General features: G+C 41.1%; 37 protein-coding genes (1 of these 37 running past the window's edge). 13 read left to right on the forward strand and 24 right to left on the reverse strand.

Annotated features, from left to right (window positions below; translation table 11 throughout):
• Positions 1–430: ATP-binding protein (locus tag CEX98_RS13510; RefSeq protein ID WP_143484342.1), on the forward strand; the 430-nt coding region annotated here is incomplete at its 5' end.
• A 229-nt stretch (positions 431–659) separates the two neighbouring features.
• Here the strand turns inward: CEX98_RS13510 and CEX98_RS13515 are convergent.
• On the reverse strand, positions 660–2,654 hold the full coding sequence (locus CEX98_RS13515; RefSeq protein ID WP_099642584.1) for a methyl-accepting chemotaxis protein: 1,995 nt from the start codon (positions 2,652–2,654) through the stop codon (positions 660–662).
• Between the two features lie 233 nt (positions 2,655–2,887).
• On the opposite strand from CEX98_RS13515, the gene CEX98_RS13520 reads away from it, so the two are divergent.
• Positions 2,888–3,232, forward strand: a complete 345-nt coding sequence (locus CEX98_RS13520) for a hypothetical protein (protein WP_099642585.1) — start codon at positions 2,888–2,890, stop codon at positions 3,230–3,232.
• Positions 3,233–3,263: 31 nt separating this feature from the next.
• On the opposite strand, the gene asd is transcribed toward CEX98_RS13520, so the two are convergent.
• From asd to CEX98_RS13585, 13 genes are all read right to left on the reverse strand, one after another.
• A complete protein-coding gene (gene asd / locus CEX98_RS13525; RefSeq protein ID WP_099642586.1) occupies positions 3,264–4,379 on the reverse strand; it encodes an aspartate-semialdehyde dehydrogenase in 1,116 nt (371 codons plus the stop codon).
• 446 nt (positions 4,380–4,825) lie between these two features.
• Positions 4,826–7,513, reverse strand: a complete 2,688-nt coding sequence (locus CEX98_RS13530; RefSeq protein ID WP_099642587.1) for a TonB-dependent receptor domain-containing protein — start codon at positions 7,511–7,513, stop codon at positions 4,826–4,828.
• Positions 7,514–7,590: 77 nt separating this feature from the next.
• The gene (locus tag CEX98_RS13535; protein ID WP_099642588.1) at positions 7,591–9,258 is read right to left on the reverse strand and encodes a hypothetical protein; all 1,668 of its coding nucleotides are present in this window, start codon (positions 9,256–9,258) and stop codon (positions 7,591–7,593) included.
• 196 nt (positions 9,259–9,454) lie between these two features.
• Positions 9,455–10,765 (reverse strand): tetratricopeptide repeat protein, encoded by a 1,311-nt coding sequence (locus CEX98_RS13540; RefSeq protein ID WP_099642589.1) that lies wholly within the window; start codon positions 10,763–10,765, stop codon positions 9,455–9,457.
• A gap of 21 nt (positions 10,766–10,786) precedes the next feature.
• Positions 10,787–11,392: an energy transducer TonB gene (locus CEX98_RS13545; protein ID WP_099642590.1), complete on the reverse strand. Its 606-nt coding sequence runs from the start codon at positions 11,390–11,392 to the stop codon at positions 10,787–10,789.
• 9 nt (positions 11,393–11,401) lie between these two features.
• The gene (locus CEX98_RS13550; RefSeq protein WP_010378708.1) at positions 11,402–11,812 is read right to left on the reverse strand and encodes an ExbD/TolR family protein; all 411 of its coding nucleotides are present in this window, start codon (positions 11,810–11,812) and stop codon (positions 11,402–11,404) included.
• Between the two features lie 22 nt (positions 11,813–11,834).
• Complete coding sequence (locus CEX98_RS13555; RefSeq protein WP_099642591.1) at positions 11,835–12,362, reverse strand: MotA/TolQ/ExbB proton channel family protein; 528 nt, start codon at positions 12,360–12,362, stop codon at positions 11,835–11,837.
• Positions 12,363–12,364: 2 nt separating this feature from the next.
• Entirely contained in the window at positions 12,365–13,732 is a 1,368-nt protein-coding gene (locus CEX98_RS13560) for a MotA/TolQ/ExbB proton channel family protein (RefSeq protein ID WP_099642592.1), read from the reverse strand.
• A gap of 14 nt (positions 13,733–13,746) precedes the next feature.
• Positions 13,747–14,496, reverse strand: a complete 750-nt coding sequence (locus CEX98_RS13565; protein WP_099642593.1) for a DUF3450 domain-containing protein — start codon at positions 14,494–14,496, stop codon at positions 13,747–13,749.
• A gap of 250 nt (positions 14,497–14,746) precedes the next feature.
• Positions 14,747–16,636, reverse strand: a complete 1,890-nt coding sequence (locus tag CEX98_RS13570) for a methyl-accepting chemotaxis protein (RefSeq protein ID WP_099642594.1) — start codon at positions 16,634–16,636, stop codon at positions 14,747–14,749.
• 350 nt (positions 16,637–16,986) lie between these two features.
• Positions 16,987–18,261 carry a sugar MFS transporter gene (locus CEX98_RS13575; RefSeq protein WP_099642595.1) on the reverse strand — a complete coding sequence of 425 codons (1,275 nt, stop codon included), beginning with the start codon at positions 18,259–18,261 and terminating at the stop codon, positions 16,987–16,989.
• A 517-nt stretch (positions 18,262–18,778) separates the two neighbouring features.
• Positions 18,779–19,276 carry a YcgN family cysteine cluster protein gene (locus tag CEX98_RS13580; RefSeq protein ID WP_099642596.1) on the reverse strand — a complete coding sequence of 166 codons (498 nt, stop codon included), beginning with the start codon at positions 19,274–19,276 and terminating at the stop codon, positions 18,779–18,781.
• Between the two features lie 149 nt (positions 19,277–19,425).
• Complete coding sequence (locus CEX98_RS13585; RefSeq protein WP_172439772.1) at positions 19,426–21,375, reverse strand: sensor histidine kinase; 1,950 nt, start codon at positions 21,373–21,375, stop codon at positions 19,426–19,428.
• Positions 21,376–21,664: 289 nt separating this feature from the next.
• Here CEX98_RS13585 and CEX98_RS13590 point away from each other — a divergent pair, with 289 nt between their 5' ends.
• From CEX98_RS13590 to CEX98_RS13600, 3 genes are all read left to right on the forward strand, one after another.
• Positions 21,665–22,804 carry a Na/Pi symporter gene (locus tag CEX98_RS13590; protein WP_099642598.1) on the forward strand — a complete coding sequence of 380 codons (1,140 nt, stop codon included), beginning with the start codon at positions 21,665–21,667 and terminating at the stop codon, positions 22,802–22,804.
• A 219-nt stretch (positions 22,805–23,023) separates the two neighbouring features.
• On the forward strand, positions 23,024–23,602 hold the full coding sequence (locus CEX98_RS13595; protein ID WP_099642599.1) for a hypothetical protein: 579 nt from the start codon (positions 23,024–23,026) through the stop codon (positions 23,600–23,602).
• A 356-nt stretch (positions 23,603–23,958) separates the two neighbouring features.
• Positions 23,959–24,441 (forward strand): hypothetical protein, encoded by a 483-nt coding sequence (locus tag CEX98_RS13600; protein WP_099642600.1) that lies wholly within the window; start codon positions 23,959–23,961, stop codon positions 24,439–24,441.
• Positions 24,442–24,536: 95 nt separating this feature from the next.
• On the opposite strand, the gene CEX98_RS13605 is transcribed toward CEX98_RS13600, so the two are convergent.
• The 6 genes from CEX98_RS13605 to CEX98_RS13630 all read right to left on the reverse strand — a co-directional run bounded on the left by CEX98_RS13605 (position 24,537) and on the right by CEX98_RS13630 (position 35,664).
• Positions 24,537–25,700 (reverse strand): anhydro-N-acetylmuramic acid kinase, encoded by a 1,164-nt coding sequence (locus CEX98_RS13605; protein ID WP_099642601.1) that lies wholly within the window; start codon positions 25,698–25,700, stop codon positions 24,537–24,539.
• A complete protein-coding gene (locus tag CEX98_RS13610) occupies positions 25,701–27,632 on the reverse strand; it encodes a RecQ family ATP-dependent DNA helicase (RefSeq protein ID WP_099642602.1) in 1,932 nt (643 codons plus the stop codon). It abuts the gene before it with no gap.
• On the reverse strand, positions 27,629–28,303 hold the full coding sequence (locus CEX98_RS13615; RefSeq protein WP_172439775.1) for a substrate-binding periplasmic protein: 675 nt from the start codon (positions 28,301–28,303) through the stop codon (positions 27,629–27,631). The genes CEX98_RS13610 and CEX98_RS13615 overlap by 4 nt, the downstream gene beginning before the upstream one ends.
• Before the next feature lie 252 nt (positions 28,304–28,555).
• Positions 28,556–31,024 (reverse strand): glycosyl hydrolase family 18 protein, encoded by a 2,469-nt coding sequence (locus CEX98_RS13620; protein WP_099642604.1) that lies wholly within the window; start codon positions 31,022–31,024, stop codon positions 28,556–28,558.
• 50 nt (positions 31,025–31,074) lie between these two features.
• Positions 31,075–32,502, reverse strand: a complete 1,428-nt coding sequence (locus tag CEX98_RS13625; RefSeq protein ID WP_099642605.1) for a lytic polysaccharide monooxygenase — start codon at positions 32,500–32,502, stop codon at positions 31,075–31,077.
• Positions 32,503–32,550: 48 nt separating this feature from the next.
• Positions 32,551–35,664 carry a glycosyl hydrolase family 18 protein gene (locus tag CEX98_RS13630; protein ID WP_099642606.1) on the reverse strand — a complete coding sequence of 1,038 codons (3,114 nt, stop codon included), beginning with the start codon at positions 35,662–35,664 and terminating at the stop codon, positions 32,551–32,553.
• 404 nt (positions 35,665–36,068) lie between these two features.
• Here CEX98_RS13630 and CEX98_RS13635 point away from each other — a divergent pair, with 404 nt between their 5' ends.
• Entirely contained in the window at positions 36,069–37,391 is a 1,323-nt protein-coding gene (locus tag CEX98_RS13635; RefSeq protein WP_099642607.1) for an HD domain-containing phosphohydrolase, read from the forward strand.
• Positions 37,392–37,815: 424 nt separating this feature from the next.
• Here CEX98_RS13635 and ydiJ read toward each other — a convergent pair whose 3' ends face one another.
• Entirely contained in the window at positions 37,816–40,854 is a 3,039-nt protein-coding gene (ydiJ, locus tag CEX98_RS13640) for a D-2-hydroxyglutarate dehydrogenase YdiJ (RefSeq protein ID WP_099642608.1), read from the reverse strand.
• 139 nt (positions 40,855–40,993) lie between these two features.
• Here ydiJ and CEX98_RS13645 point away from each other — a divergent pair, with 139 nt between their 5' ends.
• Entirely contained in the window at positions 40,994–41,200 is a 207-nt protein-coding gene (locus CEX98_RS13645) for a PGPGW domain-containing protein (protein ID WP_099642609.1), read from the forward strand.
• Between the two features lie 33 nt (positions 41,201–41,233).
• Here CEX98_RS13645 and ppsA read toward each other — a convergent pair whose 3' ends face one another.
• Positions 41,234–43,609, reverse strand: coding sequence for a phosphoenolpyruvate synthase (ppsA, locus tag CEX98_RS13650; RefSeq protein ID WP_099642610.1), 2,376 nt, complete (start codon positions 43,607–43,609; stop codon positions 41,234–41,236).
• 143 nt (positions 43,610–43,752) lie between these two features.
• Between ppsA and ppsR the strand changes: the two genes are divergently transcribed.
• The gene (ppsR, locus tag CEX98_RS13655; RefSeq protein WP_099642733.1) at positions 43,753–44,562 is read left to right on the forward strand and encodes a posphoenolpyruvate synthetase regulatory kinase/phosphorylase PpsR; all 810 of its coding nucleotides are present in this window, start codon (positions 43,753–43,755) and stop codon (positions 44,560–44,562) included.
• A gap of 34 nt (positions 44,563–44,596) precedes the next feature.
• Here ppsR and CEX98_RS13660 read toward each other — a convergent pair whose 3' ends face one another.
• Positions 44,597–45,952 carry a class II 3-deoxy-7-phosphoheptulonate synthase gene (locus tag CEX98_RS13660; RefSeq protein WP_099642611.1) on the reverse strand — a complete coding sequence of 452 codons (1,356 nt, stop codon included), beginning with the start codon at positions 45,950–45,952 and terminating at the stop codon, positions 44,597–44,599.
• 911 nt (positions 45,953–46,863) lie between these two features.
• Here CEX98_RS13660 and CEX98_RS13665 point away from each other — a divergent pair.
• Both CEX98_RS13665 and CEX98_RS13670 read left to right on the forward strand, forming a co-directional pair.
• On the forward strand, positions 46,864–48,171 hold the full coding sequence (locus CEX98_RS13665) for an IS5 family transposase (protein ID WP_099642612.1): 1,308 nt from the start codon (positions 46,864–46,866) through the stop codon (positions 48,169–48,171).
• Between the two features lie 1,787 nt (positions 48,172–49,958).
• The gene (locus CEX98_RS13670) at positions 49,959–50,825 is read left to right on the forward strand and encodes a DNA replication terminus site-binding protein (RefSeq protein WP_099642613.1); all 867 of its coding nucleotides are present in this window, start codon (positions 49,959–49,961) and stop codon (positions 50,823–50,825) included.
• A gap of 582 nt (positions 50,826–51,407) precedes the next feature.
• On the opposite strand, the gene CEX98_RS13675 is transcribed toward CEX98_RS13670, so the two are convergent.
• Positions 51,408–52,622 carry a replication protein A gene (locus CEX98_RS13675; RefSeq protein WP_099642614.1) on the reverse strand — a complete coding sequence of 405 codons (1,215 nt, stop codon included), beginning with the start codon at positions 52,620–52,622 and terminating at the stop codon, positions 51,408–51,410.
• Positions 52,623–53,324: 702 nt separating this feature from the next.
• Between CEX98_RS13675 and CEX98_RS13680 the strand changes: the two genes are divergently transcribed.
• From CEX98_RS13680 to CEX98_RS13690, 3 genes are all read left to right on the forward strand, one after another.
• Positions 53,325–54,557 (forward strand): AAA family ATPase, encoded by a 1,233-nt coding sequence (locus CEX98_RS13680; RefSeq protein WP_099642615.1) that lies wholly within the window; start codon positions 53,325–53,327, stop codon positions 54,555–54,557.
• A gap of 15 nt (positions 54,558–54,572) precedes the next feature.
• Positions 54,573–55,535 (forward strand): ParB N-terminal domain-containing protein, encoded by a 963-nt coding sequence (locus CEX98_RS13685; protein ID WP_099642616.1) that lies wholly within the window; start codon positions 54,573–54,575, stop codon positions 55,533–55,535.
• A 170-nt stretch (positions 55,536–55,705) separates the two neighbouring features.
• Positions 55,706–57,671 carry the 5' portion of a DEAD/DEAH box helicase gene (locus CEX98_RS13690; protein WP_099642617.1) on the forward strand. 1,127 nt of this gene lie beyond the right edge of the window, so 1,966 of the gene's 3,093 nt are visible here — the first part of the coding sequence; the start codon lies at positions 55,706–55,708; the stop codon falls past the right edge of the window.

Genomic DNA, 57,671 nt, shown 5'->3' on the forward strand with positions numbered 1-57,671 from the left:
CTACATTCCAAAGACTGGCGGCGCCGAATTTAAAGCTTCTAAGAAGTCTATTGAAAGAATTGCAAAAGAAGGACGTAAATACGGTCTAAGTCTAATGGTTGTGAGCCAACGCCCGTCAGAAGTGTCAGAAACGATTTTCTCACAGTGCAATAATTTCATTGCGATGCGACTTACAAATAGAGTCGATCAAAACTACATCAAAGCTTTGTTGCCTGATAGCTCAAGTAGCCTTATAGATTTGTTACCATCGCTCAACCAAGGCGAAGCCTTTGTTGTTGGTGATTCTGTAATTATTCCAAGTTTAGTTCAGTTGCCAAAGCCAAATCCAGAGCCTAAGTCTGCAAGCATCGATACTTACAAGGAATGGGCTGAAAGTTGGAAAGATATTACGTTTGATAAAATAGTAGAGCGGTGGAGAAAGGAGGGCTAGGTGTGAAGTACCTAACAAGCGGCTACTGTCGGACTGTTAAAAAGTCCGGCTTCGCCTCCTCTTTTAACAGCCGTAGAGCCGGGCGTTAGCCCATAGAAATTTTTATGCGAAATTCGTCTAATACAGCCGAAGGCCTAAAATGTTTTTGTCCATAAACAAGCTGCAGCGAACGTCGTTTGTTCGCTGCAGCTTACGATTAACTCACTTCTTATCCCGACTTTAGGTTTAGTTAGTTCTTATCAATTTTAAAAATATCCATTGTTCGTTGAAGCGTGTCGCTGTTTAATTTCATATCTTTAAATAAGGTGTTGAGTTTCTTCGAGGTATCAAGCTCATGATTAGCGGCTTCAAGCACCGCTGCAGTATTTTGCGATATATCGTTAGCAACTTCGGACTGCTCACAGGCTGCGGTTGCTACTGACGTTGTTAGCTTCTCTACGTGAGCACTATGTTCATTAACACGTAGAGAAACCTGGCGCGTTTCTTCCACTTCGGTCATGGTGTTTTGGGTAAGCTGAGTGTTCTCTCTTATCGACTTAACCACATTTTGGCTTATCTCAGACAAGCTCAACAATAAGGTAGAGATCTGTTCTGATGATTGCTTGCTATTGTTGGCAAGCCCTCTTACTTCGTCGGCAACCACTGCAAACCCACGTCCATGTTCTCCAGCTCGAGCGGCTTCGATGGCTGCATTTAGCGCTAATAGGTTGGTTTGCTCCGCAACACTGCGAATTGAATCCAAGATGGTATTTATCTCAGATACCTGTTTTTCCATGCTTGCTGCCATGGCATCTACTTCGTTCATACTATTTGATAAGGTTTGCATGGTTGCTAGGTTTTTTTGGTTATCACTGAGGAGCTGCTCAGATTCACTATTAAGCTGGTCGCTGGCATCAAGCGTATCTTGCGCGAGTTTCGCTATTTCTTGGCTCGTTGCCGCCATTTCTTCAATGGCTACGGCAATACTAGAGGCCATTTCTTGGGTTTTTTGCGCATCATCATTTACATTTGAAGCCGCTATATGCATTTTTTCGCCTAATTCAGTTCCTACCTCTACAGACTTTGATAAACCAACCATTAAGTCTTTAAAAGCATAAATAGTGTTGTAAATCGACTCCGAGATCTGTCCTAGCTCATCGCGCGTATTTAGTCGCATATCTAGGGTTAAATCCCCCTCTTCTGCAACACGCTTTAAGATACTGGTAAGCTGTGAAAGCTCTGACCGTAATGATCGGATCAAATGTAAATTAACAACAACGATTAGCAGCAGCACGAATGTAAATACAGCAAAGAGCAGGATACTTTCAAAAGCAATATCGGATTTGTTTTGTTGACTGTCTGCAATGGTTTCTTGCCATACGACGTCTAGTTTGCTTTTGAGTTTTCCTATGCGCTGTGTTGCGCTTGTAAACCACTGCGAGCTCGATGGTAAGGTACTAAAATCAATGGGTCCTGAATGGTTTAATTGGTCTAATACTTGATTAAACTCACTGGTATCTGTACCCGTTAAAAAGTCTTGGATATTATCTAGTCTTGAGCCTTCTAAAGCGGTTTCTAGTTGTTGTAATGATAAATCTAGTTGTTGGCGGTAATATTTGATGTCGTCTTTTAGGGTGTTAGAAATGGCTTTTTTCGCGAGTACACCATTTACCTTACCTCGGATCTGACCTAAGCGCTCTTTGCTTTGTGCTATTAACAACGCAACAGAGAGTTCTGATGAGAGTTTTCTGTCTGCAACATAAGATTGAATTTTGGCAGCGGTGTTGAGTGCAACTTGATTCAATTTACTGTAGTAAGCAAATGCATTTGTGCCATTTTTACTGTCGACTTCTCTGCGGATCCGCGACTTTTCTCTTTCGACATTGAAGATATAGGGAAGCCATTTTTGTACGTTGCGATCGTCTTTAAGCTGCGTGGTACTAATTGCTTTGAGCGTCGCAATTGAGTCGTCAGCCTTGGTTCTTTGCGCATCTACCTTACTTTTATTCTGTGCATTAGGGTTGCCAAGAAAGCCTGCACTTAACCCTCGCTCAACCGCATGATGATGTGCTACTTTTTCAATTGCATCAAGCAGTATCACGTACTTGATATCTTGTTCAGCAGCTGCGTACGTTTGCCAATTATTAAACACATTCTTCCCGACTAAAAGAAGCAAAAGTGTTAGCAGCGATATTGAACTGATGAGCGTCAGCTGCATGATTGAGAATCTATTTAATATACCCATTCATCTCTCCGTAGTGCGAGCGTAGATTATTGTTTAATCAAGGTAACTATAGACCATCATGGTCATCATGAGCGCTTTAGTGAGTAAAAGTTAACCGCTCTCTATTTCTTCTTGTTTCTAAAAGGTAAAAAAATTAACATTGTTAACGCTTTTGAAGTGGTAATGTCACATTGACTAGGTATTTTTGAAACTGCCAATGTCGGCATTTATTTCAATGATAAATAGAGGAATTTATGAAAGGATTGATAAAGCTTGTAGTAATTAGCTTAGCGCTAATTTCACTGAAGTCGTATGCGGTAGTATTTACTTGTAAAGGTGTACTTTATGATATCTATGCAATCGGCAATAATAGTTATGAAGTAAGATACGAACGTGAATCAGGGTTTGACCTTGAGCCTGTCATTATTTATCCAGAGCATCAATACTTGCTGGCGCCGGTTTTAGACGCTATCCGTGAAGGTGAAAAATATCGTACAGCTTATCGTCTAGTCATTGAAAACAGAGATGGTGGCAATATAAAGTGTCATGACGGCGAAAGTAACAATGCGCTTATTGGCCTTACTAAAGTTATCGACTAAAAAAACAAGGCGCCTGACGGCGCCTTATCACTTACCCTGTAATGATCCTTAACATTCTGCGTAATGGTTCAGCTGCCCCCCAAAGTAGTTGGTCGCCAACCGTAAAAGCACTGATGTACTTTTCACCCATACTTAGTTTTCGGATCCTACCAATTGGAATACTGAGCGTTCCTGTAACATTGACTGGCGTTAGCTCTTGTGCACTGACGTCTCGCTCATTTGGAATGACACGGACCCATTCGTTGTGCTGAGCTAAAATTGCTTCAATTTCTTCTACCGACTTGTTTTCGCGGAGCTTTATGGTTAAGGCTTGAGAGTGGCAGCGCATGGCGCCAATTCTTACACATAAACCATCAATTGGAATAGGTTGTTTAGAAGAGCCTAAGATTTTGTTCGCTTCAACTTGCGCCTTCCATTCTTCTTTGCTTTGTCCTGACTCCATTGGCACGTCAATCCAAGGAATAAGACTACCTGCTAATGGCACTCCAAACTGGTCCTGCGGCAACGTATCATCTTGAATTTTTTCAGCTACCAGTTTGTCGATCTCAAGAATAGCGGAGCTCGGGTCGTCAAGCTGCGCTTTTACAGCGCCATGAATTTCACCCATCTGTGTCAGTAGTTCGCGCATATTTCTAGCACCGGCGCCGGAAGCGGCTTGATAGGTCATGGGGCTAACCCATTCGATTAGGTCTTGCTCAAACAACCCACCTAGTGCAAGCAGCATAAGGGAGACAGTACAGTTGCCGCCAACAAATGTTTTTACACCTTGCTCAAGACCTTGCTGGATCACATCCCTATTTACTGGGTCTAACACAATGATACTGTCTTGTGCCATTCGTAGCGCTGATGCAGCGTCAATCCAATAGCCTTGCCAGCCTTGTTCACGCAATGTAGGGTAAACCGATTTAGTGTAGTCGCCCCCCTGACAAGAGATAATAATGTCCATTTCTGCAAGTGATGGGATATTACTTGCATCTTTAAGCGGTTTTGGCTCTCCAGCTCCTTTTACCACAGGGCCAAGCTGGCCTGTCTGTGAGGTTGTGAAGAAATGCGCGTCAATCACTTCAAAGTCGTTTTCTTGTTGCATACGCTCCATAAGCACGGAGCCAACCATTCCACGCCAGCCGACGAGTCCTACTTTTTTCATGTTATATGCCTTTATCTTGATTATACGGTTCATTGCGTGAGTCGTATGTCTAGAAGGCTACCATAGCAAAAGAATTGGTGATGGACTAGCAAGAAATGATGATTATTAACAATAAAAAACCCCGCATGGCGGGGTTTGGATACAACATGTAAAGGTTGTCCTAATTAAACGCATCTGCGTTAATGAGAACTCGGTTCGATTTGAGCTATTGTTTTTGTTTATTAAGCTCTTAGGTAATATTACTAATCGTCTATTACAATCATATTAACATGATAGTAACTTACTGAAGTATTTAGATATATTCCTATCTTATAGACTAACTATACACAAAGTTACAGATCCAAGTCTATGAAATAACGAATAAGGAAGGAAAAAATTTAGAAAGCTTGATAAAGATCAAAAAAGCCAAGGCGAACCTTGGCTTTGATTGTAAGCTTAGTTGTTCATTAGAACTCGTAGCTGTAGCTCAGGCTAATTGAGGTGCCAACGTCTTTTTGTCGAACTACTACGTCAGACTGAGTTACTTCTTGATCTTCGTTTAGGAGGTTTTTAACTTTAAACTTCACTTTTGAGTTAAAGTCAGGATACCAAGTATAAACCAAGTCAAGTGAATGGAATGGTTGTTCGTAAGCATCGTCACGACCACCGATACCAGAGGCCAAAATACGCTCACCAAATACGTTGTATACTAATGAGCCACTATGCTGACCATCTGCAGAGTCGTAGTTTAGCTGCATATTAACAACATACTCTGAGTGACCTGTCATGCGCTTGGTTGGGTTGGTTAAGTTACCTGCTCGCGCTGGGTCAATCGACACTTCCGAATCACTTAAGGTTATGTTACCTGAAGTGAAGAAGCCACTAGCAAGGCCCGATAGGTCATATAACCACTCCGCTTCAATACCATATACCTCACCTTCTTCACCGTTAACGAAGGTAGCGGTATAATCTTCATCACCTACGCGCAGGATGGTTTCGATCGGTGCAGTAATATCTTTATAGAATGCAGCAACTGAGAAATTGTCGCCGTTGTCCATATAGTATTCAAAACGGGCATCGTAGTTCTTCAGATCACTACTCTTAAGCCCTGCTACACCGAACGTACGAATATCGGTTAATGGGTCATAGTAAGCAACCGGTACAAGTTCACGAAGGTCAGGGCGAACCGTAGTTTCACCATAGCCAAAACGAACCTGGTAGTTACCGTCAGATAAGTAAGTTAGTGATAATGCATTAAAGAAATTATCTTCGTTTACAGTCCCTGCCAAAATACGATCTTCATCATAAATGGTTTCCATGGTGACGCGGTCGAAGATTAAGCTCGATGTCGCAAGCGACACTTGTTTAAAATCTTCATAACGAATACCACCGCTGATCCGCCAAGTGTTGTCGAAGAAAATATCAAATTCGCCATAACCGGCATCTATCTTTTGAGCGGCAATGTAATCATCTGCTGCTGGTGCTTGAGGTTCGTTAAACGTCAACAAGAAAGTGTTGTTGTCGATAAATTCATCATCAAGGTAGCCAGTAATTGAATTGATTTCAGATTCATCAAAGTTTACAGGGATAGAAATACCATTTTTGTTGTTAACAACGAAGTTGCTAGTGTTATAAACACGAGCACGGTCCATAAAATCATAACCGCCTTTAAGGGTGATTTCTATTCCCTCAAAACTCAATGGCAAGGTAACGTTACCGCTGTAAGACTTAACATTATCTTCCATATCGGTATATGCGTAAGTTACTCGGTTATCATCACCGGTTACGATTGAGTTTTTATAGCTGCCGTCTTCGTTGTAGTTATCGATAAATTTAAAATCGATATCAGTGGGAATATCGGTTTGTGCTTTAGACTCTGTGTATTGCCAGTCTAAACCCAATCCCCAATAGTCTAAGAAGGTATGCTGACCAACAACTTGATCAATTTCTAAGGTACGCTCTTCATAGTTAAACTGGTGTGAGCGCTGCGCTGCGCCAGTCCCGGCAATGGTTCTTACGGTACTGCCGTTTGGACTTTGTAAAACTGAGAGGTCTGTCTCACTTTCGTTGTCTTCTAGATAGATCTTAGAGTACGAAACATTGTGCTGGTCAAGACGATAACCGAGATTAAGCACGCCATTCATACGCTCTGTTTCTGTTGTAACTTTTGACTCTTTCAATGTTACATAACAAGAGTTTGCAGTATCTTCCGCAGTCTCAAGCTTAGACGTACAGTTCTCGGCAAGGCTATCATCAATCACACCGGTAGTGCGGTCACTGTAGTTCCAGTCATTGTCGTAAGAACCAGCTAGCATAAAGCCAACGGTGCCACCTAGCCAATCTTCTTTGAAGCTATTACCAATGTTGGCTTTTACATCAAAGTTTGGATCGAGAGACTCTTTTTTCACTTGAATATCGCGAGGAAGAGAGCTCACAAAACCCTTGATAACATCAATGGCTTGGTCTGCACGCGTTAGTCCGTCTTGGTCTTTAAAACCATTTTTATCTACTATTTCACCGATATCAAAGTTACCACGATATCTTACTACTGCATCTTGCAGTGCCTGCGGTACACCTTCAGCAGTGCCGCTAACGGTATAGCCTTTATCTGAATTGATATTCTGTCCTATACCAACTTCAATCCCTGCGGTAAATTCTGAAGGGACAGATTTGGTGCGAATGTCTATGTTACCACCACCAAATGCTGCTGGCATTGAAGGCGAATACGCTTTTTGAACTGCTAGACTCTCGATGATGCTCGCTGGGAAAATATCGAGTGGAATAACATTTCTGGTTAAGTCTGGGCTTGGTACTGCTGCTCCATTTAATCGCGCACTTGAATAACGTTCACCAAGACCACGGACATAAATAAATTTGCCGTCAACTAGTGTCAAACCTGTTACACGGCGTAACGCTGATGCTGCATCACTGTCACCAGTGCGAGAAAGTTGCTCGGCACCTAAAATGTCTGCAACGAAAGCTTGGTTTTTACGTTCTTCGATTACTGCTGCAGCACTGCCTTGCAAACGAGTACCTACAGCAACAACTTCTTCAATCGCTTGCTCCTCTTCCGCAACACTGGGGAGAGAGGCTGCAACGGTGAGTGCCGCACTTATGGCTAAAGCAACTTTTTTAAATTTCATTTGAGTATCCATATGCAATCCTGCCAAAAATCATAAAAAAGGCGCAATGACTGCGCCTTAATTGTAATAACTAAGGTCATTACCGATAATTAGTCAGCGTTTGAAGCCTCAATTGCTTTCTTAGCCCATTGATACCACTCAGATGAAGTGTCTTTATCAGAGACTGCACCGATGTAATCAACTGTCGTGAAGAAATTATCATTTAGGCCGCTTAGGTCATTTGCATCAATAGTGATTGCTGCTGAGCTTGAATTTGTAGAGAAACCATCTGCCGCAAGTACGTCTTGAGCACCATCTAGAATTTGGTTAACGCCACCATTTGCAAACCAATCTTCTTTGCCTTCACCCGCAGGTAGTGGGTCTGAGCCGTTTTTGAAGTTCGCTGCACAAGCAAGTACCGAGCTGTCGTAGTTTAGTGTATCTGCTTCTGCGTTTGCAGCTGCTTTGTCATCTTTAAATTCTAGACATTCAGTACCATTAGTCGCTTCAGCTTTAACAACTAGCGCGTTGTAGTACATACCACGGATACCATCATCAAACTTCATACCTTGTGACTCACTATCATCACGGATAGAGTTACCATCAGTAGTAATCACAGTGACGTTAGCAAAGTTAAGTGTCGATGCTGGTGCCTGGCTATACTCAGCACCTGATGCTTTTTCACCGTCAGTTTCAAATCCGTTGTTACCCATGAAACCAATTGTGCCTGCTGGAAGTAGAACAGGTTTGCCATCGTCATCTGCATAGGTAACGTCGCGCTTAGTTTCAATTGTGCCGTGCTTAACCAGAATGAATTGACCTTTACCTTGCCAACCTGCATCTACGTCTACTGCATCATCTTGAGTGTCGGTTACGACGATGTTTTTGATGCTAGCCGCGCCGCCAAAGAATTCGATACCGTCATCAAAGCCTTGGTGAATGTGTAAGAACTCAAAGCTAGAGCCAGAACCTACAGCGTTAAGCGTTAGCGAGTTTAAGTCGTCTCCAGGGCCTCCATCACGAGGGCCTGAACCTGCATACCAAATTTGCGCATATTTGATTTGACCACTGCTATCAGCGTTATTGTTACCGCCATAGTAACTTGTTACACCCTCAGAATCTGCGTTACAAAGGTTTGCGTCACGCTCTGCATCTGTACATTCGTTGGTAATACCGAAGCCATTAATCATGATACCACCCCAGTCAGCGAACTGTGGCCCGATACCAGCTAGGTTAAATGCATCAAATTCCTCTGCTGAAGTAAAGCGAATTGGCTCTTCTGCTGTGCCAACGGCATTGATTTTTGCACCACGCGCGATACGAACAACCGATTCACCAGAAGTAAACGCCATTACCGTACCAGGTTTAATATCAAGTGTTGGGCCATTTTCGTCAATCGTACAATTTGTAGCGGTTGCAGTGTTACAATCTTTACCAATTAACAAAGCGCCTTTAAATACGTGTGCACCGCCATTCTCAAGTTTTGCGAATGAGATATCAGATTCAATTTCTAGAGATTTAGACGCGAAGTCCGTGCCATATACACAGTGTGGTGCTTGGAATTGACCTTGAACTTCAGTGCTGCCCACAGTGCGAGTTGTACATGGGTTTTCTGCTACCGGAGGAAGAGGTGTTTCGCCACCGTTGTTGTTAGTGTTATTTGAATTATTAACACTGTTGTCATTTACAGTAGGGGTAACTTCGATATCACCACCACAACCTGTAAGTGCCATAGCCGCGACGATTGCAGAGACTTTGAAGAGGTTTTTTAGTTCCATTGCTAACTCCAATTAGTAGACTTTTAAAAAATTATTTTTTTACTGTGTTTAAATGATGTGACTAAATTAATGGGGTTTTATTACACGAAGATTACACAGAGTTTTTGTAATTAAATCTTCATAATAGAATAAGGAACTTTTTAAGCAGAAATAAAAAAACCGCCCGAAGGCGGCTTTGGTGTTGCGATTATAAATATTATAAAAGAGCTTGTTTTAATGTTTCAGCATGGACTTTCTCACGTTTAACGTATTTAATCCATTGCTTTGCTAAATTTGCTGATTTTTTATGCTTTTCGGCTTGCTCAAATGCCAATATAGAAGCATCGAAGTTTTGCAAATTAAATTGAGCCATGCCCAGCGCAACATAGGCATTAGACTCAAATGTCAGGTCTCCTTTGTTGAGCGCAAGTCGAGCGTGGTCGGCGGCTTCATCATACCTCTCTAGGTTGAGGTATATTTCTGCAAGTCGCTGATCTAAATTGCCATTGTCAACTTTCTCGGCGGCAGCAAGGAAAAACGGAATTGACTTTTTATCTTCTCTTGCTTGCACAAAGGCTTCGGCAATAAAGGTTAAGTTTTTGGCGCTATCTTCCACTACACCCGCTTCTATACCTTTATTGAGCGCCTCGGCTGCTTTATAAGGCAGAGCGTTCATTAAATATACTTGAGCGAGCTGCATATAATCTGACTTGGTTTTAATAAAACCTCTTTGCTTTGCCGTTTCAAATGTAGACAGCTGCTTTTTCTCAGCTCCTATTTCGCCGTACATGCCGCCAAGTTGGATCCAATATTGTGGCTTGTCAAAAAGCTTAACCATTTTTTCTAAAACAGAAGCTACATTTTCTGGTTGGCCTAAAGAGTAATAAATCGCCCGTTGTAAAACTAACCAGTTTTCTTTTGGTAGGTCACCATCTGACTCAACGAGGTTAATAGCGGTATTTATATTCTTAATTGCGTCATTATACTTTTTCAGTTGATATTGAGCTTGTGCTTTTAAAATATAAAAATTGCTTTTTGGAGCTTGCGGATTTACCGCCTTCCACTCGTCAAGGAATTTTAAAGTGCGCTCAAAGTCATTATTTGCCATCGCCAATTGCGCTAAGCTAAAGGTAGTCGAAAGGCGCAGCGATTCAGGTATAGCCTCTTCTGCAATGACCGCTTGAAATGATTCAATCGCTTTGTCGAGCTGGTTTTCGTTATAGTAAATAAAACCATAGAAATTGTGCATCATGGCTATTTCATAACTGTTCATACTCGATGCTCGCTCTTTAACAGAGTCAAGTGCTGCTAAACCTTCCGCCACTTGTCCTTCGTCTGCTAACTTCTGCGCACGAGCAAGTTGACTATATACTTTTTCGCGAAGGGCTGGCACCCTTTTCGTTTTGGTTTCAGTGTCTGCATAGGCGTTTGCTATATCAACATGCGGTAAAATAGACACTACACTCGGTGCAACTAAACCGGCACTAAACAGTGCGCCTAATAACGTTATTTTCTTAAACATTTTCATAATCGCAATCCTTAATGGTTATTAGCCATTAATCTGAAATGAAATCTTATTTTGAACTCCCGCTACTTCAACGGGTTCACCGTTTACTACACGAGGTTTGTATTTAAATTTCAGTGCTGCATCTAGGGCAGCTTGATCAAAGATTGATTCGGGCTCAGCTCTGACAACAACAGGATTTCTCACCGTACCTTGCTTTGTCACAATAAACTCCACAATCACGTAACCCTCTATGCCACGAGATAGTGCGCGTCTTGGATAAACCGGTGATACTTTAACAATTGGTAGGTATTCACCATCACTAGACTCAAGGGCTAAACCACCAGCTAAATCAACATCAGCATCAACATTGGCACTGAAGTCAAAATTCGCGCCCGTCGCGTCCAGATTGTTATTCTGTGTCTGTGGTGCATCCATTGGTGGAGGCGGCTCTTTTGGCGTCGGTGGCTTTTGCGGCTTACGTTCTTTCTTTTCTACAGTCTCTTCTTTTTTAAGTCGGACGAAATCAAGAACTTGTCCTTTTACAGGGTCTGTCATTGCTCCTTCCCCTCCTTGGATAAGCGCTTGCATACCCAAGAAAAGGAAAAAGGTAACTATGCCTGCAATTACTAAAGCAATTAAGTAACGCATGGTATGTTCCTATGACTCCTGTGCTGCAATTGACACATCAAATGCGCCAGCTGCGCGTGATGCATCCATTACTTTGATAAGCGTATCGGTAGTGGCTTTTTTGTCAGCTTGGATGACAACGCTACCCTGTGGATTTTCCGCTTTCAGGCGTTCGATGTTTGCTTGAACTGCGCGGATATCAACTTGGCGTTTATTAATCCAAATTTCACCGGTGTCTGAAATTGCAACTAGGATATTGGCTCTTTGCTTTTTAACCGCAGTCGCCGCTTCAGGACGGTTAACGTCAATCCCGGCTTCTTTTACAAATGAAGCGGTTACGATAAAGAAGATAAGCATGATAAAGACAACGTCCAGCATTGGCGTCATATTGATTTCTTCGGCTTCTTCTTCTTGGAATACTTTTGCAAGTGGTGCTCTCATAATTCTTTCCTCACACTAGCTATCAATGATCTAGTAGCAGTTTGTCTTCTAATAACTCAACTTCACGTTTTGCTTTACGCTGCAGGTAGGTAGAAGCAAATACCCCTGATAGCGCACCAACCATTCCAGCCATGGTAGGGATGGTGGCTTTTGATACTCCCGAAGCCATTGACCGTGCACTACCTGAGCCTGTGATCGCCATTACATCAAATACCTCAATCATGCCGGTTACTGTGCCTAGTAGGCCCAATAGAGGACACAAGGCAACCATCACGTTGATGTAGGGTAAGTTAGCGTTGAGTTTAATCCCCACGCGAGAGATAGTTGCTTGTCTTATCTGCTCTGCGTTCCAACTATTACGCTCTTTTCTAGAGTTCCAAGTGTCTAACACTTCGTTTTTGTAGCTTCTGTATTTACCAAACACAAACATAAAGCGTTCGAGGATCAGTAGCCACATGGCAAAGGTTACGAAACCGATGACCAGGAGAACCTGGCCACCTGTATCAAGAAACTCACGTAAAGCGTTAATTGCATCAAGCAATAAAACCACGATTACGCTCCTTTCTCGCTACGCTCTGCAATGATCCCTGCACTTTGCTCTTGTAGAATAAGAAGCAAGTTACGAGAACGTGTGTTTAATAGGGTGTATAAGAATACAGTAGGAATAGCGACAACTAGACCAAGTACCGTGGTAACAAGGGCTTGAGAAATACCGCCAGCCATAAGTTTAGGGTCACCCGTACCAAACAAAGTAATTGCTTGGAAGGTATTGATCATACCGGTAACCGTACCGAGAAGACCTAATAGCGGTGCAACTACGGAAATAATCTTGATAAGCGTTAAGTTACGCGTGATTTTTGGCATTTCACGTAAGATAGCTTCGCTTAGTTTTAGCTCTAGTGTGTCGTAGGCAACATCTGGGTACTGCTCTTTTACTTTCATCACTCGGCCAAGCGGGTTGTCGTCACGAGCAACGTTGTCTTTAAGTTGACGATTAATTTTAGCACCCATCAACATCAGAGATACAAAACGCTCAAGTGCGATTAGTAGCGCAAGTAGACCAACGCCAAGAATAACATAGCCTACAGCACCACCTTGGTGTACTTGTTCTTCAGTGTTTGGCGCTTGAACTAGTAGACCAAGGATTGAACCGCCAGTAGGGTCAAGTGCAAAATCAACTGAACCGGTTGTTGCACTTTGTAGGTCCGCAGCTGTGGCAGTGAAACGAGATGAAGGCTGACGAGTCAACTCTGACAGCGTTTGAGTTTCATTATTGTAAGTCAGGTACTTACCGTCTGCGATAAGGTTGAATGCGCCAACACGTAGTACTTCTTTACTTTGCTTTGCACCACCTGCGACAATCACCTCAGTATTAAAGCGGGAAACCTTGCCCTGCTCTGTCATCTCGCGTTGCATCTCAAACCAGACCTTTTCAATGTCTTCGATAGAGGCTAGGCGTGATGTAGAGCCCATTTTCTTTGCCAGCTCACTCATGTAGTCATCACGACCTTTGATTTGTGCAGAAACCACAGAGGTAGCAAATTTGTTCGAGCTATCACCAGCGACTTGCTGAAGCACGCCAAAGAGCTCTTTGAGTGTGCCCATACGTTTGCTAAGGGTGTCACTTAAGTTAGCTAGTTTGATTTCGTTTTCTTCAAAATTCGTTTCTAAGCGCTCTGATTTTGCTAACGCCTGATTACGTTCACCAGTTAATGCGTTTAGCATTTGAATTTGATTATTTTGTTGCGCTTTAAACTCTGCCTCACGTTGCTTATTTTGTTGAGACTGGGCTACTTGTCCTTGCTCTAGTGTTTTCAGTAGAGAGTCTAAATCAAGTGCTTGCTCTGCGCTTGCAGACGCTGTAAGTGCCATACTGGTTGCAAAAATTGCATGTTTAGTGAATTTTTTTAAGAATTTCATTGTGGTCTCACCTATTACTCTGCAGCCTGGACTGGAAGCGTTAACATGTCCGGTGCTAACTGCTTACGTGCGATGCGAATGCCTTTGTTAATTTGGCTAATATTGGTATCTGGAAGCGCTTCAAATGCTTTTGTTTCTTTATTCCAAAAACCTGCTTGGCTGCCATCTTTGGTTACGTAAAGTAGCTCTAAGCGACCGATCCGTAAGAAATCTACCTCACGCTCTTGACCTGCAACATCTAGTAACTCGGTGTATGCTTCAATAGTGCGACCATAGTCAACTTCTACTTGGTAAGCTTCTAACACGCGGCGGAATTTTTCACTTGATGAGATATCTGCGCGATCCATCAGCGTTTTTAGTTGGGTAAGACGCTCTGCACGCTCTTTAGGTAGGAAAGGCACGTCAAGTTCAACGAACTGTTCAAGGCCTGTGATCATGCGCATCATTAATGGGGTGATTTGACGCTCAATAACAGATACCTGATCCATTGCGGTATTAATCGCCGCCATTTCTTCAAGTTGATTTTTGATTTGTTTTTCTAATTGCGCGTTGTAAACCGATAAACCATCGATTTCTTTGTTTAATGTTTTGAACTTTTGTAGACGAGATTGCATGTCATCAGCAATACCATCTATTTTTTCTTGGGATTTTAATGCAGAGCTATTGATAGCTGCACTTTTATCCATGACTTGGTTTAATTCTGTCGCACCGGCTGAGGCCGTTGCTAGCATACCTGCTATAAGCAAGTGGTTAACGCACTTCATCGCATACACCTTATAAATTAATTGCTAGTTGCTAAAAACTGGGTGCAGTCTAAATAGCGAAAATGACAACCATGTTGCGCAACTAATACATAAATATTACAGCTGTCATTATTGTTTAATTAATTACTTAGTGTTCTGTTTTTATTGGTGTTTTTGTAGTTAATGAGATGTTGCAGGTATTTTTTGTCATAAAAGGATCATAAAAAAGCCGCTTTTGTTAAGCGGCTTTTCTAAAAGAATAAAGCGAGGATTAGACTTTAAATTTAAGTACCATCTTTTCTAATTCATCAAACTGAAGTTTCAATGACTTACACTCTTCAAGCGTCGCGGTGAGGTTGTTGCTTCCCTGTAAGCTGAGGTCGCTAATATGGTGAATATCGCTATCGAGTGATTGAATAACAGCGTTTTGTTCATTCGTTGCACTCGCCACGGCATGGTTAACCCCATCTATTGCATCAATTGAATTACTCACTTCTTGCATTTTCGTTCCAGATGCTTGGGCACGCTCTGCACTGCGTGCCGAATCTTCAAGGCTGGCCTTCATTACCGCAACAGCCGAAGCTGAACCTTGTTGTAATTGTACTATGGTGCTTTCAATTTCTTGAGTAGACTCTTGGGTGCGCTGCGCTAACTGTCTTACTTCATCAGCAACGACGGCGAAGCCCCGCCCTGCCTCTCCAGCGCGAGCCGCTTCAATAGCTGCATTTAATGCAAGCAAGTTAGTTTGCTCACTTACGCCTTTTATTACTTCGAGCACTTGGCCGATACTGCCCGATAGCTTGTCTAAGCCATTCAGCGTTTCTTGAGCTTGAGACATTTTATCGGTAAGCGCTGCTATTTCTTCAATGTTCTCGGTGAGCGATTGTTGACTCTCTACCGATAGTTTATTGGCATTACTGGCAAGCTCAGAGGCATGGGTGGCACTGTTTGAAATCTCTTGTGCACTGGACGACAGCTGATTTATTGCAGTGGCTACGCTATCAGTGCGTTTGGATTGGTCAGTATACATCGAGAGTGTATCTTGAGTCTGGGCCACAAGGCTGTTGACTGCATTTTCAAGCGCCACAGTGGTGTTGTTGACCTGAGTTATTGAGGCGTGGATTTTATCAATAAACTGATTAAAGTAGTCAGACAATTCACCAAACTCATCTTGGTTTTCAACTTCAAGTCGTCTTGTTAGATCCCCTTCCCCCTGTGCGATATCCTTAATAGCAGCATTGAGGTTATACATAGGGCGCATTAGGTATTTAAGTAAAAGCTGCAGCATCACAATAATGGCAATGACCCCAAGCAGCATATAAATGGCGGCCATATTCCTAAATGAAGATACGGAGGAATAGGCTATCTCTTTATTAATAACGACTCCCAAATACCAATCGACGTTTTTAATGCCTTTCATTTTTACAAAAGAGACAATTTTCTCTGTGCCATCTATTTCAAGTTCAATAAACTCTCTACTCAAGGGTAGACGTTCACCAAATAGGTCAGACATTGGTTTGTCGTTGAGTTTGGTGTTTGGGTGGCTGAGTATTTTGCCGCTTTGGTCAAGCAAAAAGCCATAACCAAACCCTAGGAAGTCAATTTCGTTGATGATTTCGGTAATTGTCGACATGTCGATATCACCACCAGCAACCCCTGCAAAACGCCCTGCTGACTTAACGGGGACAACCGCTGAAATAGTAAATTCATTCGTGGTTACATCAATATATGGTGCGGTAAATGCTGTATCTTGCTTTTGCTCAGCCAATTTATACCAAGGCCGGCTAGTCGCATTAAAATCAGCCGGTAACTGGATGCTTGGGTCGTCTAAAACGAATGTGCCGTCAGGTGTGCCGATAAACACGTTTTTAAAGTTACCTGCGGTATCAGCTGTTTGTAGGCGGCGTCGGATCTGCTCTTTGGAGTCAGTCTCACGGTGTCCATGTGCTACTGAGGCGACGATTTCTAACCTATCGTTTAACCAATTGGCAATATTTTGTGAAACCGAGCTGGATATTTCTTGCAGCACCAAGGTTAAGCGAGCTTGAGTTTGGTCTCGCATTACTAGAAAGTTATTTACGGTAAATAGTCCCAGTACAATAACTAGTACAAGAGAGGCTGCTACGGTTACTTTGGTGGTGAACTTTAGCGCTTTAAACATGATGATCCTGTTGAACTTGTTCTTTTTGCCAATAATAACGAGGTGGATGTCGTCTTTGGCTATTCGTTATTCTTTTGGGAAACCGGTTCCCTTATCATTATATTTAACAGAAAGTCTAAGATTTGTCTTTGATTATCGGCAGTAAATTCACCAGATTTAGGGCTTTGACGAAAATAATTAAGTTTAGCGGATCAGGGGGGAGTGAATTTCAAATCGTGGCGTAGCGGCTTTATTTTTTGGAACGTTCCGACTTGGCGTCTGTGTTTTCGTTTATGAATACGTATTCAAGCGATGGATAGATAATGTGTGTGCAATAAAAAAGGCGAGCAATGCTCGCCTCTTAATACCAATTAATTTAGTTTGGCCTGCCACTTTTGCGACAGTTTAACAACGTTTAAGCCATACCATGCGATATAGACATAAAACAGCAAAGGCACAATAAAGCTGATTTGGATGTGGAAGTTATCGGCTACTACCCCTTGGATCAGTGGAACAATGGCTCCACCAACAATGGCTAAGCATAGCCATCCTGAGCCTCTACTAGTTAATGAGCCTAGGCCCTCAATAGCCATAGAGAAAATGGTTGGGAACATGATGGAATTAAACAAACCAATAGCCAGTACTGCAACCATCGCAATATTGCCATTGGTGCTCATAGTGAGTGCCAGTAACAGAATAATAACGGTGGCGTTAAATGCGACAGCTTTAGAAGGGGCGATTGTTTTTAGCACCGCCGATCCGATGAAGCGACCAACCATAGCACCGCCCCAATAGTAGCCGATAAGTTTAGCCGCAGCATGTTCCTCAAGTCCGGCAATTTCAGGCTGAGCAAAGTAATTAACCAAGAAGCTTCCTATGGCGACTTCGGCACCTACGTAGCTAAAAATAGCAAGGACACCCATTACTAAATGTGGCGCTGCTGTTAGGTTATGGTGTTTTGCTTTGCAGTCTACCTCTTCAGTGTGCTCTGCGATAACAGGAAGCTTCAAAAAAGCAAAGACGATGGCAATGCTAAGTAGTGCTGCTGCTAACATTAAATAGGGGACTTTCACGGCATCTGCGGTTGCAGCCGCCTCTACGGTTAACGTGCCTGCAGAGCCAAATAGTAAAAAGCCACCAACAATTGGCCCCACGGTTGTGCCAAGAGAGTTTAGTGCTTGAGCCAAGTTTAATCGGCTTGATGCGGTGCGTGGATCACCTAAAGCGGCAACATAAGGGTTGGCAGAAACTTGCAGTACGGTTATTCCTGAGGCTAAGACGAATAAAGCAGATAAAAAGATCCAATATTCATGCACAACTACCGCTGGGTAGAACATGATACAGCCGATAGATGCCACAATTAAGCCAGTTAAAACGCCGTTTTTATAACCGAAGCGTTTAACTAAGTACCCCGCAGGTAGGGATATAATAAAGTAGGCACTGAAGAAGCAAAATTGGATTAGCATCGCTTCTGTGTAGTTGAGATCGAATACGCCTTTTAAGCGCGGGATCAGTACGTCGTTTAGAACCGTAATAAAACCCCAAAGAAAAAATAGTGTTGTCATCGCAATAAGCGGAAGCCGATAATTATTATTCTCGTTATTCCCGCTTGTGACGAAGGTTTGATTTGTATTTGTTTCGCTCACAAGTGATACTCCAGTCAGTTTTCACCTTGATTCTACACACCGTTACAAGAAAGTCACAAACGAATTATTGGAACGTTCCTTTTATGTTGGGCTTAAAATAAAATTAAAAGTTTTTCTCAGGTAAAAGTTAGCTGAATTTTCAATCTAGGCAATATATGAGATGTAGACATTATAAGTAACCTGAACTTGGCATAACAACTTGTTCACTTGCAGCTGTTATCCCCTACTGCTGCATTAAATTTTTTTGCAACAGGCCAGCCATGGACGTACAAATTCGCTTTATGTTTTGGTTAGCGTGTTATTAGGCTTTAAGGTATTTTGGTGGATTAACCAACTTCTTATCCCGAGTTCAGATTGAGTAATACCAAATTGATTAGAGAATTAATTCAATTGCTATAAGCGTAACAGAATGCATTGGTGGGAGACTGGTCGGTCTGTGTTGATAAAGTTTTTGAATGGGCCTTATAACGGTGGCTGTCCCAATAAATAATGATAATTGGAACAGCGCTGAGGTAAATTAATCGCAATCGTGCTTTGGCCAATCTACTATGTGCGATTCAAAGTCTTCTTCAAGGTCGACATCAAGCTCTGATATGGCCTTACCAAAGATACAAATACCGGCGTCAATCATTGCTTGCTTAGAACCATTGTGTTTAAGCGGGTGCCAACTTGCCAACCCCCTGCCCTCGTGGAGCCTACGGTAACTGCAGCTATTAGGCATAAAGAAAATGTCTTTGAGGTTGTCTTTAGTTAGCTGAACACAAGACGGCACAAGCGTTTGACGCTCACTATAACGGCTACAGCCACAAGTGTTTTTATCATTGTATTGGCATACCACATCAGTGTAGAGCAGCTCTTCTCCCTCACGCAAAAAGTCAGTACTTTCGAATGCTTCGTCTTCATCATGATCACTATCAATAAATGAATGGAGGCAGCATTTGCCACAGCCATCACAAATTGATTCCCACTCTTCTCTCGTCATTTCTTCAAGCGTTTTTTCTTGCCAAAAGCCCATGATTTCGCCCCTTAATTTTTGTCTTGCCACCATGTTCATTGAGTGGGATGAATGAAGCCATTCAAATGAACGGCGCATTCTATAGGATAGTTGGTATTAATTCAAAGCGAGCGAAGCGTTTGTGCTGATGATGCAGATTTGTTGATCTTTTATAAGGTATAGGCGTTCACTCTTGTCAGGGGAAGTTTGATTTCCATGTTGAGGCCACCCAATAAACTATTAAAAGACTCAATGTCTCCACTATGTGCTTCAATGACCTTTTTGCACATTGCCAGGCCCATTCCCTTTGAACCCCCTGAATTTGTTCGAGATGGCTGTGTTTTATACAAAGGGTCAAATAGCTTCTGATGTGACTCATAAGATAAAGGTGTACCTGAGTCTTCAATGCGTATAATTAGATGACCGTCAATACAAAAAAAGTTCATCTTAACCTGAACCTGCTTACCACCATGTTTGACAGCATTAGCTAAAATTTCAAGGATACAATTGGTGATAGCGTCGAGATCAATTGTCACTTTTTCGCTCCCTGCGAGTTGATAGTTTACTTCTAATTGTTGAGGCTGTTCTGCAAATAGACTCGCTGCCTTTGCATGCACTTGGTTTACTAGCTTACAAATTGTGGTGTCTCTTAGGTCTAACATTTTGGCTAGCTTGTCATTGTCGGTGACTAGCATGAGTTGATTAATAAACTCGTTAAGCTCATCGATCTTATCCATTAACTTGCCATAACTTTCCTGTACATTCTCAACGATATTATATTGTAAGGACTCTACCTGTACTTTCATCACGGTGAGTGGAGTGCGCAGCTCATGAGAGAGATCAGTGAATAACTGTTGCTCTTTTTTCTCTAATGCCTTTTGACTCTGGCGAGTAAATTGCTTTTCTGTTTTGACTGTATTAGCCAAGGCATTCACTTGAGTTTGCAGCGTAGATAATAAGTTGTTCTGGGCTGACTTGTTTTGTTTTGCAAGCGCTAATGTGAATAATATCACTTCTATTAAGTAGCCAACTTTTATGGCGCTAGATATATGATAGACGTTAACCCCTCCAAACATGGTGCCGCCAATAGCGATGGTATTTACAAAAACTACGTGGTTTGCCAGGCTGAGAGAGAAGGTCATAGACCCAGGTGAGCCTTGTTTAAAAGACCAAAAACTGGTGTAGACAAACAGCGGAATGATACTAAGACTTAACACCAAATTATAATGAACAGATTGGGTATACAGTGCAACCGGAATAAGCACTAGATAGCCAAACAAAAATAGACGGTGCAGTTGGTCAAGAAGTCGACATCGCTGCTTCAGTTGCAAAAACTCGCGGATAAACAGCAGGTGAAAGATAGGCACTAAGGTCATTAGGCAAGCGGAGAACAGCGTGGCAAATTTTCCCTGTGTAGGCCATAAATACGCAAAGGTGAAACCGGACATGTCCATAACGATCAGTAAAAATAATAATGTCCAGATACAGTAATACGCATTTGTCATGTTTGCGTTGAAGTAGAAATTCACCAGCACGATAAGAAATACCGCAATAATAACGCCACAGAGCGCTGCATTTATCACTGAGCTCGTTAGTACGTTGCTATCAAGTTCTGCACTGTTTATCAATCTAATGTCAGCAGGTGCATTGGCAAAAGTTTGGTAGCGAATTAATAGTACCCCCTCTTTCTTATCCATTTGCGGTATAGGTATGTAGAGTTGCGGCGTGCGTACAGGTCTTTGCGAAAAAGTGGTGCTTAGATCATGATGAGCAATTGAAGTAACAGCCCTGTCTTCGATTTTTATGACATTGAGCCATGGCAACCTTGCAAAACCAAACGCTAAAAATAGTTGTTCCTGCGTATTGAGTAAAGTCAAATCAATGACCGTCCACTGATAAGCTTGTTGCTTCAGTGCGGGTTTAGCATTAGCTAACTGGTGGGTAATTTCATCAATGTTAGCCTCCGAAACGCCGGGGAGATCTATTAGGTCCTTACGATCAATTTCATTAAAACTAACTTCTAATGGGTGTGATGCTCTGTTATAGAACGAAGGCTCTGAATACTGAGCAAATCCCGTTGTTGAAAAGAACAGCAATAAAAATAAAAACAGTCTGGACATAGCAATAATAGGCACAAGAGACGTGAACTAACCTTAGCTATAAATAGTGAAGCAAATGTGGATGAAATTTGAAGAGGTAAATAATTGTAAACAGGCAATGCAGTAAATATGCAATAAAAACAGCGTATTATATAAGCATATCGTTTTGTGGTTTGATAAAGCGATTAGAAAGTAGCCATCTAAGGTGGGTTAAATAAAACTGAAATATAACTGTAACAATTGAATGGTTAAATGCGCCACTGAAATAAAAGTGTCATGAATAAACACGAATTACTCTAAGAGCATAACTATGGTTAATCAAAATCAGACTTCAACGGCGGCCAAGCTTTTAAACTGGCTGTCCATCATATTACTCGTTTACCTAGTCTTAGTGGCTGTTGGTACAGTTAGTGGTGGTTTTAAACTGGCCTCAGGTGGAAGCGAAGGTGCTAAAGAAATCTTTGCTTTTGCAACAAATCCACTTGTCGCCCTGTTATTGGGAGCGCTAGCTACGGCTCTAGTACAGTCTTCATCTACAGTAACCTCGGTGATTGTTGGTTTGGTTGCTGGTGGTTTACCTATCGGTATCGCTATTCCGATGATCATGGGTGCAAATATTGGTACAACAATCACCAACACGCTTGTCTCGATCGGCCATATTCGGAGTAAAGAAGAATTCAGACGCGCCTTTGCTGCATCCACAGTTCATGACTTCTTTAACTTATTGGCGGTAGTGATTTTCTTACCGCTAGAGATTATGTTTGGTATGTTAGAGAAATTGGCCTCAGCGTTATCTCATTTATTTGTTGGTGATGCAGACCTTTCTCTAAAGAGCTATAACTTTGTTAAGCCCTTAGTTAAGCCTGCGGTTGGCGTAGTTAAGGACACCGTTAGCTTTTTAGACTCGACCGCAGCTGGAATTTCAATGGTGGTCATCGGCATCATGATGATCTTATTTGCGGTAACTTATCTTGGTAAACTATTGAAAAAGGCATTGGTTGGTAAAGCTAAAGAACTGTTGCACAGTGCAATTGGACGCGGCCCCTTTGTTGGAATTGGTTCTGGTGCATTAGTGACTGTGATGGTGCAATCGTCATCAACTACGACAAGTTTAATGATCCCATTAGCAGGTAGTGGTGTGTTTACCACAAGACAAATTTATCCGTTCACATTAGGTGCAAATATTGGTACGACTATTACCGCATTATTGGCTGCAACTTCTATTACAGGCGCGGCTGCAGAAGTAGCGTTAACGATTGCTCTGGTCCATGTATTGTTTAACGTGTTTGCGGTTACGCTGATTTACGGGCTACCTTTACTGCGCGAAATCCCGTTACGTTTAGCCGAAAAGCTTGCTGATATAGGTACTCAGAATAAGCCTGCTGCCCTTGCTTACGTTCTTGGCTCATTCTTTGTCTTTCCTGGGTTGATAATGTTGGCGGTACGTTAGGTTTTATACGTATCGCAGGAGATAGGATAAGAGGACGTATTATTCTATCTTCTGTGCAATCTAAACCACATATAAATAAATCGTTAAGTAGAGTTTAACTAGTATTGGCTTTTGACTTCTAAAACCTGCCTATTTTGATTACTGAACACTTGATTGATTGATTGAATGTTGTTAAGTTTAAGTTTAAATAAGGTAATATAGTTTAACAGGAGTTAAAAAATGAAAGGTTTGAAGGTCCTCTCTTTAGCGATGATGCTAGCATCAACATACGCAAATGCAAAATCAGATGTTAGCGTACGAGATGAAGTTAGAAACGATTTTTTAAATGATCAAATATTAGTTCAGAGTTTAGAGCAATTCAACGCATATCCAAACGACGAACAGTCAGCACTTCAAGCAAGAGCAATACTAAGCGAGAAGCTGCATTCCTTGAGTACTAGATACAACCTCACTATTGAACAAGTTGATGCAATTATCATGAACCAAACCATTAAACTGGATGTTGATTCATTTGACTCGAACGTTGTCATACTTGGGAAGCCAGATGTAGAGCGTATAACAGTTCATTGCGATGACGATTGTAAAAACGCAGCTTACTCAGGTCATTTTACCGGATGGGCTGAAACCGCTGCTAGCAACAACAACGTAGGATATGGCGAACACTTTAATATAGGCTATGATGACGGTAGTGTAAGGCAGTTTCTTCGTACTACGAGAACACAGCGTATAGTGTTAAAAATGGATAAGGTTATTTTCGAAAAAATAGTTAAGAGACCAGGGGAGCACGACAGTTTTTGATTTTCTATAAACTCGGCATTGGCGCTAGCTTATTCAAGATAGGTTAGCGTTTTTATGTACCCCTTTCTTTGCACCACCAGTTAATCTCGTAGCTGTAAAAAGTTTTTCATATCAATTTTATTCTTCTAATACGAAATAAATTTGACTATCGTTATAGCAGTAGAATTCGTTCGCTAACCAATTTGAAGGGTGAAAAACCACCAGCAGGTTTAGGAATTTCTTATTTAGAACAACTAATTCGCTGATTAACTCATTCACATAGGTCGGTAACTTAATACGATTGCTAATTGAAGTCATAATTCTGTCATCTTCACTTGAGATAATTGCTGCTGTCTTATCAACAATGAAACAAAGTAATGAGTATCCAAACTGGTATTTTTAGTTTTAATGCAGCGCAAATCACAAGTTCCACTAAAGGACCTTATCGCGCGTTGCAACCGTATGAGAAACCGGTTTTGCACCCTAGTGAACACGGCCTCGTGTTGCTACTGGAGATCCCTAGCGATGCTCGTATGGACGATAAGATTGAACTTGTGTTAACTAAACTTGGTGAGCGTTGCGCGATTTACAACACGTCGGTCACTGTTGATCCCGAATCGTATCTGACCAAAATTGTAGAAGTTAACGTCACTCAGTCGTTAGAAGCGGGTGCTTACGTAATGCAGCTAAATTTAATGGGTCTTCACAACTTTCTGAAGAATACCACTGAGTTTGAGGTGGTATTGTCAGAGCAAGTTGTTTGTGATGAGAGGTCATCAGCTCGAACGTATCAAGCTGAACCTAAAGGACTGAAGCGCATGTTTACGGCTGCCGTCAGTGCGGTACTTTCTATCTTCTAAATCTTTTTATTTCACATTTCATAGTAGCAGCTCGAGCGTCAATTTGAGCAGCGGTAAATCAAGCTCTTTGGTGATCAATCGCCCAAAACGCTCGTTTAATTAGGTAGTGAAATTTTCCCCATCGAGAATGGTAACGCATGGGTGTCACCCGATATGGTCTCATTTGCTAGTAGTGCAAATAGTGCCGCTTCTTTTGCGTCTGGGTGAATACCCAATTCAACAAAGTCTTTCGTCACCACCTTCGAGTTTAGGTGGATGTTTAGGCGCTGCATAAGAAATTGGTTGTGTACCCCGCCACCGCTGACATAGAGCTCTATTGCGTTGGCATTCAAACTATTGATCGCTTTGGCTACACTCAGAGCTGTTAATTCAGTCAGTGTTGCAACAATATCCTCGTGATTATAGTCAAGACCTTGTAAAGCCTGTTTTATAAATGCTTGATTAAATAGCTCTTGGCCAGTTGATTTTGGTAAAGGCTGCTCGAAAAATGGATGGTTAAGCAGATTATTCAAAAATTGAGGTTGAATAGTGCCGCTTGCGGCAATATTACCACTTTCATCAAATGGAATACCAAGTACGTGACGGCAATATTGATCAACCAGCGTATTACCTGGACCAATATCACTGCTGATACTCTGCGAAAGTTCGCATACTTTTGGGAGGTAGGTAAGGTTTGAAATCCCACCAATATTTAATAGCACTCTATTTGCAGCGTCGCTTGCGTAAAGTAGATAGTCGCCGTACTGTACTAGCGGCGCTCCTTCAAGCCCTTTTGCAATGTGCTTTTGTCTAAAATCTGAGAGGGTAATAATATTGGTTTTTGTTGCAATGATGTCTGCTTCTACGATTTGTAAGGTACTATTGAGGCGCTTAGTGTTCTCAAAAGGTTGTTGGGGGCAGTGATACAGAGTTTGCCCGTGACTTGCTATAAAGTCGATTGCATCGTTGGGTATCTGCCATTGGTTTAGCGTGTTATTGATAAGATCTGCATATAAAGCGCCTAACCAAGTATGTAATTGGCATAAACTTTGTAAATTGACTTGGTTTACTGAGGCATGCTGAGTTAACAGCCGTTTTTGTGAAACGCTATACTGCACAGTGGTAAATTGCTCGACCGTCAGTGTAGTATTTTTACCAGAACCTTCGATTTTACATAATGCAATATCAAGCCCGTCTAATGATGTGCCACTCATTAAGCCGAGCACCCTTTTTGTACTTTGCTCAGCTATCTCTGCAAGTTTTAGGATATCAGATTTCATTTATAGAGCACGTTCCATTAGGTGGGTTTTCAACAACTCATATTTGACACCTTTTTGGCACCCAAAGCCAGTGAGCTGTCTAAATTTGTATTTGGTAAAGTACGGGCAGTTTAACCCTAGTAAAAAAAGCGTTTTGAGATGTAGGCTCAGCTCAATGCCTCGTTGTGCTGCAAACTGCGTTACTTCTCTTAATGTATCTCTGATCTCATCGGTATTGAGTTCGTGTTGGGTTTGCGCTTCTAAAATCATACGCTTGCCAGCACAAACACTACAGTGTCCGCACTGTTCTGGCGCTTGATTGTCACCAAAATAGCTAGCCAGTGCTTTATGATAGCAAGTAGTGAGTTGAAAGAATTTTAATAAATGCCGAAGCCGCGCAAGCTCTCCTTGTTCTTTAATTTGCGCTTGCTGATAAAAAGTGTTTATTAGTTCATCGATATTAACCTGCTGCTGAGGTTTAGAATAAACTGAGGTATATTTAGCAACCTTCACTTCTATTAGGTTTTGACTGGCGAGGTAATCAATCGCTTCTTGTGCTTTGGCGAGGGAAATATCTGTGCCATTAAGGGCTGAGATTGAAAGTGTGCCCCATTTCTTTTTGAATTCAAAACATGAAAAGAGTTGAGCTAAAAATGTTTGTCTTTGTGGAGAAAAGCTTGCAAGTAGCTTGTTTTTATCTTGGATAAACGCAATGTTGAGTTCAGCGAAATAGCTGTAATTAACTTGTAAATACCCTTGCAGCTCTAGCTGAACAATGAGTGTTTTGAGTACAAGTTGATTAATATTAGTTTTGTATGCTAAATCGTACTCATTCAGGTGATAGTCCGCATTAGTCTCAGAAAACACATCATTAAAAAGCAACTCAAGTGGACGACGCTCTAAAGCATTTGCATAGACAAAATTCTCTAATACTGCGGTTTTTTCTGTATTGATAAGAGCAACGCAGTGTGCTTTTTCGCCATCCCTACCAGCTCTTCCAACTTCTTGGCTATAGCCCTCGATTGATTTTGGCATATCATAATGTAAAACCCATCGCACATCTGGTTTGTCGACTCCCATTCCAAAGGCAATGGTAGCCACCACAATTAAATTAGGCTTATTGAGAAAGTCGGCTTGGATCTGTGCTTTTTGCTCAGGTTTAAGTGACGCATGAAATGCATTGGCCTCAAATCCACAAGCCGTTACCATTTTTGCAATTTCTTCAGCTTGCTTTTGTTGAGTTACATAAACAATTCCCGCCCCTTTTGCTTTTCTTAAAAAGGCCAGTAAATATTCGTCTTTGTGGGATTCGCTGATATTGACCGCACTTAAATATAAGTTTTCTCGATAAAAGCCAGTGCGAATGATATTAGACTCTGCAACGTCAAACTTGTTTGCCATGTCTTGCGCTACTTTGTTTGTCGCGGTTGCGGTGAGCAGTAGCACTTGATTGATTCGAAGTGCTTGCCTATATTGCGCAACTTTTAGGTAATCTGGTCTAAAGTTATGGCCCCACTCTGAGATACAGTGGGCTTCGTCGATGACCAAAAACGAGATTTTACTCTGGGCAAGAAGGTTGCGTGCTTTTTGACTATTGAGTCGCTCGACTGAGATAAATAAAACCTTTAGGTTTTGATTGACGATGGCGTTTTCAATTCGGGCAATGTCTGGTTTTGTTTGTGTGCTATCTAGACAAGCAGTTGCAACCCCTTTACTCAGCAAATAGTCTCGTTGTTCGTGCATTAGGGCAAGCAAGGGTGACACCACCACACACATCCCATCTTTTAATATCGCCGGAAGTTGGTAACACAAAGATTTACCCGCACCAGTTGCAAATATGGCGATGGCGCTTTCATTTTGCATAACGGCATTAATAACATCCGTTTGGCCCGGACGGAGTGCGGTATGACCAAATGTATTGTGTAGAACCTGATAAACTTGTTGTTGGATCATCCTGAGTCTTTTCTGTACTTTTCTGAAATACGGGTTATTACGCCAAGTAAACTCGTAATTGCTTCATTGATACGTTCTATATCAGTACGCTCAAATGCATGGCGTCCAAGCATAAAATGAATGGCGTTGTCGTTCACTATGTAGGGGTGAACTTGAATTGATCCATAGCCTAACTTGTTAATATAGTAATAGCCAGCATCTTCATCCTCAATCAGAAAATCTACCCGATTTTTGGCTACCATTTCGATCCGACGGTCTAGACTGGATATTTCAAATAGGCGCTTATCGTACCAATCAATTTTTTTTATTTGCTTCACTTCTTCACCATAGTAAGCGCCGGGATTTGAAGTAAAGGTATAACCAGCTGAAAACAACTCAACCAAATTACTATTGGGTTCAATTTCTTTATTTGTGAACAACCGCATTCTTTCTCTGCGATAAGGAATAGAAAAGTAAGCAATTTTTGCGCGTTCTACACTAAAGCTGGCAGAAGGTAAAATGTCAATGAGCCCTTTTTCCAATTCAGTGATGCCACGAGCTGAGGATGGCAGTTGAACAAACTCAATACAGTAACCTGCGTGTTTAAAAACAGCTTCAGTGATCTCAACATCCAGACCATATGGGCGTGTACCGTACATCACAAATGGTGGCCAACTAGAACCGATCCCCACTTTCAGAGAGGTTTCTGTTGCGCAATCTACTGCATGGCTTTTAAAGCAAGCCAAGAAGATAAAGAAAACTGTATAACGAATGAGTACTGACAGAACTTATGACTCTTTTGTGAAGTTCATAGTATCATTATGAAAGACTCCTCAGAAAAAGAAAGCAAAAGTTAACGATGCGCTATGTTTGAGAGGCATTTTATTTGCGTCTATTAAGGATGAGCTCACCATAGTGATGAGCTCATCGAGCATTATATCAACTTAATTATTAATGGCTTTCCACACATCAGCAGTCCCAGGCTCTTCACCTCGAGTCCACCATTTTGCTTCAAAAAGGTTACCATTATGAGTAACACGATCACCACCCACATAAACCGTTGAGCTATCCCATGTCGGGTACTGGGCGCCACTATCTTTTATCGTCACATTAAATGTCGTGTCTACGCTGTTAACTCCATCTGACACTGTTACCGTTACCGCAACACTGGTATCTGCGTTAACACTAGCCGCTGTAAGAGTGGCGGAGCTGCCGTTATCTACAACGCTCAACTCTGCAGGTGTATTCCAGCTATAGCTAAGAGGAGCACCTTCAGGGTCATTAGCCGTAACGGACACTGAGGCTGAGTCGCCTTCGTTGATAGTGATGTCTGAAATGGGTGTCACTATTGGTGCTGCATTTGTACCTTCTGGGCTTACAATTACTGAAAGCGTTTTATTTGCCGATAATGTTCCATCACTCACTACAACTGATAATTCATAGGTAGTTTGCTGACTAACATTTGGTGCGGTGAGCGAAACTGCTGCTGCATTCGTTGCACTAAGAGAAAGCTCAGGAGAGCCTGTCCACGTATACGATAGCGCATCGTTATCCGGGTCTGTCGCTTGTGCATCGACACTAACGGTTTGTCCTGAAGTGACACTAACTGGACCTGACACACCAATGGCTGGCGCTCTGTTTGGAATTTCCCCTGCGGTTAAGCCATCGTACATGGCATTTAGAATATCACCATTATCCGCATCAATTTCCCAACCAAATAAGCCTGCTAGCTGATGAGTATTAGCATATTGGCCTTTTGCAACTACACTTCTTGGGCTGTCATAAGTGATCAATTTACCGTTGCTTCTGTTCCATACATATGCTGCTTGGGCTTGTTCATCATATCCTACTTCATAGCCATTGACGCCAGCGCCGCCCTGACCTACTGCATTGGCTGCAATACCTTTATAGTCCATGATACCGTTCTCCCACACACCTTCACTAGTGGAGCCTTTAAGCGGTCCGTTACCTGGAGCTGTCATTGGGTTACCCGGAATACTTGCATTGCTATCATATACCCCTTCCCAACCACGGCCATACATTGCAACGCCCATAACCAGTTTTGAAGGTTGAACACCTTGTTGTAATAGCAGTTGGATCGCATTGTCACCAGTGTAAGCTGGCCCCTTGCGCGGCTCGCCATTGTCGTCAAGACCAGTGCCATTACATTCATCTGTGCTTAAATGCGAGCCGCAGTAGATACCAGTTTGATGACCCGTTTCGTTATTCCATGCGCCATAGAAATCATAGGTCATGGCGAAAATGTAATCCATGTACTGTTGTGCAGCTTGATAATCTACGTCTTCAATTTTATCGTGGCCTGCACCAATTGCTGATGTTAACTCATATTGGCGGCCCGTTTCTGCCTCTAGTTCATCAAGCATAGCTCGTAGCTCTTGCATCAATGCGACATACGCCGGCCCATCGTTAACTGGGTCTCCGAGATCTGGGTTAGGTCCATCACCTCCTGGGAATTCCCAATCAATATCTACTCCATCATAGAACTTCCAAGTCTTAAGAAACTGTTTGACCGAGGCCACAAAGGTGTCTCTATTTGCTTTGTTGGTGAAGCCATGGAACGGATCTGATAATGTCCAACCGCCTACAGATGGAAGTATTTTAAGGTCTGGATAACGCTGTTTAAGCGCCATTAACTGTGAATAAACGCCTCGGATTGGGTCTTTGGCATCAACGCCAGGCATAGACTTTTGTACCGCAGCCCACGGATCATGTATTACAACTTCATAATCTTGTGAATCTGCACAAGCCGTTTGTAGGGCGCGCCAGCTGTTGCCATTTTCTATTGATTTTAAAGACTCGTTAGGTCCACAGATAGGGATAAAGCCATATAAAATATGAGATAAGTTATGTGCGGGTATCTGTGTTACATCGTAATTGCGACCATAAATGCCCCACTCAACGAAATAAGCACCAGTTACACGTCCTGGGATTGTGCCGTTGTTACGATTGTTCGGATTAACATTCATAGGCAGTGGATCTAAATGCGCGCCGTCTGTATCAGCGATGACGATTTCTTTCCCTGCACTTCTGGCACATACACTGCCTTCACACAGTTCTAGGTAAAGTGTATGACGTCCAGATTGTGTATAAGGAAATTCAACAACACCACTCTTAGTGCCTGCACTCAGTGTGCCTTGGTTTACGAGCATGTCATCAAAGTAAACCTTGTAGTTGTCGCCCCCTGCACCACTCCATGCATTCCATTTTATGCTGATATTTACAACGTCTTTTGCTTTAACCAACTGTTTATAAGAGCCGTTGCCGTCAACGTTTACTTCAACAAAAGAATATTGCTGTGGTTGCCAATCTAGCGTTGGAGTAGAAGGAGCTGCAAGTGCACCACCACTTATCAACGCAAGCCCTATAAAGCTTGTTATTTTATTAAGTTTCATATCTTCAACCTTATTGTAGTTACATGTTGTACCCAAATTTTTTGGGGTAATTAAATTGCTTTCCAAACATCGCTGTTGCCTGGCTCTTCACCTCTGGTCCACCACTTTGCCTCATAAACCTTTTGATTGTGGGTGACTTTGTCACCGCCAACGTAGGTTTCAGTTGCTTGCCATTGCGGGTATTGAGGAGAAGTATTATTTTTGACTGTAATGGTGAAGCTTACAGAGGTGCTGGCTTTGCTATCAGACACCGTTAATTCACCCTGAACAGTTTGGTCGGCCTCGACTTCAGGGGCTAAAATGGAGATAGTGTCCCCTTCGCCTGAATAGCTTAAAGGTGCAGGAATTGACCAAATAAAACTAAGAGGATCATTTTGGTCATCAAACGCATGTGCATGAAGTGTTGTTTCGGTGTTTTCTGTAAGCACAAGATTATCAATCGGATTAACGGTTGGCGGCGTGTTGGTATCACCTTTTACTATGCTGAGATTGCTTGTGTATTGCGCGTTTGGTTGGAATACTTCGTTGGTCAATAACGCAGTTTCGTCAAACAAAATGCTGCCATCGGTTTGTTTAACACCCACTTGTACCTTGTTGGGATAGGTCGCATTTAAATAGGACGCGAGTTTTGGTTGCCAATCAGACACGTTTTGCTCTGTGATGGCTAAGGTATGATTCACCAACTCGTTACCTGTGTCGTCAAACGTTCTAAACCAGACTCGATCTCCAACGCTTGCAGTTTGACCTTGTTTTAAAAAGTAGCCACTGCTGATCCAGTCGCTCGGTGTGCCTGCTTTTGAAATGACGATATCCGAGCAATTATAAAAGCCCTCTCCGGCTACATCATAACGCTGCCAACGAGTGTAAAGCACAGCATTTCCCTGCCTACCCGCTGGAATATCGATTTCCATTTTGTAAAAACGTTTACCGTCTGGGTCGACAACAAAGTCGATATTGCCAAATTCGTTGATAAGCTCTAAATCGTTCCAAGTTAGTGCAGAGTTTTCACCGTTATAGCTTGGTTTTGACAAGAAAAACTGCCAGAAGCTTGGGTTGTGAGGCGTGGTAGCCCTAAAACTAACTGCAACACGATTTTGGCTGTTTGGCTCGACAAGCGTGCGTTGCCAATGCTCAGATACCACGCTCATACCGCTTTTATTTGGATCCCCAGCGGAGCAAAGAGTTCCGTCGGGAATATTCGCTTTAACAGCGTCTAAATTATTATAGTCGGTGGTATTGGCTGAGAATTCATGTTCTTGTACAAACTGAAAATGTCCAGAGTCTAAATAAGCTGCTCTGCATGCTTGATTTGGAATGTTTGAACCATCATCTGGCCACCAATACCCCCCTTGCGCTTGGCATATTGCTTGTCTAGCTTTTGGAAAGTCCATATAACCGTGCGCAAAAACCGTATTTGATACAAATAAAGATGTTACACCGATAAGGGTAACTAAATTGTGAAGCTGATATTTGTTCATTATGAATTACCTTCTTTAAATAAGGGGGAGAGCTCCCCCTTACCAAATTTACAGGCTACAAACTTTGGTATAATCACTGCTCAAAGATGGCTGTTGGTTTGTCCACCACTTCGCTTCATATACCGCATTGCCGTCAATCACCAAGTCACCCTTTGAAGCGTGGCTTCCCTGAGGTAAGGTCGGATATACGGCTATCTGCTCTATCGGCGTACCTTTGCATTCGTTCACAGGATCTGTGTTACCATCACCTGGCGTAGCAAGTGGTAAGTCTTTGTATTCGCTTGCGAAGGCGTAGCGATTACCGTCTTTCTCTACAACAAAATTAACTGGGCCAGAGATAGGCATGTAGTACATTACTTGCGCATTTATGGTTTCACCTGGCGCAAAAGATTTCGGCGTTCCACCCCACTCGTTTACCAGGGTGATAGAGAATCGATGAAATTCATTTTCAAAGCCACCAATATTGTTCCCAGCCGCATTTGACCCATTTACTTCTACGGCCATCCCTAACTTTTCTTGTGCGTTCCAATTCGATTTAAAAATCGCAGAGGTCGCAACAGGTACGTCAAAAGATATTTTTGCGCCACTGAGGTCAATATCGGAATTATTGGTAAACGCAAATGTAGGAGCGATTGGGTAGTTTGCGTCACCAGCCGGGAAGTCTTTAGCTGCAAACTTAACATCTACTGCAACCGCGGGTTTTACAAAAGATTTATTCCCCTGTTTAACCGAGTAAGGAGTACCGCTTTGGTTAAACTTATTGTAAGCAAGACTGGTTAGCGACGAACCCATAAAGTATTCATTTTTGCTGGTATCGTAATCGTAATCACCGGCAAGCTCCCAGAACATAATGCCGCCAAGCTCTTGATTGATAACATAATCAACCTTAGCCGCCATTGACTCTTCATCTTCTATTGAGAGGAATACGTTTTTATCCGCATTCCAAAGCCAAGGGGCTACCGCTACTGGATCATAACGACGTGTATAAGTGCCAGTGATCTGATGTTCTGGGTTATTGCTAGGATCGAGACCATAGTCTGAAAGGTAACTACCCAGAACACCATTTTGCAGATTCTTAACGTGCCACAGTGGGTTCGAACCTGCAGGTACTTCAAGGCCTACGTCATTTTTATCATGCCATAAGTTATCGATTCCCACTGCACCATTACCACACTTATTCTTATCACCACTGCCAGTGCCTGGAGGGCAGTCTGCTTGATTGGGCAACGCAGCTTGGCCCCATAGGCCATTTGTACCGCCCGATACATCTCTAAAGCCACGAGTGTAATAAGGAATACCAATATTTATACGGCCAGCAGAGACAGAGCCTCTAAAGTATTTAACAGCCCAATCGGTGTTTAAGTATCCAATGCCTTCGAACTCTTTCGTACCATATACATTCCATTGTTTGAGTTCTGAATCTTCGCCTGTATCAAAGAGTGACGCATTATGGCCAACATGTTGATTCCATGCTCCGTGTAAGTCATAAGACATAATATTTACGTAGTCTAAATATTTGGTGACCTGGAACGTTTCCATGCCACGGAGAAGGTAACCTGAAGACGGTGAAGCAATCGTGAGAAGATAATGAGTATTGTCTTCTTGTCCCGCCTTATCAAGTGCTTCGCGAAGCTTCTTCATCAATACTTGGTAAGATGCATTCAGTGCGGCGCGGCGCGGATTTGAGATAGCGAAGTCATCAGGGTGCCCTGAATCATTCATTGATGAAGGATATTCATAATCTATATCTACTCCGTCGAAATTATATTTACGAATAAATTCGACTGAGCTGGCAACAAAAGCGTCTATACCAGCGTTGTTTACGCTACCGTCTGCGTTTGTTGTCATGGTGTAAAAACCACCACTCGCTACCCGGTTACCTGTTTCGTCAAAATAGCCACCTGTTTCAGCCCAGCCACCAACAGAGATCAACGTCTTGACATCTGGGTGTTGCTTTTTGAACTTATTAAGCAAGTTGAAATGTCCGGTGTATGGTAATGACGGATCCATTTCTGCCCCAGCTTGCCCAGGCCATGTCATATTGGTTGCCGGATTGTTTGGCGCAGTAGGGTCACCGATTGACACCTTGTTATTAGCATCAACATGAGCAAAGGCGTAATTTATGTGGGTAATTTTATCCCAAGGGATATCATTAACCAGGTAGCTTGGTTGTCCATTTTTACCCGTTCTCCAACTGGTAAAGTAGCCGATCACACGTCTAGGGTGATCTGCACCCATTTTTTCACGTCCATTTTCATCGTAAATATCACAATAATTTGGTGCAAAATTTGGGGTCTCATACAAACCGTGTGGAACACAGTTGTTACTCACTGGCGGAGTTTCGACAACATTTATCTCTAACAGACTCTCTGCAGTTGCGCCATTATTGTCTTCAACAACCAGTTTGATAGCGGTATTGCCAAGCTGTGTTGGTAACCATGAGAACTGAGCAGGTGCCGATGCGCTCTCAAAAGTCAGTTGGTCGTTAATAAATAAGCTCAATTTCTGTATTGTGCCGTCTGGATCCGAACCATCTAAGTTAATATCTACAGGTTGATTAATCACAACCTGATTAGAACCTGCTAGCGATAAACTAGCCGTTGGCAGCTGGTTACCTGCACTTGTCACAATAACGTTACTTTCTAACGTACTTGATACGGCTTGTTCATTATCCGTCGCAACAACAGAAATGATGTGGTCACCTACAGTTGCAGGCCAGTTAAGTGAAAAATTATCATTTTCAGAAGTGGTATCTATGCCAATAGAGACACCATCAACGAAAAACTCAACCTGAGAAACGGAACCGTCTTCATCTGTTGCATTTACAGAAATGGCAACGCTGTCATTTGCGGGAAAAGTACTTCCATTAGCCGGAAGTAAAGACTGAACTTTAGGTGGTTTGTTGGTGACAACGCTGTCACAATCACCCAATTTTTTCCAATCGTCCCATGGTCCTGAACTGGTTTCTGGATCTGCTTGAGTCCACCATTTAGCCTCAAAGGCCTGTTGCGATTTTTGTACTTTTTGTCCACCTGTGTATGCGGAGCCTTGTGACCATTGTGTTAAATTATCACAGTTATAAGCATATGAGTTAGCGCATAAAAAGACACTAAGTGCTGATGCTAAGTGAGATAATTTGAGGGTCTTTACATGTTGTTTCATAGTGTGGTTCTCCAACCATTTATTGTATTTGGTTAACAATAACAACATAAACCTAACACATAAAAAGGATATGGCAACAACAAATTTACGCTATAGATAACGTTTACGTAAACGTCATTTGGTGGGTTTCAATCGTGAGATTGTCATACTAACCTATTGATTATTATGCTTAGTTTAATATCAAAATCCTAAATAATAAGAGATGTAATTATTTGATATTAACAGATAGTTGACGCTTTTCTTGTGAGTGTTTTTATGCCTATCTATATGTTTTTTATAGATATAGCAATTTGGTATTATTAATTCTGAACGGGAATATTAAACTTAATACCTATTTTTCAGTTTTCTTGTGGACATGGTATTTCTAGACTAAGTTTAATATAGTTCAATTTGGAGGAATAAGGTTGGAATTTAGCGAGCAATCAAGAGCCTCTGATACCATCATCCATGTGCTCTGTCTTGACGACGAAAGCAATGTTGTACGCTCATTAAATCGTCTATTTCGTCAAAGTGGCATTCAGGCAACACCTTGCACTGATCCTCATGAGGCATTGGAACTCATTCAAAACGACGATTTTGACGTGATAATTAGTGATATGCGTATGCCGAAAATGGATGGGGCGACATTTCTTTATAAAGCGAAGTGTATAGCTCCTGATTCTCAACGCGTTCTTCTCACTGGATATTCAGACATAGAATCCACTATCAAAGCCATTAATGAGAGCAATATTCACGCTTATGTTCAAAAGCCATGGGACAACGAATTATTGCTACACACAGTTAAAGAATGTGCTGAAAAATATCGTCTTAAAAAACAGAATAAGCAATTAAATGAAGCGCTTCTGTTAACAAATAAGAAGCTTACAGCATTAAATGAGAACTTAGAGGGCTTAGTTCAGAAAAGAACAGCGCAAATACGCAAAGTATTGAGTCAACTTGAGAAGGCTAACAATAAAGAGGTAAAGGAGCATAGGGCGACGGTTGAATTACTGTATAACTTTATTAATGCAAACCCTTTTATTGATGGTAAAAAAGCTAAATCTGTTGCTAAACTATGTAAAGTATTGGCTGAGGGTTTAAATTTAAGTAAAGAAGCAGCCGAAACAACCATGATGGCGGGTTATTTGGCCGAGGTTGGGTTACTTGCTATGGATCCTGAGATTTACAGAGTACCGGTTAAGCAGCTCCCTGATGCGCAAAAAAAAATATATTATACCCACCCTGCTACTGCCCAATTAATGCTAATGCCGGCCCAGCATTTGTCCGATGTCGCGGAAGCTATTTATCATCAGTATGAAAAGTGCAATGGCCAAGGCTTTCCAAAAGGACTTAAGGGTAATGAAATCCCATTAGGCTCGTCTATTTTAGCTGTTGCAAGAGATTATTATGAAAATCTTTATGCAGCACATGGATCAGAGGCTGAAAAGTCAACAGCTGCACTGGATTTAATTAAGGCTTACAGCGGCACTTTTTATGCCCCTAAAATAGTCGAAGTGCTCGAAAAGGCTGTAACCAATAAAGAGATTGGACACGAGGATGTCGGCTCCGTTGATATTCTTACAACTGAAAAACTAAAACCGGGAATGACACTAGGCCTCGCACTTCACAGTAACCAAGGGATTTTGCTATTACCTAAAGGGCATGTTTTTACAGACAAATCGATAGAAAAATTAAAACAGTTAGAAACACAACGCCCCATTCCTTTTAGGGTAATGGTAAAGAAATAGGTCAGGTCAAAGGTGCTTGCAACCATGACTGATTTCTAAGCAAGTATTAATACCAATTGAATTAATTCTCTAATCAATTTAAAGGATAAAATAGCATATTAGCGTCGTTAAAAGTTTCTTATTTAGAACAGCTAAATAGCAAATTTTCGCCTAGCTACTAAAGCTATCTCTCCGCTTAAAATCGCTTACTTAATTAATAAGATTGGTATAATTTAATCAGCTAATCTCTGTGATGTACTTACTTTGGTATGGCTATATTCTCGAAGCTATAACTTAGTCTGACTTTTTAAGGTAATGGCCATTGTTTTCGACCATTAAGTGTTGAATAAATAAAAGAACACATCATACAAAAGGTTTAATGCCGCTATAGTTATTATTTATTTGAAATTAAAACAAAAAAGGCCCAGTAAACTGAGCCTTAGGGTTAATCTAATAATTTATTTAACACTTGTATTGGATGCTTGGGCTTATCACCATTAAAGCGTTTAACCTGACAACGACATGAAAAACCAGTAGCAAGTAATTGCTCGCTCGGAGTATTTTCGACATGTGATCGCCAAGATGAGTCATACAACGCTCGGGAGTTTTCTTGGTTTTGCAATTCGTGCCCATACGTTCCGGCCATACCACAACACCCCGTACTTACTGTTTCTAAATTTGAATTCAATTTAGCAAAAATATTTTGCCACACAGCTTTTGACTCTGGTAACGCCGACGTTTCAGTGCAGTGACTTAATAATGTAAAATTACTCGGTTGCAGTGTTGTTATGCTAGGAACTTCAATTGTTTTCATCCATTCATGTACTAATTGAACCGAGAAATCCCCCCTGCTTTGCTGCAATATATCTTTATATTCATCGCGATAACACATAACCAATGACGCATCTAAACCAACTAAAGGTCTGCCATGCTCACTAACACGGTTTAAAAACTCTGCAGCTGTTTTAGCTGTTGACTTAAAACTCTTTAAAAAGCCTTTAACATGTTGTGGTTTTCCATTTGGCTTAAACGGTAATACCATAGGGTAGAAGCCTAGCTTTGTGGTCAGTTGCACAAAGTCCGATACTAATTCAGCTTCGTAAAAACTGGTAAATGGGTCTTGAACAATGAAAATTACCTGCTGTTGTTCATGGTCACTCAATCGATTAAATGTGGATTCTGAATAAAAGAATTTGCTGTTAACTAGTTTAGTCAGTTGGGTGTTACTCAGTTTTGGTGAGTCTACATAACCAATTAAATTTTCAACCACATAATTTGCAATACGATTATCTTGTAGTGCATTGATCAATTTTGGAAACTTAGCGAAATAAGGTAAAGCCGATTCAATATTTGCAACTAAATAATCTTTGAGTGGACGATTGTATCGGCTGTAGTAAAAGTTTAAAAACTTAGCTCTGAATGTTGGTACATCTACCTTAATTGGACATGCGGTTGTACAGGCTTTACAAGCAAGACATTCATCCATCGATGCTTTAACTTCATGAGAGAAATCGTACTCTTTCTTTTTCCGGCTGTTTAAGAATCTTTCCCACCACGTCGTCTCATTTTCATTGTTTATTAGTTGCTTTTCGATTGCAATTAGGTCGATGCCTTTGTTGCTCTGAAGTCGGAGCCATTCTTTAAATAATCCCGCGCGACCTTTTGGTGAGTTTCGTCTATCTTTTGTTACTTTGTATGATGGACACATTGGAGAGTTATCATCATAGTTAAAGCAAAGGCCGTTACCATTACAATTAAGTGGTGCTTCGTAATGAGATTTTACTGTGGTTGGAATTGCTCGGTCGAACCAAGCTCGTTTCTGGCCGTCAACGGACACTAGCTGCTCGTTAGAATCTAGAGACGTGCAAATTTTTCCAGGATTCAACCGGTTATGTTTGTCGAATAGGCCTTTTATCTTTCTTAACTCGGTAAAAAGAGTTTCGCCAAAGAATTCCGGCCCATATTCACTACGATAACCCTTTCCATGTTCGCCCCACATTAAGCCTCGGTATTTTGCAGTTAATGCAACGACTTTGTCTGATACAACACGAAGTAATTTTTCTTGTTCTGGATCGCACATATCTAATGCTGGTCGCACATGCAATACACCGGCATCCACGTGACCGAACATGCCATAGTCTAGGTTATAGCTATCAAGTAGAGCTCTAAACTCCATGATAAAGTCAGCCAAGTTTTCTGGTGGGACAGCGGTATCTTCCGCAAATGCGAGGGGCTTTTTATTTCCTTTTACATTACCTAATAATCCAACAGACTTCTTACGCATTGCATAGATTTTTAAAATATCAGCTTTGTCATTAGTGAGCTGATAACCAATAACACCGGCTTCTTTATTCTCGATAAGTTGATCAAGCCGATGACACAGGCTGTCAACTTTCTCAGAAATTTCAGCCTCTGATCTACCGTTAAACTCAACCATGTTGAGGCCCTGCATGTCGATGTTAGGAACATCTGTGATCAAATCAGATACTGAGTGCCAGATCACATCTTCTTTCGCAAGTCCGAGTACTTTACTGTCAACCGTTTCTACAGACGTCGCTTTGGCAGAAACCAAAAATGGGCTATTACGAAGTGCAGACTCAAATGAGTCATACTTTATGTTAATTAGTGTCTTATAGGGTTGAATAGGAGTTAAATTTAATTTCGCTTCAGTGACAACAGCTAATGAGCCCTCAGAGCCTGTGATAATCCTCGATAGATCAAATGTTGTAAGCGAGTCATCAAACACATTTTCTAAGTCATAGCCAGTAAGAAAGCGATTGAGTCTTGGGAATTTTTCAACAATGAGGTCCCGATTGTTTTTACAAATATCAATTACACTAGCGTAGATCTGCGAGGTTTTTGAATTTTGTTCTGCCAATAATTCCGCTTTATCAATCGCAAGCTTTGAGGTGTTTAGCTCTGTGCCGTCAACGAGATAACTTTTAAGCCCCAACACGTGATCGCTGGTCTTACCATAAACCAATGAGCCTTGACCCGAGGCATCGGTGTTGATCATGCCGCCTATGGTTGCGCGATTGCTCGTTGATAGATCAGGGGAAAAAAAGTATCCATACGGTCTCAAGAAATCATTAAGTTGATCCTTAATAACACCTGCCTGTACTCGCACCCAGCCTTCTTGTTCATTAATTTCGAGAATTTCTCTCATGTGTCTGGATAGGTCAATTACGATCCCTGGTGTCAACGATTGGCCATTTGTGCCAGTGCCACCGCCACGAGGGCCAAACGTTAACGATAGGAATGGATCTTGTTGGGCAAGCTCCAGCGCGAGCTGAACATCTCGGTTTGATTTTGGAAATATTACAGCCTGCGGCACCTCTTGATAAATGCTGTTATCGGTTGAGGTAACTAAACGCGTAGCATAGCTTGTATCTATATCACCAGAAAAGCCCGATTCAGCCAGTTTAGCGTGATAAAGAGTAATGAGTTCGTTTGCAGAGTCCTGCTGACTAATATTTGCGATCATGACGGTATATTTTACTTGCTTTGGCCTAATTGTATCACGAAGGTCGTATGAACAACTTGAGAATTTTATGGTTTGTTACAAATGGAAATAGTTTATTTTGACTACCATTGTATACTTTTAAAGTAACGGAGGAAGTATCATGAAAATTATTTACGATATAGTTGGTTTACTATTGTGCGCGCTTGCGCTTATTTTTGTTATTGTACCTGGCCCATCAGTCATTTTCTTGTTGGCTGCACTGGTATGCTTTTCGTTCAATCATAACGGCGCTAAACGATACCTTTCAAAGGTCCAAAAATGGTTTAAAGCAGGGTGTGAAAAGCTGGACAAGGCATTGCAGAGATGAAATTGCCCCAACTTTTACATTGGGGCCATTGGCTTACTTAGCGAATTTTTCCGCAAGATATAACCAAGTTTCAAGTACTGTGTCTGGGTTTAGAGAGACGGAATCAATACCTTCTTCCACTAACCAAGCAGCAAAGTCTTCATGGTCTGAAGGACCTTGGCCGCAGATACCAACATACTTGCCCTTTGCTTTGGCCGTTTGAATTGCCATTGAAAGGAGTTTCTTGATAGCTGGATTACGCTCATCAAACAAGTGAGCAATTAAGCCAGAGTCGCGATCTAGACCTAACGTTAACTGGGTTAAGTCATTTGAACCAATTGAAAAACCATCGAAGTATTCTAAGAATTCATCAGCAAGAAGACAGTTTGAAGGTAATTCACACATCATGATTACTTTCAGCCCGTTCTCTCCGCGCTTTAATCCATGAGCTTCAAGAATTTCAATAACTTGGGCTGCTTCTTCTAACGTTCGAACGAATGGGATCATGATTTCAACGTTGGTTAAATCCATCTCATTGCGAACACGTTTGATAGCTTCACACTCCAATGCAAAACACTCTCTGAAATCTTCAGAAATGTAACGAGATGCACCGCGGAAACCAATCATTGGGTTTTCTTCTTCTGGCTCATACTGTTGACCGCCAACAAGGTTAGCATATTCGTTTGACTTGAAGTCAGACATACGAACAATCACGCGTTCTGGTGCAAAAGAAGCTCCAAGCGTTGCAATACCTTCAACTAACTTGCTGATGTAAAATTCAACAGGTGACTCGTAACCTGCGATTAATTCTTTGATTTCTGCTTGTAGTTCAGGATCTTGCTTATCAAAGTGTAGTAATGCCTTAGGGTGAATTCCAATCATGCGGTTGATAATGAACTCTAAACGCGCAAGTCCAATACCAGCGTGCGGCAGTTTAGCAAAATCAAATGCGCGGTCTGGGTTACCTACATTCATCATGATCTTCATTGGAATATCTGGCATTGAGTCAATGCGAGAAGAGATCACATCAAACTCAAGTTCACCTTGATAGATGTAGCCTGTATCGCCTTCAGCACATGAAACTGTAACCGTGTCACCATTGGTGATTAAGTCTGTTGCGTTACCACATCCTACTACAGCAGGAATACCTAATTCACGAGCAATGATTGCAGCATGGCATGTACGGCCACCGCGATTTGTTACAATCGCAGACGCTCGCTTCATGATTGGTTCCCAGTCAGGATCCGTCATGTCAGTAACAAGAACGTCACCCTGCTTCACCGAATCCATTTCTTCGATAGAAGTGAGTACTTTCACCACGCCTGTGCCAATCTTGTGCCCGATTGCGCGACCTTCAACGATAACATCAGATTTAGCTTTAAGTTGGAATCGTTCCATCACGTTTGCATCTTCGTTAGAGCGCACCGTCTCAGGACGCGCTTGTACGATATACAATTTACCGTCGTTACCGTCTTTAGCCCATTCGATATCCATTGGACGACCGTAATGCTTTTCAATAATTACGGCTTGTTTAGCTAATTCTTCTACTTCTGCGTCTGTGATAGAGAACTGGTTAGAGAGGGTAGCGTCAACGTCAACGATCTCAACTTGCTTTCCATGAGATTCATCGCTTGAATAAATCATCTGAATAGCTTTAGAACCGATGTTTCTTTTAAGTACCGACGGCTTACCTTTGGCTAAGGTTGGCTTATGGACATAAAATTCATCTGGGTTCACTGCGCCTTGAACTACCATCTCACCAAGGCCATAGCTAGATGTTACAAATACAACATCTTCAAAGCCAGACTCTGTATCGATGGAGAACATTACACCAGAAGAGGCTTTATCTGAACGGACCATGCGCTGAATGCCGGCTGATAGAGCTACACCTCTATGGTCGTAACCTTGGTGTACACGATATGAGATTGCACGGTCATTGAAAAGAGAAGCAAATACATGTTTAATTGCGACCATTACCGAATCAATACCACGTACATTTAAGAAGGTTTCTTGTTGGCCTGCGAAAGAAGCATCTGGCATATCTTCTGCTGTTGCTGATGAACGAACAGCAAAGGAGACATCTTGGCTAGCGTCACCGTGTAGTTGGCCATATGCCTCACGGATTGCGTTATCTAATTCTGGTTGAAATGGTGTATCGATAACCCATTGTCTAATCTGGGCGCCGACTTTGGCTAATTCGTTGACGTCGTCAACATCGAGAGTATCTAAGATTGAGTGGATTTTTTCATTGAGGCCTGATTGCTCAAGAAATTCATTAAACGCATCAGCGGTTGTTGCGAATCCACCAGGTACTTGTACACCAGCGTTAGCAAGGTTAGATATCATTTCACCTAGAGAAGCGTTTTTACCACCAACTCGAGGTACATCTTGCATACCCAACTCTTGATACCAGAGAACGTAGTCTTGCACGGAACTGTCTCCAAAACAAATTGTATTAAATGTGAGAGATTAATTGACCTTTCCACTTGGTCAAGGGCATTCTACAACGGTAAGGCAGTCTTCGTAAACCGCGATGGCTTATTTTCAACAATTTCTGAATGAATAATAGCGAAATGAGAACAGCATTTTATATCTCCGATGGCACCGCAATCACCTCTGAAGTGTTTGGTCACGCGACACTTTCTATGTTTCCTGTAGAATTTAACCATCAAACAATCCCCTTTGTAGAAACTACAAAAAAGGCCAATGAAATCAGAAAGCTAATTGATACCGTTGCCGAAACTTCTGGAGAAAAACCGTTGGTGTTTTTTACCTTCGTTAATCCAGAATTATCCGATATTATTTTATCTTCGCAAGGTGTTTGCTACGACTTTTTATCGTATGCGAGTGAAATTGTAAAAAGAGAATTAAAAGTTAAACCAGTTCCAAAGATGCACCGAACCCATAGCATTCATGAATCTACGTACGACTTTAGAATTGACGCTGTTAACTATGCATTAGCCAATGACGATGGCGCGAATATAAAAGACTATGATGAAGCTGATATTATATTGGTTGGTGTAAGTCGAAGTGGCAAAACACCAACAAGCTTATACTTGGCTCTACAGTATGGTATTAAAGCAGCAAATTACCCGATGACAGAGGATGATTTAGAAAGCGGTCGTTTACCTAAATGTTTAGATAATCATAAAAGGAAGCTTTTTGGATTAACCATTGACCCAGAACGACTAGCCGCTATCAGACAAGAAAGAATGGCAAACTCAAAATATGCATCATTGAGGCAATGCAGAATAGAAGTAAGAGAAGTTGAGATGCTGTTTAAAAAGAATAAAACGCCTTACTTAAACAGTACGCGATACTCGGTAGAAGAAATATCAGCAAAGATCATTGCCGATACTGGTTTAAAACGCCATAAATATTAATAAAAAGGCCGCTTAAGCGGCCCTTAATTAATACTTATACGGTTTTTCTGGCATCTTTTAACAGGTCTGCAACTAGGAAACCTAGTTCCAGTACCTGATCTGCATTTAAACGAGGGTCGCATTGCGTTCGGTAGCGTTGCGATAGGTCTTCGTCTGATAAACCATATGCTCCACCAACACACTCGGTAACGTGTTGACCGGTCATTTCTAAGTGAACACCACCTGGATAACTACCTTCTGCTTTGTGGACCGCAAAAAATTGGCTGATCTCTCGCAAAATATTATTAAAACTACGAGTCTTATATCCTGTGGTCGACTTTTCGGTGTTACCATGCATTGGATCTGAGGTCCACACTACTTTTCGACCTTCTTCTTGAATTCGGCGCACCAACTTTGGTAACTTTTCCGGTAAGACATCCGCACCCATACGAGTAATAAAGGTCAACCTTCCTGGAATATTATCTGGGTTTAGAGCGTCAGCAAGCCTGATCAATTCATTTTCCTTCATTCCTGGACCCACTTTTACACCGATTGGGTTTTTTATACCACGGAAGAATTCAATATGTGCGTGATCTAACTGTCTTGTACGCTCACCAATCCAAACAAAGTGAGCGGAACAATCATACCAGTCACCAGATAAGTGATCTCTTCTAGTTAGTGCTTCTTCGTAACCCAACAATAAGGCTTCGTGAGAAGTATAAAGCGGTGTTTCTTTTAAACTTGGGGCTACGGTTGAGTCAACACCACACACTTCCATAAACTCTAGGGCTTCTTGGATCCGCTCGGCTAATTGTTGGAACTTATCCTTTAATGGGTTGGCTGCTACAAAGCTCATATTCCATCGATTTACTTGATGTAAATCTGCAAGGCCACCTTGAGCAAACGCTCGTAGTAAGTTCAAAGTAGCTGCTGAGTGATGGTAAGCTTTCATTAGCCGGTTCGGGTCAGGGATCCGAGCTTCCTCTGTAAATTCAAAACTGTTGACTATATCACCACGATAAGATGGTAACGAAATACCATCAATCGTCTCATAGTCAGATGAGCGAGGTTTTGCATATTGCCCTGCCATTCTCGCAATCTTAACTACCGGGCACTTGCCACCGTATGTTAATACAACTGCCATTTGCAGAAGTGTTTTAAACGTGTCGCGAATATTTGCCGCGCTAAAGTCTGAGAAAGACTCTGCACAATCACCGCCTTGAAGAATAAACGCTTTACCTTCGCACACGTCCGCAAGGCTTTTATATAAGCTACGAGTTTCTTCAGCGAAAACCAGAGGCGGTGCTGAGTTGAGCTCTTTTTCGACAGATGTTAATTGTTCTAAATTTGGGTATTCCGGTTGCTGTAAGATAGGTTTATCTCTCCAGCTATTTGGGCTCCAGTTGGCCATTATAATTTCCTCATTCCAATATGTGTTACCACCCTAGAACAGTACCCTAACCCCTAAGTTTCATCAAGGGAAAAGTGATATTGTTCTTATAATAAAGAACACATCATACAATAAGCTTTTTAATGAAATTTTAGATCGAGTTGATTTTTAAAATTTAATCAAAGACTAGAGTTTAAGCTAGCTCGTATTTAGAACTATTTTTACTCAAAATTAGTCAATGATGAGACAAAACACGTTTATTGAAACACCGCATTACCAACAAACGGAAGAATCTCTTACACTCACGCATTATGTTAAATTGACTGTAGTCTCTAATTTCACCTCTAATTATGGGTAAAGTTAGATATGTATTTTCATATATTCTATTAAACTTGTAGTTGTAAATCCTCATTTCCCTTACCCACAAGAACTTAGCAATATCTGACACGTACTTTCGACAGACTGACAGCGAGCTTGAGATTTTTCGGGTATTATATTGCTCAGTTGTTCATTCTTAATTCTCATAGGCAATTAGCGTCCGGTAAGTCAAGATTGATTCAAGCCACAACTTTATAAACACTAAGCGATCTCCATATCCCTTCCCTATCCAAATAATTCGAAAATTCGTAGCTCGAATGATGTCTAAAGCCCGTTTAGAAAAAGTTCCCGATGGCGAGAGAAATTTCAAATTGGGAAAAATCATCTAACCTGTAAGAAATTAACTTAGATATTCGATTCACTGAAAATTCTGTGGTACTTAGCAAAAGCGATGGCCACTTTTCTCTTGCGGTAAAAACGCTTAATTCACTAGGTAGTCGCTCCTGAAACCAATTTAATTTATTGAATTACTTGAAGATCTAAACGATCTTACTACCCTAAAATTGCAGCTTTTTTGAATCACACAACCAAAACATTGCAATTTGAGTGTAAAAATGAAACCAAAACCAACCACGCAAACACCACAAAAGCACCTGTTTCAAATCGAGCTTATTGATATTGTTTCACCGCGCCATGAGCTGGTGAAACTGGCAAAAATCATTGATTGGCAGCGCCTAGAGGTCGAATTTAAACAGCACTATGGCGATAAAGGCGCTGGCGCCAAGCCTATTCGTCTGCTTGCGGGCCTCGAATACCTGAAACAAATTCACAAACTGTCTGACGAAAACACGGTGGCCATGTGGTGCGAAAACCCGTATTGGCAATATTTTTGTGGCATGCAATTTTTTACGCATGAACCGCCTTGCGATCCCAGTTCGATGACACGCTTTCGCAAGCGAATTGGTGAGGATGGTGTTGAGTTAATGCTGTCACTCACGGTAGATGCGGGACTTAAAAGCAATACTATTAAGCCTTCAAGCTTGCGAGAAGTGGTCGTAGACAGTACCGTCATGGAGAAAAATATCGCCCATCCAACAGATAGTAAACTACTAGAAAAATGCCGCAATAAACTGGTTGGCTTCGCTAAGCAAGCTGGCATTGTGCTTAGGCAAAGTTATGAACGAGTAGGCCCTAAGGCCGCTCAAAAGGTGGCAAGTTATGCGCATGCCAAACAATTCAAACGCATGAAGAAGACACTGAAAAAACAGAAAAACTATCTCAGGCGAGTGATGAAAGACATCTTGAGAAAAATCACTGAGCAGCCAAGCCAGGCGTTTATCCATGCCCTACAACAGGCCGAGCGGCTGTTAAAGCAAGAAAAAGCGAGTAAAAACAAACTCTATAGCCTACATGAGCCGGATGTTGAATGTATCGCCAAGGGAAAAAGCGCAAAGCCATATGAGTTTGGTGTCAAAGTGAGTGTCGCGACAACATTGAAAGAGCAGTTTGTGGTCTGCGCTCATGCAATACACGGTAACCCCTACGATGGTGACACGTTATGGGAAACGTTGAGAATAGTAGAAAACGTCACAGATAAAAGGCCATACAGCTGTTTTGTAGATAGAGGTTATCGCGGGCATTTTGCAGAACGTTATGATGTGTATATTGCTGGGCAAAAGCGCGGTGTGACGCCGAGCATTAAGAAAAAACTCAAGCGACGCAATGCGATAGAGCCAATCATCGGGCACATGAAACAAGACGGTCACTTAGGGCTTAACCGCTTAAAAGGAAAGCTCGGTGACAAACTGAATGCGGTGCTTGCGGGTGTAGGCCAAAACTGCCGTAAAGTTCTAGCCCAACTGCGGCTTTTTTATGTCTGGGTTTTATATCAGCTATTAGCGGTAAAAAGCGCAGTGCAATAACAGAACTGTCGATAAAGATGATGCTCAGACTGGATTGATTACTAATATGGTTCAGCCAGTCTGAGCATCAAAACGCCAATATTCAGAATCGACTAGGTAAATAGAGAATGAGTTCTAGTGAAGATGATGTATTCCAAGTGAAGCAAAGTTTCTTTGCCGTATACAACTAAGTCGATTTCACCTACAGCTATACTTGCTAGCTGAATTCAAACTATATCTTTTGAAGTCATATTTAGACGTGCAAAAACTGAAGGAAGGAAAGTAAGTACTCACTAAAAATTTTGGATTTACATTGAAAGTTTGCAAATATAGTGTTTAACCACTTTCATATAAAAACGTCTTGTATAAACTCAACTAAGTAGTATCGCTATATCTAAACCAATGTTTTGTTACCTACTCAAAAGATCTCATAAGAAATGAGTGTAAGTAAGTGCAAACTTATACCCATTCCATAAATAGCAGCACACCGAACTTAATATATATTTGAGCTCAAAATTAATCTTTGCCTTCGACAGAGTCAGGGAGTCTCCTTCGTAAGATGAGTAATTGATTGAACTAAAACATATTGACCTTAGTATCTAATGGAACAGAATAAGTCGTGGCCGAGCATCGAAGGTAATTTCCCCTATCGCAAAAAGAGTTATCATAAATTTATGATGAATGAAGTGAATAGACGCTAGTACTTTTTTCCTTGCATAGACCAGTTACAAGAAATGAGCTACATAGTAAATTACAAAACGACAAGCTAGCTAAGTCACATAATCAATAAATTATAAGTAGCCATGATAACGAAACCGGATTGGTTAAAGTGTCGCTAGAGTATGGGTCAATTGCAAGGTTGACCAATGACATCAAAATAATTTATTATCGCGAGAGCTTTATTGGAACACATCATACTAAACTAAAAGCTTCTTCAGTTTTTTAAAACTAATCTTATTATTAATAACTATTAACCAAAAGATACATCGTAAAATTTAGCTCCGTAAAACTCAGTGACTCTTCAAAAGTTGGACCGTTTATGTTCACTCTTGCCAGTACTTAAGAAAGGTATCAATTAAGTGCTATTCCCCCCACCCCCAAAAATTTGATATAATCTGCAAGATAAGGAGAACACATCATACTTAAAACTAAATAATTACCCAACTATGATATCTTAAGTATTACATTAATCAGAAAACCGCTATCATCAGACACTTGATGAAAATATATACTCAGAATATGTCTTTAGTTAGCAAGAAGGACTAAGTTCTATTTTAAATAAAAGTAGTTCCAATTTTCCCTGATACTTGATCAGTTTTAGCGGATAAATCATCCGCAAACTAGTACTGAAAGTTTCTTATTGAGAATAGCTAACTAACAAAATTTTTTCCGGCACTATATTAAGAGCATGTCTTTGCACAAATAGAGCGTGGCTGATCTATCAGCAAAGTTGTTTCATCTGAAAAAATAGCTCACTTAACTAAGCAAATTCGCATGTTTTAGTTAAACACTATTTCCATAACATTGTGCGATATCTATAAAAATTTGATATAATCTTCCAACAAATACAGGACCACATCATACTTATTATGATATATTACTCCGCTTGATTTCGAGAAAACTAAAATCTAGGAAAATAAACAACACAATGTATATTTTGTACTTAAAAAGCAAAGAAGTAAGAAACACTTCAGTAAGTAATCTACCTCAATAAAACCCTCAGTGAACCAATGTTCACTTGTAAAACATTATGCCCTATCCTAATAAATTTGCTATAATAGCTAGAATATAAAGGAACACATCATACAATGAATAAATTTAATATACGTTCAACTTTTGATATCTTAACTAGTCATATTAATCAGCTCTGTGAAGAATTAAAAAGTGCAGATGTAAAAAAGGCCACTTTTTATGAGTTACCAGAGGTGAAAAAAATAGACGAAGAATTAGCTCCAACACAGATAAATGTTACTAAAATAGACGGCGAAATAGCGTTAAAAAAATGCCTTGATGCTTATCAAGATATATTTTTAAACAACCGTGAAAGCGGTAAATTGCTACAGCGCTTTCCAGGCCTTATACTGGTAAATGATCCTAAAGACAGTATTAAGTCTAGAATTAATGAAGTTAACCTGGCAAAAGAAAACTTCAAAAATACTATTTTAGAAATTACCAATAATGACGCAAGATTTGAAGCCGTTCATAATGCCGTCCCCAACCTCATGACTTTAGCTGCTTATCGAAAAATTCATAGTGAGTCTGAAACTCCATTTTCAGTTAGGTTCACATGGATGAAAAAGCATGCGACTAAAGTGCTTACCAAAGAAGCGGCCCTGGATATGCTGAACCGCTCTTCTCATTATTCAAACCCAAGAATGATTGATCAAGAAAAATGGCAACAACTTGTAGAACAAGAAAAATACCGCGTCTCAAGCCTTACGGAAAATTCAAAGTTACGAATTAGGAGACCAACACGGGTTACGCCTGAAGTTAATATCCGATATACAGCAAAAAATCGTTATCATGTTAGTGCTGCACTACCCTTTATATTGTTGAATCCGCATCCCGATACAAAACTAGGCGAGTTAAATAACTTTGTTGAAAAAGACAACCATCCAAGAAAGCGCGAGTATAATTTTCTAGTGGATAGAATTTACTTAGAGCGATTTGATTAATCTTATGCAACTTAGCCTTTGCAATTATAGATGATAAACAATTTAACATAACTTTATACGCAAAAGGCAAAAGTGGCACACCTCCATAGTTAACAGTATGATGTGTTCTAAAAATAACTCTATATTTCCATGAAATTGAACTAGGTTTATCTATTCTGTGATAGTGATTTTGTAAAAAGACTTAGATTTAGGGCCTTATAACAAGAAATAAAAACGAGGATGAAGAATTACTATACCTGGGGTGTTTCTATTTATGGTTCAACTTTTTACCGAACAAAATCGTCTCAATAGTACAAACTATGCATCCATTGAAAACTCGGAAGAATCGAACTATTTGAAGCGGAGAGCTAGCGTTAGTAGCAAGGCAAAAATTTTGCTACTTAATTGTTCTAAATGAGAAATTTTTAACAAAGCTAATATGCTATTTCATCCTTCAAATTGATTGGAGAATTAATTGAATTGTTATAATGAGCTAATTCAATTGTATCGCGGTATTGAGCATAAAATGAAAAATCATTTAGCTTAAGTAAACAATTGGAGGCTAGTTCTATTTAGAATACTAGCCCACGCTATCTAACCCGATTATTTTTTTACAATTTCTTCTAGCGTATCTTCATCTATAACTTCCGCATTTTCAACAATTCGCTTTCCACCTTGAATTTCAATGCGTTTATGATGTTTGTTAAGGGCCAAAATTTCATCACAGAATTGTGCTGAAGGATGCATTTCATAAACATAGTCGATGATTTTTCCTGATTTATCATCTTTTACATTCGAAATATTGTACTCAGAAATCGCTCCTTTCTCGATCAAATCCTTCATTGTTGTAGTCATATCACGGCGAAGCGCCTTTAATTTATTTTCAGTGATTTCATCATCAGAATAAATCGAGCCGTATTTTTCCATAATAGAAATCAGACGGAAATGATAGGTTTTGCCGGGAGCCGCATATCGCCATAAATGATATAATCGTAGCATCATCCATCGAGACAACCCACGCTTTAACTCCTGAGCACTGTTGAAATAATAGCCTTTATACTCCAAATTATCGATCATATTATGAACAAATGCATTAAGGCATGCTACGCATTTTATATTGCCACCCTGTCCTTTTTTTCCGCTAAAGTGAAGAGAAGACAAGAAGTTCATATTTGATTCGTAGAAAGAATCATCGATGCTTGGATTTTTTGTATCTGTAGCTGTATATTTAAACGACAGTTTTGAACCTTGCAAAGCCTCTAAAGATTCTTTTATTTGCGGGTATGGCATAGATTGCCCTACCGCCTTTAACTCTTGGGCAAGTTCATTCATAGAAAAAATAACAGCATATTGAATACCGGACTTAAAATTTATTTTTACTATTTTACCTTTGGAAGCTAAACGAATAAGCGCCCTTTCGACTTTTTCTTCACGATCAGAAGGCCAAACCAAAAACTCTTCATCATCACCGTCTCTTTTTGTGCTGACGACCGCCGGCGTGATCTTTATTTCACCTTCGTAAAGAATACCATCAACTTTTTCCGATATTTTCCTTGTAACAATCGTTTTTTTCGGGGCTTCTTCGAGCGGTAATTTTTTATGACCTGAACGAACAAATCTTCCCCATAAATCATAGTGATTAAAGGTATTTGAATACGCCCGAAGACCATGGGCGGCATTTTCTAAAGATACTCGAACATCTTTATTGTCTGTAAACAGTGCCAAACTTTCATTATCGATTGCGCTTTCGACGCCATGGATCTGTCCACGAAGCGAATCGGGCAAATTGTCAACAGAGATGTTCACCTTCCGGCTCATTGTTTTACTTCCAAATTTTCATGACGTCTAATAACAACATATTCGACAGAAAAAGTTAATGATTAAAGTTAGTAAAAAAGTGATCCGAGGTGATTTTTTTTGTTAGATCATTTTTTTACTAACTGAGACAGTTAATCAGATCAAATTTTTACTAACAAAGAGGAATAATGTGCGGATACTCCCCTCATTTGAGCAGAAAATCCGTTGATTTTGGTATCAAAATCAACGCACCTGTGGAAAACTTACTCATTAATTAGTAAAGATCAGATCTGTTCTAAGTAGAGATCAGATCTATACTTAGGTAAACACTAGGGATCATTAAGTGTTTGTGTATAACTACATGATCTTTCTTAGTAAAATTTTGATCTGCACGATGGTTTATGTGAATAAATCTGTGCAAAACCTGTTTATATATATAATTTTAGAATACTAGTTAGTAAAATTTCGATCTATAAGTTATAAGAGATCTGATCTTAACCTAGTAAAATTTCGATCTCATTTTTTAGGATTAATTCAATAAAAACATACAGATAAGTGCATAAATTCGGCTCTTAGCCTTTAATACCTATATATTTAACCATATCTAAACTTTCTTATTTATACTTAGATGTAAATCAAAATTACAAATGTCTTTGTTTTTTTGTGTTTACATCAAATTATATGGACATTATAATAATTCGCATCAAAGAAAGGATAATGTGTATGTCTATAAATAACAATGCGCTATCAACTTACCGGCTTTTAAAAGCAACGGCTGAAGTTGCAGAACAATCTCTTGCTGGGCGAATTCAACATTACCGAGCTCATCTCAAAACTGAAGATAAAGAACTTAGAACCTATACACAAAAAGCAGCTGCAGATCTGCTTGGCGTTAATAACAGAACATTGAAAAGACGGCACGACCAAGGCGACTTTGACGATATTAATATCAAAAAAGGGGCAAACGGACATTATGCTTATACTTTGTCGAATATCTTTGCAATGGCAGATGTACTGGGCGTAAGTGCTGATCAACGAAAAGAGGATGATAAGCTACAAGTTATCGTCATCAACAGTTTAAAAGGTGGATGCGGTAAAACTACTAGTTTGGTCAATATTGCAGCTGCACTGGCAACAACAAATATCAAACGATATAGAATCGGGATCATTGATCTCGATCCTCAAGGATCATCATCGAGTTTCTTTCCGTCAAGCGATCACGAACCGATCACTGTTGGCGATCTAATGAGGGATTGCATCGAACTGGATGAAGGTGAAACATGGAAAGATCTTGTCTCTAATTCATTCCAAGCGACTCATATTCCTAACATTAGAGTACTACCATCTGGAATGGATGATTTCTATTTTGAGCATGAAACAGCAACGGAGCTAAAAGAAAGCTCAAGTTACGAAAAAACACGTCATTATCATAAGCTCAAAGAAAAGGTCATAGAGCCCGTACAAGACGAATTCGATATTATCTTAGTAGACACCGCTCCATCACTTAATTTCATGTTCTATAATGCACTGATGGCGTCTACGGCGATGTTGATCCCTGTTCACCCAGAAGCAGTTGATTTTGACGCAAATAATAAATATCTAAAGCGTCTTGGAGAGATTTATCATACCGTAGCTGCGCTAGGCCACGAAGGTTGGGATTTCATGCAGTTCTTGGTTACTAATTACGTCAAAGGTAATCACTCTCAACGTGACATAGTAAAAGATGTACGCAGTGCCTTTGGTCGTCAGGTTATGAGTTATCCAATTAACCACAGTTCAGCAATTACGGCGAGCTCATCCTCTTTTAATACTATTTTTGATCAGAAAACGTCAGATAGCTTGGCAAGCCGAGAAGCATTGATAAAAGCACAAGAAAATATCAAAGACGTGGTTGATGAGTTAGAAATGCTGATCCGTTCAAATTGGCCGTCGACGCAATCTTCGCTAGCAGAATAAAAAAGGTATTAAGAAATGGCTAGAAAACGTAAAAATGATACTCGGATTGATCCTTTTGCAACTGCAGTTGAAGGCAGCAGTTTAGACGATCTTTTAGATCAAGCTAAAGTTGGCGATGTGGTGACTATGCCCGCCCCTAGTGATCCGAATCGGACCATAGTGTTAACCTGTGAAGTAGTACCACATAGTGAGATAGAGACTAAGACAGCCGTTTACGGCCAAAACCGTCGTGAACAGACATTATTAAGTGAAAAAGCGGTTGCTGATATTCTTCCCGCAATTAAAAAAGACAAACGCAATTTGCACCCAGCGTTATGTTGGCAGCACGAAGGCAAGCTTTATGTCTTATCTGGCTCGAGACGCCGTAAGGCCTGCTTGCTTGCTGAAGCTGACTACGTAGTGCTCAGCTCCAAAGACTTCAATGATGAGGACGCTAAAACACTTGCTGTTTCTTCTGATCAATATATCGCTCCAAGTCTTTGGGAACTTGGAAAGGCTTACTCAGAAACAAAACAGAAGTTGATCGAGCAAGGACAAAAAGGATCTTACCGAGAAATTGCCGCGATCGAGGGCGTATCTCACACTGCGATTGCTGATGCGTTAAAAGCGTATGAGAGCATACCGGTTGCTGTTTTACAGCTTTATCCTACGGCAAATCATTTGGGAAGAGAGGCCGCTAAAAAGCTTATCACAGCAAAGCTGGAGCAACCTGAGCTGTTTTCTAAGCAAGTAGCCATCTTAGGCGAGCAATCGTTTATGACAGAAGAAATGTCCGATGAAAAGCGAGCCGTTCAAATCACCAAATTTCTAACTACGTTTGGCAACAGCGATTCTCGCGTTGAATCAGTACTTGAAAACGATTACGTTCGGGTACAACGAAACCTCAAAAGCGGAGATGTGACCGTTAAAATCGACAATCGAGTATTAACCGATAAACGATTGGAACAACTACAAAAATTATTGAGCAGTTATAACTGATCTTAAACCTAGACCGTCGAGTTGGGCGTTATTTTGTCCAATTCGGCGCTTTTTCTGGTCAGTTGACCTCCAACCAGTGTTTTTTTAGCGAAATTCTCGCATTTGTCCCTTTAGCTCATATCACTAATTTCATATACTGGCTTTTTTATTTTTATTTTGACGTGCACTTAATGTCTTCGCAGTTATCTAAAGAGCAACTTTTCGCCTTATTTGAAGAAATAAAACAGGAGCAGGCAAACCAGTTTCCGCTGTCTGAACGCTTTCTTCGTCAGTACTTCAATTCCGCTTTACTTGCCAAAGCTAAGGAGTACCTAAAAGATGAACAAGTTTGCTACCTGCAACATAGCGAAAACTTTGCCCAAATTGACGCTCAAGTGCTCGGTAACTATGGCAATACTTTTACTCAACATATCAAAATAAATCAAACCCAAGGCAGTGTTTCTGTCGAAGCCAATTGTTCGTGCTCAAATAATCCCAAATGTCGCCACATTGCCGCTGTTCTACTTAAGCTCAAGATTGAGCACTCAGGTGGCTTTGGCGAAGCGTTTTTGGTTAATGACTGGTTTAACGAGCTTGCGCAGCTCCAGCAAACAGACAAAGCCGATGCTGAAAACGTGTTGCTGTTTGTACTAGAGCCACGAGCAAATGAAGTCCTTGTGAGTCCTAAAGTTTCTCCTAACCGTCCTGATGGGGTTTACCCACTTGGTCGGGCCCTAACAGAGCAGCAGCTCAATAGCCAAGTTGCACCTGCGGGGTTGTTAGAAAATGACTTTAGATTGTTTAGTTGGATCCGTTCGCAAAATACCCCAGGCCATTTCGAATTATTTGGTGCGTGGGGGTTTAATGCATTAACGCAACTGGTTCATACGCATCGCTGTTTCTATCGTAATCATCGTCAACCTTTAGAGTTTGCTCACAAACAAACGCTCGATTTCTATTGGCATCAAGAAGGCAGTGAATATCAGCTAAAAAGTCGTTTGGCCAATGTAGAACATTGGCGCCTTATAAAAACCGAGCCTCCTATGTATTTAGATACCGAGCATTTGGTCGTGGGTCGGATAGAATCAGAACTTACTGCACAGGAAATTGCGCATCTTCATACTATGCCCGCCATCACCGAAGAAAAGCTTGAGCAAGTGATGGCACGTTTCCAAGACGTTTTTACTGATGATGTAATTGCGCCACCCGCCGGGTTTGCGCAGCTGGCAAGCAGCCAATCCAATGTCGCTAAACTGATTAAGCTCGATAAGCCAAACCGGGTTCGCTTTACCATTGAGCCTCTTGGCAAAGGATCGACGAAAAAACAATTAGCCAGATTGGAGCAAGTCTTAACGGGCCTTGGGTTTGTTCATGAAGGCGATGAATTTTTATTACCCACCGAAGATGGCGTAGAAATCCATTGGTTTAATAAAGAGGTGAGGCCACTTCTACAAGGTAAACGTTGGATTGTCGACGAGCTTCCCAATAATGGTGCTGTGATCACTCCCAAAGTACTGTTAGAGCTGAAACGAGACAAACAACACCATGTGCTAGGTAAGGTGATGTTAGATGATAAACCCGTTACGCTAAACTGGGATAAACATCCTGTACATGAGTTGAATAATTTGGCGCACGAATATCGCTACGTTGAAATCGGAGAGCAGTTTTACGCAATCCGCAAAGCCGTATTCGATGAGTTACTTGAGCTAAAACTACGCTTTAGCTATTACCTTTCTAGTTCACAATTTAAATTTCCGCTTTCCTACGCTAAAAAGCTGTTTGAGTTAGCGCATATTCATGCTCAGTCGCAAGATAAAAAGTTACTCGAATATCTAGCAGAACTTGATAAACCTATTGAAACCGCAGAAGTTATTCCTGCTAGCCAGGGACAGACATTCACCCTGCGGGACTATCAGGTACAAGGGGTTAACTGGCTTAAGTTTTTAAATCGCCACCAGTTGGGTGGGATTTTGGCTGATGACATGGGGCTTGGAAAAACGCTTCAGGTGATTGCATACTTTATTTCGCAGCACAATACATTGGTAACACAGCCTAGCTTAATCGTCTGTCCAACTAGCTTAGTCGGCAACTGGCGTGATGAGTTTAAGCGGTTTGCTCCTCATTTGCCACTTACTATTATTCATGGTTCTAATAGAG

It is taken from the genome of Pseudoalteromonas piscicida, from assembly GCF_002744175.1.
GTDB classification, from domain to species: Bacteria; Pseudomonadota; Gammaproteobacteria; order Enterobacterales; family Alteromonadaceae; genus Pseudoalteromonas; species Pseudoalteromonas piscicida_B.

Bases quoted from the DNA above. Each gene is read 5' to 3' on its own strand.
- CEX98_RS13515 (WP_099642584.1), bottom strand. From the start codon at position 2,654: ATGGGTATATTAAATAGATTCTCAATCATGCAGCTGACGCTCATCAGT.
- CEX98_RS13520 (WP_099642585.1), top strand. From the start codon at position 2,888: ATGAAAGGATTGATAAAGCTTGTAGTAATTAGCTTAGCGCTAATTTCA.
- asd (WP_099642586.1), bottom strand. From the start codon at position 4,379: ATGAAAAAAGTAGGACTCGTCGGCTGGCGTGGAATGGTTGGCTCCGTG.
- CEX98_RS13530 (WP_099642587.1), bottom strand. From the start codon at position 7,513: ATGGATACTCAAATGAAATTTAAAAAAGTTGCTTTAGCCATAAGTGCG.
- CEX98_RS13535 (WP_099642588.1), bottom strand. From the start codon at position 9,258: ATGGAACTAAAAAACCTCTTCAAAGTCTCTGCAATCGTCGCGGCTATG.
- CEX98_RS13540 (WP_099642589.1), bottom strand. From the start codon at position 10,765: ATGAAAATGTTTAAGAAAATAACGTTATTAGGCGCACTGTTTAGTGCC.
- CEX98_RS13545 (WP_099642590.1), bottom strand. From the start codon at position 11,392: ATGCGTTACTTAATTGCTTTAGTAATTGCAGGCATAGTTACCTTTTTC.
- CEX98_RS13550 (WP_010378708.1), bottom strand. From the start codon at position 11,812: ATGAGAGCACCACTTGCAAAAGTATTCCAAGAAGAAGAAGCCGAAGAA.
- CEX98_RS13560 (WP_099642592.1), bottom strand. From the start codon at position 13,732: ATGAAATTCTTAAAAAAATTCACTAAACATGCAATTTTTGCAACCAGT.
- CEX98_RS13565 (WP_099642593.1), bottom strand. From the start codon at position 14,496: ATGAAGTGCGTTAACCACTTGCTTATAGCAGGTATGCTAGCAACGGCC.
- CEX98_RS13570 (WP_099642594.1), bottom strand. From the start codon at position 16,636: ATGTTTAAAGCGCTAAAGTTCACCACCAAAGTAACCGTAGCAGCCTCT.
- CEX98_RS13580 (WP_099642596.1), bottom strand. From the start codon at position 19,276: ATGGGCTTTTGGCAAGAAAAAACGCTTGAAGAAATGACGAGAGAAGAG.
- CEX98_RS13585 (WP_172439772.1), bottom strand. From the start codon at position 21,375: ATGTCCAGACTGTTTTTATTTTTATTGCTGTTCTTTTCAACAACGGGA.
- CEX98_RS13590 (WP_099642598.1), top strand. From the start codon at position 21,665: ATGGTTAATCAAAATCAGACTTCAACGGCGGCCAAGCTTTTAAACTGG.
- CEX98_RS13595 (WP_099642599.1), top strand. From the start codon at position 23,024: ATGAAAGGTTTGAAGGTCCTCTCTTTAGCGATGATGCTAGCATCAACA.
- CEX98_RS13600 (WP_099642600.1), top strand. From the start codon at position 23,959: ATGAGTATCCAAACTGGTATTTTTAGTTTTAATGCAGCGCAAATCACA.
- CEX98_RS13605 (WP_099642601.1), bottom strand. From the start codon at position 25,700: ATGAAATCTGATATCCTAAAACTTGCAGAGATAGCTGAGCAAAGTACA.
- CEX98_RS13610 (WP_099642602.1), bottom strand. From the start codon at position 27,632: ATGATCCAACAACAAGTTTATCAGGTTCTACACAATACATTTGGTCAT.
- CEX98_RS13620 (WP_099642604.1), bottom strand. From the start codon at position 31,024: ATGAAACTTAATAAAATAACAAGCTTTATAGGGCTTGCGTTGATAAGT.
- CEX98_RS13625 (WP_099642605.1), bottom strand. From the start codon at position 32,502: ATGAACAAATATCAGCTTCACAATTTAGTTACCCTTATCGGTGTAACA.
- CEX98_RS13630 (WP_099642606.1), bottom strand. From the start codon at position 35,664: ATGAAACAACATGTAAAGACCCTCAAATTATCTCACTTAGCATCAGCA.
- ydiJ (WP_099642608.1), bottom strand. From the start codon at position 40,854: ATGATCGCAAATATTAGTCAGCAGGACTCTGCAAACGAACTCATTACT.
- CEX98_RS13645 (WP_099642609.1), top strand. From the start codon at position 40,994: ATGAAAATTATTTACGATATAGTTGGTTTACTATTGTGCGCGCTTGCG.
- ppsR (WP_099642733.1), top strand. From the start codon at position 43,753: ATGAGAACAGCATTTTATATCTCCGATGGCACCGCAATCACCTCTGAA.
- CEX98_RS13660 (WP_099642611.1), bottom strand. From the start codon at position 45,952: ATGGCCAACTGGAGCCCAAATAGCTGGAGAGATAAACCTATCTTACAG.
- CEX98_RS13665 (WP_099642612.1), top strand. From the start codon at position 46,864: ATGAAACCAAAACCAACCACGCAAACACCACAAAAGCACCTGTTTCAA.
- CEX98_RS13670 (WP_099642613.1), top strand. From the start codon at position 49,959: ATGAATAAATTTAATATACGTTCAACTTTTGATATCTTAACTAGTCAT.
- CEX98_RS13675 (WP_099642614.1), bottom strand. From the start codon at position 52,622: ATGAGCCGGAAGGTGAACATCTCTGTTGACAATTTGCCCGATTCGCTT.
- CEX98_RS13680 (WP_099642615.1), top strand. From the start codon at position 53,325: ATGTCTATAAATAACAATGCGCTATCAACTTACCGGCTTTTAAAAGCA.
- CEX98_RS13685 (WP_099642616.1), top strand. From the start codon at position 54,573: ATGGCTAGAAAACGTAAAAATGATACTCGGATTGATCCTTTTGCAACT.